The 57,671-nt window shown below is 71.4% G+C and carries 45 protein-coding genes, 1 other RNA gene, 1 pseudogene and 1 riboswitch (1 of these 48 running past the window's edge); of the genes and pseudogenes, 20 read left to right on the forward strand and 27 right to left on the reverse strand.

Features of this window, described 5'->3' with window-relative positions:
* From QC282_RS05220 to QC282_RS05240, 5 genes are all read right to left on the reverse strand, one after another.
* The coding region (locus QC282_RS05220; protein ID WP_279547998.1) for an ABC transporter ATP-binding protein at positions 1 to 764 on the reverse strand (764 nt) is incomplete at its 3' end.
* On the reverse strand, positions 761 to 1,933 hold the full coding sequence (locus tag QC282_RS05225; protein WP_279547999.1) for a CbiQ family ECF transporter T component: 1,173 nt from the start codon (positions 1,931 to 1,933) through the stop codon (positions 761 to 763). The genes QC282_RS05225 and QC282_RS05220, both read right to left, overlap by 4 nt.
* Positions 1,926 to 2,555, reverse strand: coding sequence for an SCO2322 family protein (locus QC282_RS05230; RefSeq protein WP_279548000.1), 630 nt, complete (start codon positions 2,553 to 2,555; stop codon positions 1,926 to 1,928). The genes QC282_RS05225 and QC282_RS05230 overlap by 8 nt, the downstream gene beginning before the upstream one ends.
* Positions 2,552 to 3,796, reverse strand: a complete 1,245-nt coding sequence (locus QC282_RS05235; protein WP_279548001.1) for a terpene cyclase/mutase family protein — start codon at positions 3,794 to 3,796, stop codon at positions 2,552 to 2,554. Before QC282_RS05235 ends, QC282_RS05230 begins: the two co-directional genes overlap by 4 nt.
* A gap of 137 nt (positions 3,797 to 3,933) precedes the next feature.
* Positions 3,934 to 3,990, reverse strand: a riboswitch (cobalamin riboswitch).
* A 101-nt stretch (positions 3,991 to 4,091) separates the two neighbouring features.
* On the reverse strand, positions 4,092 to 4,724 hold the full coding sequence (locus QC282_RS05240) for a TetR family transcriptional regulator (RefSeq protein WP_279548002.1): 633 nt from the start codon (positions 4,722 to 4,724) through the stop codon (positions 4,092 to 4,094).
* A 237-nt stretch (positions 4,725 to 4,961) separates the two neighbouring features.
* On the opposite strand from QC282_RS05240, the gene QC282_RS05245 reads away from it, so the two are divergent.
* From QC282_RS05245 to QC282_RS05255, 3 genes are read left to right on the forward strand one after another with little or no spacing between them, the layout of a single operon-like run.
* Positions 4,962 to 6,353: a glycosyltransferase family 4 protein gene (locus QC282_RS05245; protein WP_279548003.1), complete on the forward strand. Its 1,392-nt coding sequence runs from the start codon at positions 4,962 to 4,964 to the stop codon at positions 6,351 to 6,353.
* On the forward strand, positions 6,347 to 7,090 hold the full coding sequence (locus QC282_RS05250; protein WP_279548004.1) for a class I SAM-dependent methyltransferase: 744 nt from the start codon (positions 6,347 to 6,349) through the stop codon (positions 7,088 to 7,090). Before QC282_RS05245 ends, QC282_RS05250 begins: the two co-directional genes overlap by 7 nt.
* Positions 7,087 to 8,157, forward strand: a complete 1,071-nt coding sequence (locus QC282_RS05255; RefSeq protein ID WP_279548005.1) for a terpene cyclase/mutase family protein — start codon at positions 7,087 to 7,089, stop codon at positions 8,155 to 8,157. Before QC282_RS05250 ends, QC282_RS05255 begins: the two co-directional genes overlap by 4 nt.
* 67 nt (positions 8,158 to 8,224) lie before the next feature.
* On the opposite strand, the gene QC282_RS05260 is transcribed toward QC282_RS05255, so the two are convergent.
* Positions 8,225 to 8,518, reverse strand: a complete 294-nt coding sequence (locus QC282_RS05260) for a hypothetical protein (protein ID WP_279548006.1) — start codon at positions 8,516 to 8,518, stop codon at positions 8,225 to 8,227.
* Between the two features lie 278 nt (positions 8,519 to 8,796).
* On the opposite strand from QC282_RS05260, the gene QC282_RS05265 reads away from it, so the two are divergent.
* Positions 8,797 to 9,120: a putative quinol monooxygenase gene (locus tag QC282_RS05265; RefSeq protein WP_279548007.1), complete on the forward strand. Its 324-nt coding sequence runs from the start codon at positions 8,797 to 8,799 to the stop codon at positions 9,118 to 9,120.
* 91 nt (positions 9,121 to 9,211) lie between these two features.
* On the opposite strand, the gene QC282_RS05270 is transcribed toward QC282_RS05265, so the two are convergent.
* From QC282_RS05270 to QC282_RS05285, 4 genes are all read right to left on the reverse strand, one after another.
* On the reverse strand, positions 9,212 to 9,955 hold the full coding sequence (locus QC282_RS05270; RefSeq protein WP_279548008.1) for a DUF5336 domain-containing protein: 744 nt from the start codon (positions 9,953 to 9,955) through the stop codon (positions 9,212 to 9,214).
* Positions 9,956 to 10,146: 191 nt separating this feature from the next.
* On the reverse strand, positions 10,147 to 11,109 hold the full coding sequence (locus tag QC282_RS05275) for an N-acetylmuramoyl-L-alanine amidase (protein WP_279548009.1): 963 nt from the start codon (positions 11,107 to 11,109) through the stop codon (positions 10,147 to 10,149).
* Between the two features lie 10 nt (positions 11,110 to 11,119).
* On the reverse strand, positions 11,120 to 11,782 hold the full coding sequence (locus QC282_RS05280) for a class I SAM-dependent methyltransferase (protein ID WP_279548010.1): 663 nt from the start codon (positions 11,780 to 11,782) through the stop codon (positions 11,120 to 11,122).
* Between the two features lie 293 nt (positions 11,783 to 12,075).
* Complete coding sequence (locus QC282_RS05285) at positions 12,076 to 13,815, reverse strand: MFS transporter (protein ID WP_279548011.1); 1,740 nt, start codon at positions 13,813 to 13,815, stop codon at positions 12,076 to 12,078.
* A gap of 569 nt (positions 13,816 to 14,384) precedes the next feature.
* Here QC282_RS05285 and QC282_RS05290 point away from each other — a divergent pair.
* Both QC282_RS05290 and QC282_RS05295 read left to right on the forward strand, forming a co-directional pair.
* Positions 14,385 to 15,137: a class I SAM-dependent methyltransferase gene (locus tag QC282_RS05290; protein WP_279548012.1), complete on the forward strand. Its 753-nt coding sequence runs from the start codon at positions 14,385 to 14,387 to the stop codon at positions 15,135 to 15,137.
* A 252-nt stretch (positions 15,138 to 15,389) separates the two neighbouring features.
* Positions 15,390 to 16,247, forward strand: coding sequence for a MaoC/PaaZ C-terminal domain-containing protein (locus tag QC282_RS05295; RefSeq protein ID WP_279548013.1), 858 nt, complete (start codon positions 15,390 to 15,392; stop codon positions 16,245 to 16,247).
* Positions 16,248 to 16,438: 191 nt separating this feature from the next.
* Here the strand turns inward: QC282_RS05295 and QC282_RS05300 are convergent, their stop codons facing one another.
* Positions 16,439 to 16,597, reverse strand: coding sequence for a hypothetical protein (locus tag QC282_RS05300; protein WP_279548014.1), 159 nt, complete (start codon positions 16,595 to 16,597; stop codon positions 16,439 to 16,441).
* A 98-nt stretch (positions 16,598 to 16,695) separates the two neighbouring features.
* Positions 16,696 to 17,898, reverse strand: a complete 1,203-nt coding sequence (locus QC282_RS05305) for a hypothetical protein (protein WP_279548015.1) — start codon at positions 17,896 to 17,898, stop codon at positions 16,696 to 16,698.
* Positions 17,899 to 18,420: 522 nt separating this feature from the next.
* Between QC282_RS05305 and QC282_RS05310 the strand changes: the two genes are divergently transcribed.
* The 3 genes from QC282_RS05310 to QC282_RS05320 are packed head-to-tail and all read left to right on the forward strand — an operon-like array spanning position 18,421 to position 21,332.
* On the forward strand, positions 18,421 to 19,287 hold the full coding sequence (locus QC282_RS05310) for a Nif3-like dinuclear metal center hexameric protein (RefSeq protein ID WP_279548016.1): 867 nt from the start codon (positions 18,421 to 18,423) through the stop codon (positions 19,285 to 19,287).
* A complete protein-coding gene (locus QC282_RS05315; RefSeq protein ID WP_336621061.1) occupies positions 19,284 to 20,027 on the forward strand; it encodes a C4-type zinc ribbon domain-containing protein in 744 nt (247 codons plus the stop codon). The genes QC282_RS05310 and QC282_RS05315 overlap by 4 nt, the downstream gene beginning before the upstream one ends.
* Before the next feature lie 12 nt (positions 20,028 to 20,039).
* Positions 20,040 to 21,332: a bifunctional RNase H/acid phosphatase gene (locus QC282_RS05320; protein ID WP_279548018.1), complete on the forward strand. Its 1,293-nt coding sequence runs from the start codon at positions 20,040 to 20,042 to the stop codon at positions 21,330 to 21,332.
* Between the two features lie 73 nt (positions 21,333 to 21,405).
* Here the strand turns inward: QC282_RS05320 and eda are convergent, their stop codons facing one another.
* Complete coding sequence (gene eda, locus QC282_RS05325; protein WP_279548019.1) at positions 21,406 to 22,071, reverse strand: bifunctional 4-hydroxy-2-oxoglutarate aldolase/2-dehydro-3-deoxy-phosphogluconate aldolase; 666 nt, start codon at positions 22,069 to 22,071, stop codon at positions 21,406 to 21,408.
* A 74-nt stretch (positions 22,072 to 22,145) separates the two neighbouring features.
* Complete coding sequence (gene yaaA / locus QC282_RS05330) at positions 22,146 to 22,928, reverse strand: peroxide stress protein YaaA (RefSeq protein WP_279548020.1); 783 nt, start codon at positions 22,926 to 22,928, stop codon at positions 22,146 to 22,148.
* Between the two features lie 160 nt (positions 22,929 to 23,088).
* On the opposite strand from yaaA, the gene QC282_RS05335 reads away from it, so the two are divergent.
* On the forward strand, positions 23,089 to 24,528 hold the full coding sequence (locus QC282_RS05335) for an RNB domain-containing ribonuclease (RefSeq protein WP_279548021.1): 1,440 nt from the start codon (positions 23,089 to 23,091) through the stop codon (positions 24,526 to 24,528).
* A gap of 122 nt (positions 24,529 to 24,650) precedes the next feature.
* Positions 24,651 to 25,058: RNase P RNA component class A (gene rnpB, locus QC282_RS05340), an RNA gene on the forward strand.
* 631 nt (positions 25,059 to 25,689) lie between these two features.
* Here rnpB and QC282_RS05345 read toward each other — a convergent pair.
* The gene (locus tag QC282_RS05345; RefSeq protein WP_279548022.1) at positions 25,690 to 26,094 is read right to left on the reverse strand and encodes a DUF6177 family protein; all 405 of its coding nucleotides are present in this window, start codon (positions 26,092 to 26,094) and stop codon (positions 25,690 to 25,692) included.
* Positions 26,095 to 26,463: 369 nt separating this feature from the next.
* On the opposite strand from QC282_RS05345, the gene pglW reads away from it, so the two are divergent.
* Both pglW and pglX read left to right on the forward strand, forming a co-directional pair.
* The gene (gene pglW / locus QC282_RS05350) at positions 26,464 to 31,167 is read left to right on the forward strand and encodes a BREX system serine/threonine kinase PglW (RefSeq protein WP_279548023.1); all 4,704 of its coding nucleotides are present in this window, start codon (positions 26,464 to 26,466) and stop codon (positions 31,165 to 31,167) included.
* Positions 31,164 to 34,778 (forward strand): BREX-2 system adenine-specific DNA-methyltransferase PglX, encoded by a 3,615-nt coding sequence (gene pglX, locus QC282_RS05355; RefSeq protein WP_279548024.1) that lies wholly within the window; start codon positions 31,164 to 31,166, stop codon positions 34,776 to 34,778. Before pglW ends, pglX begins: the two co-directional genes overlap by 4 nt.
* Here the strand turns inward: pglX and QC282_RS05360 are convergent.
* Complete coding sequence (locus QC282_RS05360; RefSeq protein WP_336621060.1) at positions 34,768 to 35,253, reverse strand: ATP-binding protein; 486 nt, start codon at positions 35,251 to 35,253, stop codon at positions 34,768 to 34,770. The two genes, pglX and QC282_RS05360, sit on opposite strands and share 11 nt — an antisense overlap.
* A 241-nt stretch (positions 35,254 to 35,494) precedes the next feature.
* On the opposite strand from QC282_RS05360, the gene QC282_RS05365 reads away from it, so the two are divergent.
* The 3 genes from QC282_RS05365 (at position 35,495) to QC282_RS05375 (ending at position 37,652) form a co-directional block, all read left to right on the forward strand.
* Positions 35,495 to 36,325, forward strand: coding sequence for a helix-turn-helix transcriptional regulator (locus tag QC282_RS05365; RefSeq protein ID WP_279548026.1), 831 nt, complete (start codon positions 35,495 to 35,497; stop codon positions 36,323 to 36,325).
* The gene (locus QC282_RS05370) at positions 36,322 to 36,516 is read left to right on the forward strand and encodes a DUF397 domain-containing protein (protein ID WP_279548027.1); all 195 of its coding nucleotides are present in this window, start codon (positions 36,322 to 36,324) and stop codon (positions 36,514 to 36,516) included. Before QC282_RS05365 ends, QC282_RS05370 begins: the two co-directional genes overlap by 4 nt.
* A 272-nt stretch (positions 36,517 to 36,788) precedes the next feature.
* Positions 36,789 to 37,652, forward strand: coding sequence for a hypothetical protein (locus QC282_RS05375; RefSeq protein ID WP_279548028.1), 864 nt, complete (start codon positions 36,789 to 36,791; stop codon positions 37,650 to 37,652).
* Between the two features lie 198 nt (positions 37,653 to 37,850).
* On the opposite strand, the gene QC282_RS05380 is transcribed toward QC282_RS05375, so the two are convergent.
* Both QC282_RS05380 and QC282_RS05385 read right to left on the reverse strand, forming a co-directional pair.
* Entirely contained in the window at positions 37,851 to 38,108 is a 258-nt protein-coding gene (locus QC282_RS05380) for a Txe/YoeB family addiction module toxin (RefSeq protein WP_190081204.1), read from the reverse strand.
* The gene (locus QC282_RS05385; RefSeq protein WP_153290897.1) at positions 38,105 to 38,377 is read right to left on the reverse strand and encodes a type II toxin-antitoxin system Phd/YefM family antitoxin; all 273 of its coding nucleotides are present in this window, start codon (positions 38,375 to 38,377) and stop codon (positions 38,105 to 38,107) included. Before QC282_RS05385 ends, QC282_RS05380 begins: the two co-directional genes overlap by 4 nt.
* A gap of 340 nt (positions 38,378 to 38,717) precedes the next feature.
* On the opposite strand from QC282_RS05385, the gene QC282_RS05390 reads away from it, so the two are divergent.
* On the forward strand, positions 38,718 to 42,605 hold the full coding sequence (locus QC282_RS05390) for a phage resistance protein (RefSeq protein WP_279548029.1): 3,888 nt from the start codon (positions 38,718 to 38,720) through the stop codon (positions 42,603 to 42,605).
* Entirely contained in the window at positions 42,602 to 45,523 is a 2,922-nt protein-coding gene (pglZ, locus tag QC282_RS05395) for a BREX-2 system phosphatase PglZ (RefSeq protein ID WP_279548030.1), read from the forward strand. Before QC282_RS05390 ends, pglZ begins: the two co-directional genes overlap by 4 nt.
* 84 nt (positions 45,524 to 45,607) lie before the next feature.
* Here pglZ and QC282_RS32320 read toward each other — a convergent pair.
* A pseudogene (locus QC282_RS32320) lies at positions 45,608 to 45,876 on the reverse strand (DUF262 domain-containing protein); the annotation flags it as partial.
* 179 nt (positions 45,877 to 46,055) lie between these two features.
* Here QC282_RS32320 and brxD point away from each other — a divergent pair.
* On the forward strand, positions 46,056 to 47,408 hold the full coding sequence (brxD, locus tag QC282_RS05405; RefSeq protein ID WP_279548032.1) for a BREX system ATP-binding protein BrxD: 1,353 nt from the start codon (positions 46,056 to 46,058) through the stop codon (positions 47,406 to 47,408).
* A complete protein-coding gene (locus tag QC282_RS05410) occupies positions 47,408 to 49,612 on the forward strand; it encodes a DEAD/DEAH box helicase (protein WP_279548033.1) in 2,205 nt (734 codons plus the stop codon). Before brxD ends, QC282_RS05410 begins: the two co-directional genes overlap by 1 nt.
* Before the next feature lie 291 nt (positions 49,613 to 49,903).
* Here QC282_RS05410 and cpt (QC282_RS05415) read toward each other — a convergent pair whose 3' ends face one another.
* The 8 genes from cpt (QC282_RS05415) to QC282_RS05450 all read right to left on the reverse strand — a co-directional run.
* Complete coding sequence (gene cpt, locus QC282_RS05415) at positions 49,904 to 50,449, reverse strand: chloramphenicol phosphotransferase CPT (RefSeq protein ID WP_279548034.1); 546 nt, start codon at positions 50,447 to 50,449, stop codon at positions 49,904 to 49,906.
* Positions 50,450 to 50,565: 116 nt separating this feature from the next.
* Complete coding sequence (locus tag QC282_RS05420; RefSeq protein ID WP_279548035.1) at positions 50,566 to 51,540, reverse strand: winged helix-turn-helix transcriptional regulator; 975 nt, start codon at positions 51,538 to 51,540, stop codon at positions 50,566 to 50,568.
* A gap of 44 nt (positions 51,541 to 51,584) precedes the next feature.
* Positions 51,585 to 52,751 (reverse strand): MFS transporter, encoded by a 1,167-nt coding sequence (locus tag QC282_RS05425; RefSeq protein ID WP_279548036.1) that lies wholly within the window; start codon positions 52,749 to 52,751, stop codon positions 51,585 to 51,587.
* A gap of 183 nt (positions 52,752 to 52,934) precedes the next feature.
* The gene (locus QC282_RS05430; protein WP_279548037.1) at positions 52,935 to 53,591 is read right to left on the reverse strand and encodes an HAD family hydrolase; all 657 of its coding nucleotides are present in this window, start codon (positions 53,589 to 53,591) and stop codon (positions 52,935 to 52,937) included.
* 152 nt (positions 53,592 to 53,743) lie between these two features.
* On the reverse strand, positions 53,744 to 54,277 hold the full coding sequence (gene cpt, locus QC282_RS05435) for a chloramphenicol phosphotransferase CPT (RefSeq protein ID WP_279548038.1): 534 nt from the start codon (positions 54,275 to 54,277) through the stop codon (positions 53,744 to 53,746).
* Positions 54,274 to 55,122, reverse strand: coding sequence for a TauD/TfdA family dioxygenase (locus QC282_RS05440; RefSeq protein WP_279548039.1), 849 nt, complete (start codon positions 55,120 to 55,122; stop codon positions 54,274 to 54,276). The genes cpt (QC282_RS05435) and QC282_RS05440 overlap by 4 nt, the downstream gene beginning before the upstream one ends.
* 2 nt (positions 55,123 to 55,124) lie before the next feature.
* On the reverse strand, positions 55,125 to 56,402 hold the full coding sequence (locus tag QC282_RS05445) for a hypothetical protein (protein WP_279548040.1): 1,278 nt from the start codon (positions 56,400 to 56,402) through the stop codon (positions 55,125 to 55,127).
* Positions 56,399 to 57,671 carry the 3' portion of an MBL fold metallo-hydrolase gene (locus tag QC282_RS05450; RefSeq protein WP_279548041.1) on the reverse strand. The gene runs 323 nt beyond the window's last position, so 1,273 of the gene's 1,596 nt are visible here — the last part of the coding sequence; its start codon lies beyond the right edge, outside the window; the stop codon is at positions 56,399 to 56,401. The genes QC282_RS05445 and QC282_RS05450 overlap by 4 nt, the downstream gene beginning before the upstream one ends.

Here is a 57,671-nt window from a genome sequence, read left to right on the forward strand (position 1 = left end):
GTCAGGGGCAGTGGTGACCAGCCCGCCGCCCGGCCCAGCCCCACCACCGGCGGATACACCGGGGACACGGCCATCACGTCCGCCGGGTCGCCCACCACCGGTGCCGCGCCCGGCTCGGGCAGCAGGACGACCTGGTCGGCGTACTGCACCACGCGTTCCAGGCGGTGTTCGGCCAGCAGCACGGTCGTCCCGAGGTCGTGCACCAGACGCAGCAGGACGGCCAGGACCTCCTCGGCGGCGGCCGGGTCCAGCGCGGACGTCGGCTCGTCGAGGACCAGCACGGACGGGTGCGGCGTGAGGACGGAACCGATCGCGACCCGCTGCCGCTGGCCCCCGGAGAGCGTCGCGATGGAACGGTCCCGCAGGTCGGCGAGCCCCAGCAGGTCCAGCGTCTCCTCCACGCGGCGCCGCATCACGTCCGGCGCCAGCCCCAACGACTCCATGCCGTAGGCCAGTTCCTCCTCGACGGTGTCGGTCACGAAGTGGGCGAGCGGGTCCTGCCCCACCGTGCCGACGAGGTCGGCGAGTTCGCGCGGCTTGTGCGTGCGGGTGTCCCGGCCGGCGACGGTGACCCGGCCGCGCAGCGTGCCGCCGGTGAAGTGCGGGACGAGGCCGTTGACCGCGCCGAGCACGGTCGACTTGCCGACGCCCGACGGCCCGGCCAGCAGCACGAGTTCGCCCTCCGGGACGGTGAAGTCGATGTCCCGCACGGTCGGTCCGGCCGCGCCGTCGTACGTCACGGAGACATCCTCGAAGCGGATCACGGCTGCTCCCTCGGCGGTGGGACGGGGACGGAGGCGGGGACGGGGGCGGGGACGGGGGCCGGTGCGACGAAGGCGGGCAGCAGGCCGAGCAGTACGGCCGCGGCCGGCCACACCGGGAGCGTGGGGGCGACGAGCGGGACGACCCCGGGGTGCAGGGCCCCCGGGTCGCGTACGGCGGCGAGCGCGAGCGCGGCGGCCACGGCGGCCCCGGACCCGGCGACCAGCCAGGCGCGGGCGCCCCAGCGGTCCGGCCGGTACCGGGTGCGCGGCGAACGGCGCCCGCCCAGCCACAGCCCCGCCAGCGCGGTCGCCACCCCGGCGAGCAGCACCGGCAGCCCGTACGTGCCGCCCTCCGCGGTCAGTGTCCCGTAGGTGCCCGCGCACACGCCGAGCAGGCCGCCCAGAGTGAGCGCGGCGGTCGTACGGCGCACGGCGGCGGGGACGCGGGCGGTGCGGCCGTAGCCGCGGGAGTCCATCGCGGCGGCGAGTGCGACCGAGCGTTCCAGCGCGCCCTCCAGGACCGGCAGGGCGACCTGGAGCAGGCCCCGCAGGCCCTTGTCGGGTCGGCCGCGCAGGCGGCGGGCGGCGCGCAGCCGCCGGACGTCGGCGATGAGGTTCGGGGCGAAGGTGAGGGCGACGACCACGGCGACGCCCGTCTCGTACAGGGCGCCGGGGAGGGACTTGAGGAGGCGGGAGGGGTTCGCGAGGGCGTTCGCGGCGCCGACGCAGACGAGGAGCGTGGCCAGCTTCAGGCCGTCGTACAGGGCGAAGACGAGCGGTTCCAGGGTGACGTCGCCGCCGAGGCGGATGCCCTGCGCCCAGGCGGGCAGGGGGACTTCGGGAAGCGTGAGGAGGGTGCGGGTGCCGGGGACGGGGGAGCCGAGGACCACCGTGAAGACGAGGCGGACGACCAGGACGGCGAGGGCGAGCCTGACGAAGGTGCCGTAGGAGCGGGACCAGGGGGTGTCGGGGCGGCGGGCCGCGACGACGTACGCCGAGACGGCGGTGAGGAGGGTGAGGAGCAGGGGGTTGGTGGTGCGGGTGGCCGCGATGCCGAGGCCCACGGCCCACAGCCACCAGGCCCCGGGGTGCAGCGGGGCGTGGGAGTGGTGCCGGAGCACCGGTCCCCGTGCCGGCGCCGGCGCGGCGGCGCCGCGCGGGTCAGACATGCCGGCGGCGTCGGGCCTGCCAGACGGCCGCCGCCGCGAGCAGCGCCACGGCCGCGCCGCCCGCGGCCAGACCCAGCGACGGGCCGCTGTCCGTGGCGGGCTGCCGCTTCCCGGCCGTCGTGTCCGACACCTGCTCCCCGCAGCCCGTCCTCGGGTAGCCGCCGATCGCGCACAGCAGGGCGTTCGCGTCGTAGCGCAGGGGCTTGGCCACCGCTGCCAGCGCGTCGGCCGTCGTCGCGTCGGGGGAGACGCTCGCGCAGGCCGTGCGCGGGGGCGGCGGGGTGTCCGCGGACGGGGCGTCCGTCCTGGTGCCGAAGTCGATGACCAGGGCGACTCGCTTCCTGCCCTCCCGCTCCGGGGTGGCCGCGCAGATCGCCGCGAAGCGGGCCTCGCCGCGCGGCCGGGCCGCGTCGCCGGAGTTCTCGCTCACCGCGAAGCGGAAGCCCTGGACGTCGCCGTCGGAGGGGCGGGCGGTCGCCGGGCCCTGGGTGGCGTAGGCCCAGCGGTCGCCGTCGCGGTCCCAGAAGGACCAGTAGCGGTAGCCGGCGGCCTGCGCCGGACCCGCGCCCGCGCACAGCACGAGCACGGCCAGGAGCAGCACCCAGGGACGGCGGCCGGTCACGGCTGCTGCTTCCGGTTGCGCCCGCTCAGCAGGAAGCCGAAGCCGATGCCGACGATCAGGCACACGCCCACGTACCACCAGACGCCGAACGGCGAGGAGTCGTCCTTCTGCTCGTCCTTCTGGTCCTTCTCGTCCTTCTGGTCCTTGCCGCCGTCCTCGGCCGCCGTCCCGCTCCGCGGGGCCGGGCCCGTCGCGTTCAGCTGCTCGACGAGGTTCCGGCCGCCGAAGTCGCGCGGGTCGGCGCCCGTGGCGTGCGACGCGAGGATCAGCTGGGCGTAGGCGGCGGGGCCGCTCTGCTTCGCCCAGGCGGCGGAGTTCTTCCGCAGCCAGTCGAGGGACGTGCCCGCCCGGTCGGTGGCGCCGTACGCGGCGAGGGCGACGACGGCGTCGGCGGTGTTGCCGAAGTCCGGACCGCCGGCCCCGGCGAGGGTCAGATGGCCCTTGCCGGCAAGGGACTTGGTGAGGTAGGCGACGCCGTTGGCGGCGGCCCGCTCCGGGGTGGCCCTGCCCGTATCGGCGCAGGAGGTCTTCGCGGCCGTGCCGGTCTTCTCGCCAACCTCGACCACCAGGCCCTTGCCGAGGGCGCCGAGGACACCCGCGGCGGTGGCGTCGGCGTTGGCGGCGAGCTCGCCCTTCTTGTCGGGCTGGAAGGCGAACGCGCCGCCGTCCTCACCCTCGCAGGGCAGGGCGAGCCCGAGGAGGGCGTCGTAGGGGGACTTGCCGCCCTTCACGACGTCCGCGGGCTTCTCGCCGGCCGCGGCGAGGGCGCCGACGACGACGGACGTGGAGTTGGTGTCGCTGGCCCCGCCGGGGGCATAACCCCAGCCGCCGTCCTCGTTCTGCACGGACTTCAGCCAGTCGACGGCCTTGCCCGCGGCGGCGTCATGACCGCCGAGCGCGGTGAGGGCCTGGACGGCGGCGGCCGTGTTGTTGGTGTCGACCATCGTCTTGGCGTCGCAGGGCTTGGCCGCGTCGGCGCGGAACGGGGCGAAGGCGCCGTTCGCGCACTGCTGCCGCAGCAGCCAGTCGACGGCCTTCGGCGCGGGCCGCACGCCCACCGTGTGCTGGGCGAGCAGCGCCAGGGACTGCCGCCAGACACCGTCGTACGTCGGGTCGGCCGGGCCGTACTGGCCGGAGGGGAGGACCGCGGACGGCGACGGGGACGGGTCGGCGGCGGCCGGTGCGGCGGCACCGATCACGGCGGTGGCGGCCAGGACCGCGGCGCTGCGGCGGACGTTCATGATCGGCGGGTGCCTCTCCCTGTGGGGGAGCCGGACAGCACGGGGCACCCCCGGCGGCTCGGCTCCGTGTACCTCGACGGTGCCGTGCTCCGGCACGGCGCCGGGCACGCGAGCCGTTCACTGACCGTACGGGGCGATCCGGCTCACCACCTGGGTGGTTCACGGTTGCGGGTCAGCGCCGGAATTGCACCGGCTTTCCCCCGTACGGGTGTGATGACGACTCGCCACTCTACCCGCCCGTAGGGAGGCGGCAGCGGTGAGGCGGGCGGCTCCCCGTCCCCGCTGCCGGTTCCGGCTACCGGTCCTGCCCGGCCGCCGGGAGGTCGATGAGGCGGCACGCCGTCTCGATGTCGGCCTGCACCTCGGCCATCGACGCCCGGCCCGACAGCCAGGTGATGAGCGTCGAGTGCCAGGTGTGCTCGATGACGCGGATCGCGGAGAGCTGGTCGGGGGTCGGTCTCGGGCGGCCCGTGGCCTCCAGGATGATCGCCGTGGTCCGGCGGGAGACCTGTTCCACCTCCGGGCTCACGCTGCGGTCGGCGAACGTCAGGGCGCGCACCATCGCCTCGGCCAGGTGCGGTCGGCGCTGGAGCGAGTGGAAGGCGCGCATCAGGGTCTCCGCGACCCGCTCGGCCGCCGTCTCGCCCGCCGGCGGGTGCTTGCGGAGCGTGCCGTGCAGCCGGGCCAACTGGTCCTGCATCGTGGCGACCAGCAGGTGGATCTTGGACGGGAAGTAGCGGTACAGGGTGCCGAGGGCGACCTGCGAGGACTCCGCGACCTCCCGCATCTGCACCGCGTCGAACCCGCCCCGCGCGGCCAGTTGCGCGGTCGCGCGCAGGATGCGGCGGCGGCGCGCCTCCTGCCGTTCGGTGAGCGGGGCGGCGGCCGGTCGTGCCGCGCCCGCCTCCGCTGTGGATCCCGCAGCCATGGTGCCGTCCCGTCCGTTCCCGTGCGTTCCCGTGCGTTCCGTGACAGTCGGTGAGGGCGAGTGATCGCGCGGCATGCCGGGGTTGCGCGCCGTGGCGCGAATCACCCGGTCCACTGGCCACAGCGCCCCTACCTGCCGGTAGATTCGGAGCCTCTTGAACGATCAAGTCTGAAACTTGTTCTAGATTAGCGTCCCGTCGTAATCTCGCGGGACAGTGCAGGCAGAAGGGGGCCCAGAGTGACCGCTGAGGCCAGGGAGGCGGCGCCCCCGGAGGGCCCCGCTGCCGACGGCAGGCGACCGCTCCGCATCGCGCTCCTCACGTACAAGGGCAACCCGTTCTGCGGCGGCCAGGGCGTCTACGTCCGGCACCTCTCACGCGAACTCGCCCGCCTCGGGCACCGCGTGGAGGTCATCGGCGCGCAGCCGTACCCCGTCCTCGACGACCTCGGCGCGGGCGGCGACGGACCGGTCCTCACCGAGTTGCCCAGCCTCGACCTCTACCGCCAGCCCGACCCCTTCCGCACCCCGAAGCGGGACGAGTACCGCGACTGGATCGACGCCCTCGAAGTGGCCACCATGTGGACCGGCGGCTTCCCCGAGCCGCTCACCTTCTCGCTGCGCGCCCGCCGCCATCTGCGCGCCCGGCGCGGCGACTTCGACGTCGTCCACGACAACCAGACGCTCGGCTACGGCCTCCTCGGCGACATCGGCGCGCCCCTGGTGACCACCATCCACCACCCCATCACCGTCGACCGGCAGCTCGAACTCGACGCCGCCGAGACCCGGCGCCGCCGCTACGCCGTGCGCCGCTGGTACGCCTTCACCCGCATGCAGAAGCGCGTCGCGCGCCGGCTGCCGTCGGTGCTGACCGTCTCCGGCACCTCCCGCCAGGAGATCGTCGACCACCTCGGCGTGCGCGACGACCGCATCCACGTCGTCCACATCGGCGCCGACACCGACCTCTTCTCGCCCGACCCCTCGGTGCCGAAGGTGCCGGGCCGGATCGTCACCACGTCCAGCGCCGACGTGCCGCTCAAGGGCCTCGTCTTCCTGGTCGAGGCGCTGGCGAAGGTACGCACCGAGAACCCCGGCGCCCACCTCGTCGTCGTCGGAAGGCGGCCCTCGGGCGGGCCCGTCGCGCAGGCGGTCGAGCGGTACGGGCTCGACGGCGCCGTCCGGTTCGTCAAGGGCATCTCGGACGCCGAACTGGTCGACCTGGTCCGCTCGGCGCAAATCGCCTGCGTGCCGTCGCTGTACGAGGGGTTCTCGCTGCCCGCCGCCGAGGCCATGGCCACCGGCACGCCGCTGCTCGCCACGACCGGCGGCGCGATCCCCGAGGTCGCCGGCCGCGACGGGGAGACCTGCCTGGCGGTGCCGCCCGGCGACGCGGGCGCGCTGGCCGCCGGGCTGAGCCGGCTGCTGGGGGACGCCGAGTTGCGCGCGCGGCTCGGCGCGGCCGGTCGTGAGCGGGTGCTGCGGCACTTCACGTGGGCGCGGGCCGCCGAGGGCACGGTGGCCCGCTACCGGGAGGCCATCGCCGCCGCGTCCCGCACCGCCCCCGGCGCTCCCGCCGCAGCTCTCACCCCCGATGTTGATGGCGTCTACCCCGAAAGCAGGGCCACGTGCTGACCGTCGACTTCTCCCGGTTCCCCCTCGCACCGGGCGACCGTGTCCTGGACCTCGGCTGCGGTGCCGGACGGCACGCGTTCGAGTGCTACCGGCGCGGTGCGCGGGTCGTGGCGCTGGATCAGAACGGCGAGGAGATCCGCGAGGTCGCGAAGTGGTTCGCGGCGATGAAGGAGGCCGGTGAGGCGCCCGAGGGCGCGACCGCCACCGCCATGGAGGGCGACGCCCTCGCGCTGCCCTTCCCGGACGAGTCCTTCGACGTCGTCATCATCTCCGAGGTGATGGAGCACATCCCCGACGACAAGGGCGTCCTCGCCGAGATGGTCCGCGTGCTCAGGCCGGGCGGCCGGATCGCCGTCACCGTCCCGCGCTACGGCCCCGAGAAGGTCTGCTGGGCGCTGTCCGACGCCTACCACGAGGTCGAGGGAGGCCACATCCGCATCTACCGGGCCGACGAACTCCTCGCGAAGCTGCGCGGGGCCGGCCTCAGGCCGTACGGCACGCACCACGCGCACGCGCTGCACTCCCCGTACTGGTGGCTCAAGTGCGCCTTCGGCGTCGACAACGACCAGGCGCTGCCCGTGCGGGCGTACCACAAGCTGCTGGTCTGGGACATCGTGAAGAAGCCGCTCGCGACGCGGGTCGCCGAGCAGGCGCTGAACCCGCTGATCGGCAAGAGCTTCGTGGCGTACGCGACCAAGCCGCACCTGCCCCGCGTGGCCGAGGCGGACGCCAAGTGACCACTCCCCGGACGGAACACCTGGTCCTGCCCGGGGTGCTGACCGCCGAGCAGGCCGCCGAGACCGTGCGCGGCATCCTCGACGTGCAGCGCGAGGACGGCGCCGTCGCGTGGTTCCGGGGGCACCATCTGGACCCGTGGGACCACGTCGAGGCGGCGATGGCGCTGGACGCGGCCGGTGAACACGAGGCCGCGGAACGGGCGTACACCTGGCTGGCCCGGCACCAGAACGAGGACGGCTCCTGGTACGCCGCCTACGCCGACGGCGACGCGCGGGACGTCACCGACCGGGGCCGGGAGACCAACTTCGTCGCGTATCCGGCCGTCGGCGTGTGGCACCACTACCTGTCCACCGGCGACGACACGTTCCTGGACCGCATGTGGCCGGTCGTCCACGCGGCCGTCGAGTTCGTGCTGCGGCTCCAGCAGCCCGGCGGCCAGATCGGCTGGCGGCGCGACGACGACGGCACCGGCACCGCGGACGCGCTGCTGACCGGCTCCTCCTCGATCCACCACGCCCTGCGCTGCGCGCTCGCCATCGCGGAGCAGCGCGAAGAACCGCAGCCCGACTGGGAGTTGGCGGTCGGCGCGCTGCGGCACGCGATCCGCAGGCACCCGGAGCGGTTCCTCGACAAGGACCGCTACTCGATGGACTGGTACTACCCGGTGCTGGGCGGCGCCTTGACGGACGCCGAGGCCAAGTCCCGTATCGAGGAGGGCTGGGACAGGTTCGTGGTGCCCGGTCTCGGAGTGCGGTGCGTGGTGCCCAACCCGTGGGTGACCGGCGGCGAGTCGGCCGAACTGGCCCTGGCGCTGTGGGCGACGGGCGAGTCCGACCGCGCGCTGGAGATCCTGCAGTCGATCCAGCACCTGCGCGACCCGGATACCGGGCTGTACTGGACGGGTTACGTCTTCGACGACGGGGTCATATGGCCGCGGGAACTCACCACCTGGACGGCCGGTTCCCTGCTGCTCGCGGTCGCCGCGCTCGGCGGTCACGACGCCACCTGCGCGGTCTTCGGCGGGGAGCGCCTGCCGTCGGGGCTCGACCCGGACTGCTGCGACTGACGACGGGTCGTACGGTGCCGCCGGCCGACGGCAGATCCGTACGGCGTGGGCGCCGCGTCGCCCGGTCTCAGTGGCGGTGGACGCGGTTGGCGATCGCGTGGCCCACGAACAGGTAGACCACCGCGGCCAGTCCGTACCCGGCGACGACCCGGGCCCACTCCTCGTCGAACGTGAACAGGTCGTGGGACCAGCCCGCGAGCCAGCGGGCGACGTCGTGGACGAACTGCACGAAGGCGTTCGCGCGGTTCGCGTCCAGCAGGTACATCAGGATCCACAGGCCCAGGATGAGGGCCATGACGTCGGCGACGACCGCGATGACCGTGCCGGCCTGACTGGCGCTGGTGCGATATCGAGGGGACATGCCCGTCGAGTAGCCCTGGCACACCGGACGAAACCCGAACGGGCCCCGGCGGGCGGCGGTTTGCGGCCGGCCGGACGACACTGCGGGAGGAAATGTCCCGCATGCTCACGGAAGGCCCGGTGCCCGTATGCCGCAGATCGACGCATCGGTAATGTAGGTGTTGAGTACACCGATATGTGCGGGGCGGGTCGCCGCCGCGTGCGGCGCGGCACCGGCGACCGCTGAAGCCGAAGACGTCACGCCGGCCCCGAGACACCGACGACACGGAGAGAGACCCCATGATCTTCATCACGGCGAAGTTCCGGGTGCTGCCCGAGCACGCGGACCAGTGGCCGGACATTTCCGGCGACTTCACGCGGGCCACCCGCGAGGAGCCGGGCTGCCTGTGGTTCGACTGGTCCCGCAGCGTCGACGACCCCACCGAATACGTGCTCGTTGAGGCGTTCCGCGACGACGAGGCGGGCGCCGCGCACGTCCGGTCCGCGCACTTCAGGGCCGCGCAGGAAAAGCTGCCGCGGTACCTCGCCGCGACGCCGCGCATCGTGAACACGACGCTGGAGCAGAACGACTGGTCCGAACTCGGCGAAATGGCCGTCGAGTAGTCCGGTCAGCCGGTCCGGTGAGCGCGCAACGGCCGACGGCCCCCGCCCGCGAAGGGCAGGGGCCGTCGGCCGTTACGACGTGCGTCGCGCGTCAGCCGCGCTGGATGCCCGACGTGTCCTGCAGGACACCGCGGCGGCCGTCCTGCGTCTGCGCGACCAGGGCCTGACCGCGCTGCTCGACGGCCAGGTACCAGGTGCCCGGCGCGAGTTCGGCGATCGGCGTGGGCGAGCCGTCCTCCGGGAACAGCGGCCGGGGCACCGGCACGGCGAACCAGAACGGCGAGAAGTCCCCGGCCGGCTGACCCGGCTGCGGCTGACCGCCGTAGGGCTGGCCCGGCTGCGGCTGACCCTGCTGGGGCTGACCGCCGAACGCGGGCTGCTGCGCACCCGGGTAGCCGTAGCCGCCCTGCGGCTGAACGCCGTAGGGCTGCGGGGCGGCCGGACGCGGGGCCGGGACGAGGCCACCCTGGAGGGCGGGGAGCAGCGGCGTGGCGACGGCGGCACCGGCCAGCACCAGGGCCGCGATGAAGCCGAGGATGAGGCCGGCCGCGGCGCTGGCACCCTCCCCGACGTCCACCAGCATCCAGAACAGGCTCCACGCGACGAGAACCGTGAACGCGGCGCCGACCGTCCCGAGGTCGAGTCCGGCGACCTTGCGGGGCTGCGGGAGGCAGCGGTTGACGACGATCAGGGCGGCACCGATGACGCCGCCCACGTACAGGCCGAGGCCGGTGCCGAGGTTGTCCCACGCGGTGGCGTCCAGGCTGTACCCCTTGACGGTGTACAGGTCGAGGAACGACGCGATGAACAGCAATACCGCTGCTCCGATCACCACGCCGTCGCCTCGAGTGAGGGAGCGGATATTCACTTCAGGTCCTTCGTAGGTCGTCTCGTCGTCGGTAGAGGCGTCGCTGTCACCGTGTCGCCCTGAGGCCCGGGTGCGAAGCGCGGGGGTGGCCCCTCATCGTAAGGACGACACTATCGTCCGCCCGGTTGAGGTGTCCGCAGGGATCCGCCTGCCGACCGCTACCCGCGCAGGAAACTCACGATTCCCTCAGAGATGCCCTGCGCCGCTTTCTGCCGCCAGGCGCCGCTGGTCAGCAGCGCCGCGTCCTTGCTATCGCGCATGTTGCCGCACTCGATGAACACCTTGGGAACTGTTGACAGATTGAGACCACCGAGATCCGTGCGCGTGACGAGACCGGTCCCGTCGCCCACGTAGTTGGCCGGGGCGCTGCCGGTGGCACGGACGAACTTGCCCGCGACGCGCTCGCCGAGGTCCCGGGACGGGCCGACGATGGGCCGGGTGTCGGCGGCGCCCGCGTGGACGCTGCCGGGCAGGATGACGTGGAAACCGCGGTTGCCGGCCGCCGAGCCGTCGGCGTGCACCGAGACGACGGCGTCGGCACGCGCGGCGTTCCCGATCCGGGCCCGCTCGTCCACGCACGGCCCGAACGGACGGTCGGCGTCCTGCGTCAACTTCACGGTGGCACCCTGCTGTTCCAGCAGCTCACGCATCCGGTGGGCGACGTCCAGTGTGAACTTCGCCTCGGTGTAGCCGTCGTTGGTCGCCGTGCCCGTCGTGTCGCATTCCTTCCAGCCCGTCCCGATGTTCACCTGGCGGTTGATCTCGGAAGGGTGCTGGAAGTTGGCCGGGTTGTGCCCGGGGTCGATGACGACGACCTTGCCCTTGAGCGGCCCGGAGCCGGCGGGCGCGGACGCGGAGGGCGAGGGCTCGGTGATGGAGGGGGAGGGCGACGCACCGGCCTCCTTGCCGTCGTCACCGCTGCCCGGGGCGGACCCGCCCGCCGTCACCGCCGGAGACGACGCCACAGCCGCCCCGCCGGAACCACCCCCCGTGTCCCCGACCGCCTCGTACACGAGCCAGCCGAGCAGCGCCCCCGGCAGCAACGCGGCCACCGCCACGATCATCGGCCGCCGGGACCGCGAGGAGCGGGAAGGTTCGAATTCCGGGCCTGCGTACGACACGTCAGCGACTCTAACCGCGCTCTCGGATCCCCGCTCCCGTTCGCCGCAGCACCCGTAGCGAACCGGTGACGGACGTCTCCGTGAAGGCGCCCGAGGCCAGGGCCCGGAGGTAGACGCGGTACGGGGCCTGGCCGGTGAACTCGTCCACCGGGTCCGGGAACACGTCGTGGATCACCAGCAGGCCGCCCTCCGCCACATGGGGGGCCCAGCCCTCGTAGTCGGCGGTGGCGTGCTCGTCGGTGTGGCCGCCGTCGACGAAGACCAGGCCGAGCGGCGCGTTCCACAGCCGCGCGACCTGCGGGGAGCGCCCGACCAGGGCCACCACGTGGTCCTCCAGGCCCGCCCGGTGCAGCGTGCGGCGGAAGGTGGGCAGCGTGTCCATGACGCCGAGCTCGGGATCGACGGTCCCGGGGTCGTGGTAGTCCCAGCCCGGCTGCTGCTCCTCGCTGCCGCGGTGGTGGTCCACCGTCAGCGCGGTGACGCCGGTCTGCCGGGCGGCGTCCGCCAGCAGGATCGTCGAGCGCCCGCAGTACGTGCCGACCTCCAGCAGCGGAAGCCCGAGCCGTCCGGCCCGCACGGCCGCCGCGTACAGGGCCAGGCCCTCGTCCACGGGCATGAACCCCTTCGCCGCCTCGAACGCGGCCATGATCTCCGGCTCGGGTGCCGCCGACATGGGGTCCTGCCTTTCACTCCGGTCAGTCCGGTCAGTCCGGTTCGCGCCTGGCCGGGCGGTGCACCCGGGCGGCTCCATGCTGCCGCACCCCCGCCGGGCGTCCGACAGGGGGTGCGCGGAGTGCGTATTGCGCATTGCCGACGCGGTGACCGGCCGTCGGGCCGTGGGCGTCGTCGTGCCGTGAGGTCGTGGTGCCGTGGTGCCGTGAGGTTCTGGTGCCGTGGTGCCGTGGTGCCGTGGTGCCGTGGTGCCGTGGTGCCGTGAGGTCGTCAGGCCGTCAGGCCGTCAGGCCGTCAGGCCGTGACTGTCTCGCCCGGCAGGGCCAGGTCCAGGTCGACCGGCCGTTCGTCGCCCGCGTGGGTCGCGGCGGAGGCGAGCGGCGCGTGGCCCCGGGCGCGGGCGGCCAGCACGTACGCGCCCCGCGCCGGTACGGAGAGCGCGTAGCTGCCGTCCTCGGCGGACAGCGTCGCGCCCGCCTGGCGGCCGTGCCGGTCGATCAGCGTGACCTTGGCGCGCGCGACCGGCGCCCCGCCCGCGTCCACGACCCGGCCGCGGAAACCCCGCAGGGCCTCCTCGGCGCGCGCCAGGTTCGCGTCCTCCTCGCTGCTGGCGCGCAGCTGCGGCAGGCCGGACGGGCGCCGCCCCGGCAGGAACAGGGCGAGGACCAGGCCGACGGCCACCGCCGCGGTCGCGATCAGGAAGGACAGCCGGAAGCCCTCCATGGTGGGGATCTCCACACCACCGACGGAGTCCGCGGTGTTCGCCAGCACCATGCCGATCACGGCGCTCGACGTGGATGTGCCGATGGAGCGCATGAGCGTGTTGAGGCCGTTCGCGGCGCCCGTCTCGGAGGCCGGTACGGCACCGACGATCAGCGCGGGCAGCGACGAGTACGCGAGACCGATGCCGGCGCCCAGCACCACCGAGGTGACGACGGTCTGCCAGGCGGCGTCCATCAGGCCGAGGCCGCCGCCGTATCCGATCCCGATGACGATCATGCCGATGATCAGCGTCGTCTTCGGGCCGTACCGGGCGGACAGGCGGGCGTAGACCGGGGCGGTGAACATCATCGTCAGGCCCAGCGGCGCCACGCACAGACCGGCGACCACCATCGACTGGCCCAGCCCGTGGCCGGTGGCGGTGGGCAGCTGGAGCAACTGCGGCAGGACGAGGGAGACGACGTAGAAGGAGACACCGACCATGATCGACACGAGGTTGGTGAGCAGGACCTCGCGGCGGGCCGTGGTGCGCAGGTCGACCAGCGGGGCGGCCATGCGCAGCTCCATCACGCCCCACAGCAGCAGCACGGCGAGGGCCGCGCCGAACAGGCCGAGCGTGGTGCCGGACGACCAGCCCCAGGCGCTGCCCTTGGTGATCGGCAGGAGCAGCAGGACGAGCCCGGCGGTCAGGCCGACGGCGCCGAGGACGTCGAAGGTGCCCTTGGCGCGCGCCGGCGACTCGGGCACCACCAGGAGCGTGAGCGCGATGGCGACGACGCCCAGCCCGGCGGCGCCGTGGAAGAGGACGTGCCAGTCGGTGTGCTGCGCGACCATGGCGGCCAGGGGCAGCGCGAGACCGCCGCCGACGCCGATCGAGGAGCTCATCAGCGCCATCGCCGAGCCGAGCTTCTCGCGGGGCAGCATGTCGCGCATCAGACCGATGCCGAGCGGGATCGCGCCCATCGCGAAGCCCTGCAGCGTACGGCCCACGATCATGGGGAGCAGGGCGCTGGTGAAGGCGCTGACCAGCGCGCCGACCACCATGACGGAGAGGCTGGCGATCAGCATCCGCCGCTTGCCGAACAGGTCGCCGAGGCGGCCCATGATCGGCGTGGCCACGGCGCCCGAGAGCAGTGTCGAGGTCAGGACCCAGGTGGCGTCGTCCGCCGAGGCGTCCAGCAGCAGGGGCAGGTCCTTGATGACGGGGACGAGCAGCGTCTGCATCACCGCGACAACGATGCCCGCGAAGGCGAGCACCGGGACCACGGCCCCGCTCGCTCTGCCTGCGGACTGGTCGGTCGTCGTGAGCGTCATGGAATGAGGCCTCCAGGCCGAAGGTCGGTGAGTGGACGTGATGTGACGTGAGCGGACGTGAGTGGACGTGGGGCGGGCACGAGGAATCCGGCCGGGGTGGGCAGGAGGACCCCGGTCGGGACGGGTACGGAGATCCCGGCCGGTACGTGCAGCATGAACCCCGTCCGCTCGGGCAACTATTCCGTTGCTTTGGCGGCCTAACGAAATCTTGACCTTCTCTTGGCGTTGCCGACGCTTCCGGAACACACACCTCCGGTGCCGGTGCCGGTGCCGGTGACGCTGGCGACGGTGGCGGTGTGGTGGCGTGCGGCTGTCCGCCGTCGCGGCGCCCGGTCGCCTGGCGGGTCCGGAAAACGGAGCCTCGCGCGGACGCCGGCAGGGGGCCTCGACGGACCCTGGCGGCGCCGTGCGGACCGTCTCCCACCGACCCGGGAGTGATCCCCCACCGGCCCTCCCCGCACCCCGGAGAACGCCCCCACAACAGCTCGGGACAAGGTGTCCACATGTGCTCTGACCTGGGCTTTCATTGCCCTTGGCCATAGGATCGCGGGGACGCGGAAGGGGGGCGGATGGACCGGCACATACGCACTGTCGACGACGTACTCGCGCTCCTGGACGACCTGTTCGCACCGGACGCCGACCGCTGGACCGGGCGCGGCGGCGCCGACTGGTGGGACGGCTTCTACGCCGACCGTTCCCGCCAGGTGCCGTTCTTCGTGGCGAAGCCCGACGAGAGCCTCGTGGCCTGGCTCGACCGCGGCCTCGTCACCCCGGGCCGCGCCCTGGACCTGGGCTGCGGACCCGGCCGCAACGCCCTGCACCTGGCGGCGCACGGCTTCGCCGTGGACGCCGTGGACCTGTCGCCGACGGCCGTCGACTGGGCGCGCGAGCGTGCCCGGGAAACCGGCGCCGCGCGCGTGCGCTTCCACTGCGGCGACGCGTTCGCGCTCGCCGGTACGGAACTGCCCGGCCCCTACGACCTCGTGTACGACTCCGGTTGCTTCCACCACCTGCCGCCGCACCGGCGCGTCAGTTACCTCGCCCTGCTCGACCGGGTGCTGGCCCCCGGCGGCACCTTCGCGCTGACCTGCTTCGCGGCGGGCGGCATGGGCTCCGAACTGCCGGACGCGGACTTCTACCGCCAGGGCCGGCTGCACGGCGGCCTCGCCTACACCCCGGAATCGCTGCGTCACATCTTCTCGGGCCACCCGGAGCCGGATCTCACGGAACTCGAACTGCGCCGCATGCGTGCCGAACCCGAGGACTCACCGCACTTCGGGGCGGACTTCCTGTGGACGGCACTGTTCCGGCGGGTGCGGTAGCCGGCCGGGGCGGGTCCCGGCGCCGCCGCCAAGCTGGGAGTGGGAGTGGGAGTGGGAGCCGGCTCTGGCGCCGGGCCCGTTCGGGGGTCGGAGCGGCCCCGGCGGTCGGAGTCGGTCCCGGCGGTCGGAGTCGGTCCCCGCCGGGCCGGAGCGGGCCGACCGTCGGGCAGAGTGGCCCACCGAGGTTCCGGGCAGCGCGTGCCCCGCCCGCCCTCCCGCCCGTCACGACGGCCGACCCCCGACAGGAGTGCCATGACCATCGACGTCGACAAGGCCCTCGGCGCCGCACCCCGCGTCGAGGAGATCTCCTGGAGCGACCGGGACGTGCGGCTCTACCACCTCGGCATCGGCGCGGGCGTCCCCGCGACCGACCCCGCCGAACTGCGCTACACCCTGGAGTCCCGCCTGTGCGTCCTGCCGAGCTTCGCGACCGTCGCCGGCGGCGGGCCGCCCGGGGTGATCGGCGCACTGTCCATGCCGGGTGTCGACGTGGACCTGGCGGCCGTACTGCACGCCGGTCAGAGCCTGCGCCTGCACCGGCCGGTCCCCGCCGCCGGCACCGCCACCGCCACGTCGCGCGTCGTCGCCGCGCACGACAAGGGCAAGGCGGCCGTGCTCGTCATGCGGACCGAAGTGGCCGACGGGGGCGGCCCGTTGTGGACGTGCGACGCGGAGGTCTACGTACGCGGCGAAGGCGGCTGGGGCGGTGCACGCGGGCCGTCCGCCGCACCCGAACAGCCCCCCGGTGAGCCTGACTCGACGGTGGAGCGGGCCGTCCGCCCGGACCAGGCGCTGCTCTACCGGCTGACCGGTGACGACAACCCCCTGCACGCCGACCCGGAGTTCGCGCGGGCCGCGGGCTTCGAGCGGCCCGTCCTGCACGGGCTGTGCACCTACGGCATGACCCTCAAGGCGGTCGTGGACACGCTCCTCGCGGGCGAGGCGGGCCGGGTGCGGGCGTACCGGGCGCGGTTCGTGGGCGTGGTGTACCCGGGGGAGACGCTGCGGGTCCGGATGTGGCGCGGGGCCGGAGAGGCGCGGGCGGAGGTGAGCGCGGTCGAGCGGGGCGACGTGCCCGTACTGGGGAGCGGGCGGGTCCGGTACGCCTGAGCGCGCGATGCGGGGACCCGCCCGCCGCGTGACGGGCGCAATGCGAAGGCCCCGCCCGCCGCGTGACGGACGCGATGCGAAGGCCCCGCCCGTCGGGTGACGGGCGGGGCCGTGTGACACCGAGGGCCGGTCGGTGCGGCGTGCCGCGGGAGAGACCCGCGGCCCACCGCGCAGGACCGGCCGGTACTGGGTCAGGCCGCGGTCGACTCGGACTCGTCGGCGGGCTTGCGGTGACGACCGCGCGGCGCCGCGTCACTGTCCTGCGTGGAGACCTCGCCTCGATGCCGGCCGTGGCCGGCGGCGATCTCCTGGACGTCGGCCGGGAGCGGCTGGTTCATTACGTCGCTCATCGGAAGGAACTCACCCCGTCAAACATGATCTTTCCTACAGCCGGGCGAGTGTAACCGGCACACCATGGGGCGAATCCAGGCGGCCGCGCCAACCGGCACTAGTTCGTTACAAGCCGTCCAAGTGGCGCTTCCCGCAAGGGCACCGGGCGTGGCGCGGCAGGCGCCGGGGGACCCTGGTCCGACGGCCCGCCCGGCGTCGCGGAGGGCTCCTCCGCGGCCTGCGACGGGGCCGTGCCGTCCCGGACCGGGCCCCCCGCGCCGCTCGTGTCCCCCCAGGGTGCCGCGAGCCGCGCGACACCGCACGGCACCTCCCGCGTGATGTAAGGGAGTTGGAGCACACCCTCCTTCGTCCAGCACCCGGTACCCGCCAACCAGCCCTTCGGCGCCGGGAGATGGTGGATCTGCCGGCCGGCGGGCCGCCACATGCCGACCCAGCTGCCGAGCGGCCCGTCCACGCGCAGCGCCACCGCGCACGCCTCGGGCGTCAGCACCTGCCCCGGCTGCACGGTGAACGGCGTGACCGTGCAGTCCTGCACACGCAGGCTCTCCGGGAAGCGTGCGGGCAGCGTGCTGCCGAGGACGCCCCAGCCCAGCCGGGGCTCGCCGGGCGAGGGGGCGTCCGAGCCGATCATCAGCAGCCCGCTGTCGGGGTCCGCGAGCAGCAGCCGGTCGTCGCTGTCCTCGGTGATCTGCAACAGCGGTGAGACCTCGCCGCGCTCCAGGTCGACCACGACCGTCTTGGTCCGGCCGCCGGTCTCCCGGTCCAGGGCCAGCATCCGCCCGCTGCCGTCCAGCCACACGCCGCCCGAGCAGCGGCCGGGCACCTCGGCGAGCTGTTCCGGCCCCAAGGCCCCGCCGGCCACCAGCCACACCGTGCTGGAGCGCGGGCCCACCGCGAGGGCGTACGCCCGGTCGCCGCCGGGCGCGGGCGGCAGCAGCCGCAGCCGGGTGCCCTCGACCGGGCACCGCACGGTGCCGAGCGGCAGCTCGCCGGTGCCGGGGCCGGTCGGATACAGCAGTGAGAAGGCGTGCCGCCCGTCCACCGGCCGGTGGACGAGCACCCGCCCGTCGCCCATCGGCTGCACCTCGGTGCCGGGCTCCTCGGGCTGGTTGCCGGGCAGCGGCACCGCGTACGGCTCCGGTCCGTCCAGCGTCCAGCGCTCCGGGAACCACGCGTCGCCGTCCCGCGCGAGCCGCGCGGCGTAGGCACCGTCCGCGGTGAGGGCGCAGCCTGTCGGCGGGGTCCCTTCCTTCCCGGGTTCCGCGTGTTCCGCCGTTGGCTCGATCGCACAGGCCGTCATCGTTCGGTCACCTCCAGCGACGAAGCGAGTTTTCGTACGCACGGCCGTGGGACGGTCGAGCACGGGCTTCGCCCTTACGAGTGGCGCAGAAGCGATTCTGCTGAGAAGCCCGGTCCGGTGTGCCGACCGGGCCGCCGACGCGAGGGCGGGCGGCTCCCCGCACCCGCGAAGACGGCTGTACTCAGCGGTGTTCCGGGTCGCGGTCGGACCGCCGGGCGGTGCGCGTTGCGCACGGAGTACGGACGGCCGGGCCGGGACACAGGCGCGGTCGGCGAGCATCTGTTCGTGAGGGCTGGGGTCAGGGGCAGGGGCCGGGACCATGGTCGGCGGGGTCGGCGGGGTCGGCGGGGTCGGCGGGGTCGGCGGGGTCAGGGGGCCAAGGCGCGAGCGCAGGTGTGGTCGCCGTTCCGGCCGGGAGAGGTGCCGTCGGACGCCGGGGGGCCGTGCGGCGGCCGGGGGGGGCGCGGAAGCTCCCGTGGACGGCGGTGCCACCCCGACGAGCAGGCAGGTAGCCTTTCCCACGTGCCCCGTCTGTCTGAAGTCATCGCCGCGCTGGAGAACCTGTGGCCCGCCGAGCGGGCCGAGTCCTGGGACGCGGTCGGGACCGTCGTGGGCGATCCCGACCAGGACGTCTCCCGGGTGCTGTTCGCCGTCGACCCCGTGCGGGAGATCGTCGACGAGGCCGTGAAGCTGGGCGCCGACCTGCTCGTCACCCACCACCCGCTCTATCTGCGCGGGACGACGACGGTCGCGGCCTCCACCTTCAAGGGCCGTGTCGTGCACACCCTCATCAAGAACGACATCGCGCTGCACGTCGCCCACACCAACGCCGACACCGCCGACCCGGGCGTCTCCGACGCGCTCGCGGGCGCGCTCGACCTCCGCGTCGTACGCCCCCTCGTGCCGGACGCCACCGACCCCGAGGGCCGCCGCGGCCTCGGGCGGGTCTGCGAGCTGGACCACCCGGTCACCGTCCGCGAGTTCGCCGCCCGCGCCGCCGAGCGGCTGCCCGCCACCGCGCAGGGCATCCGCGTCGCCGGCGACCCCGAGGCGACGGTCCGCACGGTCGCCGTCAGCGGCGGCTCCGGCGACAGCCTCTTCGACCACGTGCGCGCGGCCGGCGTCGACGCCTTCCTCACCGCGGACCTGCGCCACCACCCGGCGTCGGAGTTCGTGGCGGATCGCGCCCACAGTCCTCTCGCGCTGCTCGACGCGGCGCACTGGGCCACCGAATGGCCCTGGTGCGAGCTGGCCGCGAGCCAGCTCGACGAGATCTCCGACCGGCACGGATGGGATCTCCGCGTCCACGTCTCGAAGACGGTCACCGACCCCTGGACCGCCCACGCGGCCTCCGCCACCACACCTGACCCACTGGGAGCCCCCAACTGAACGCCGCGCCCGCCGACCAGATCCGACTCCTCGACGTCCAGGACCTCGACGTCCGCCTGCAGCAGCTCGCCCACCGGCGCAGGTCCCTGCCCGAGCACGCCGAACTGGAGTCGCTGACCAAGGACCTGACGCAGCTGCGCGACCTGCTGGTGGCCGCGCAGACCGAGGAGAGCGACTGCGCCCGCGAACAGACCAAGGCCGAGCAGGACGTGGACCAGGTGCGCCAGCGCGCCGCCCGCGACCAGAAGCGCCTGGACTCCGGCGCGGTCAGCTCCCCGAAGGACCTGGAGAACCTCCAGCGCGAGATCGCGTCCCTCGCCAAGCGGCAGGGCGACCTGGAGGACGTCGTCCTGGAGGTCATGGAGCGCCGCGAGTCCGCGCAGGAGCGGGTCGCCGAGCTCACCGAGCGGGTCTCCGCCGTCCAGTCGAAGATCAACGACGCGACCGCGCGCCGTGACGCCGCGTTCGAGGAGATCGACGGCGAGGAAGCGACCGTGACCAAGGAGCGCGAGGTCGTCGCGGCCTCCGTCCCGGCCGACCTCCTCAAGCTCTACGACAAGCTCCGCGCGCAGCAGGGCGGCGTCGGCGCGGCGAAGCTCTACGCCCGCACCTGCCAGGGCTGCCGTCAGGAGCTGGCCATCACCGAGCTCAGCGAGATCCGCTCGGCGGCGCCCGACACGGTGGTGCGCTGCGAGAACTGCCGCCGCATCCTGGTGCGGACGGCCGAGTCCGGCCTGTAAGGGACGCGGTCCGTGCGGGAGTTCATCGTCGAGGCCGACGGCGGGTCACGGGGCAACCCGGGGCCCGCGGGCTACGGCTGCGTGGTCGTCGACGCCGCGACGGGGGAGACCCTGGTCGAGGCGGCCGAGTACCTGGGCGTCGCCACGAACAACGTGGCGGAGTACCGAGGGCTGCTGGCCGGTCTGCGCGCCGCCCGTGACCTGGACCCGTCCGCCACGGTCCGGGTCCGGATGGACTCCAAGCTGGTCGTCGAGCAGATGTCGGGACGCTGGAAGATCAAGCACCCCGACATGAAGCCGCTCGCGGCGGAGGCGGTACGGGTGTTTCCGCCCGGTCAGGTCACGTACGAGTGGATCCCGCGCGAGCGGAACAAGCACGCGGACCGGCTGGCGAACGAGGCGATGGACGGGGGCGCGTCGGCGGGCGCTTACGTGGTGCACCGCTCGGCGGCGGACCTTGCCCGGGGTGGAGCCGCGGCATCGGGCGGGGCCGCGGAACTGGGCGGGGTCGCCGACCCGGGCGGAGCCGGGGCCGCGTCCCCCGGGCCCGGGCGCATCGCCGCCCACGCCGACACCCGGGCCGCCGATGCCGACGCCGGTGCTGCCGACGCCGGTGCTGCCGACGCCGACACCCGGGTGGCCAAGGCCGTCGCCGCCCCCGGCTGGGGACCCCCCGACATGGGCGCCCCGGCCACCTTCGTCCTGCTGCGGCACGGCGAGACGCTCCTCACCCCCCAGAAGCGGTTCTCCGGCAGCGGCGGGAGCGACCCGTCCCTGTCCGACGTCGGCCGGGAGCAGGCCGAGAAGGTCGCCGCGGCGCTGGCCCGGCGCGGCACGATCGAGGCGGTCGTGTCCTCGCCCCTGGCCCGTACCCGCGAGACCGCGAGGATCGTCGCCGACCGCCTGGGCCTGGAGGTCGCCGTCGAGGAGGGCCTGCGCGAGACCGACTTCGGCGCCTGGGAGGGGCTGACCTTCGCCGAGGTCCGCGAGCGCCACCCGGACGACCTGGACGCCTGGCTGGCCTCCCCGGACGCCGAACCCACCGGCGGGGGCGAGAGCTTCGCGGCCACCGGCACCCGTATCGCCGCCGTCCGGGACAAGCTCGTCGCCGCGTACGCGGGCCGCACGGTGCTGCTCGTCTCGCACGTCACGCCGATCAAGACGCTCGTACGTCTCGCCCTGGGCGCCCCGCCCGAGTCGCTGTTCCGCATGGAACTGTCGGCGGCGTCGCTGTCGGCGGTGGCGTACTACGCGGACGGCAACGCGAGCGTCCGCCTCTTCAACGACACCTCACACCTGCGCTGAGCCCACGCCCTCAGGGACGCCCGGCAGCCGCGTGGGCCGGCGGCATCTCCGGCCCGCGCTGGGCCGGTTGCTGTCACCGACGCCCCGCACCCGCCCCGAGCCCGGCCGCCTCGCGGGCCAGTGACTCCACGCGCGCCCAGTCCCGGGCGGCCACCGCGTCCGCCGGGAGCATCCAACTGCCGCCCACACACCCGACGTTGGGCAGCGCCAGGTACGCGGGCGCGGAGGCGGGTCCGATACCGCCGGTCGGACAGAAGCGGGCCTGCGGCAGCGGACCGGCGAGCGACTTCAGGTACGCGGTGCCGCCCGCGGCCTCGGCCGGGAAGAACTTCATCTCCCGCACCCCGCGCTCCAGCAGCGCCACCACCTCGGACGTGGTCGACACCCCCGGCAGGAACGGCACACCGGACGCCCGCATCGCCTCCAGCAGTACGTCCGTCCAGCCGGGGCTCACCAGGAAGCGCGCCCCCGCCGCCACCGCGTCGGCGACCTGACCAGGCGTGACCACGGTGCCCGCCCCGACCACCGCCTCGGGCACCGCGCCGGCGATCGCGCGGATGGCGTCGAGCGCGGCGGGCGTCCGCAGCGTCACCTCGATCGCGGGCAGCCCGCCCGCCACGAGCGCACGCGCGAGCGGCACGGCGTCAGCGGCGTCCTCGATGACGACGACGGGCACGACGGGAGCGAGGTCCAGCACGGAACCGGGCAGGGCGGAGGAAGCGGTGGAGGAGGAAGCCATGGCCTCATCCTGCCCAGCACGCGCATCATGTGCAAAGCCCGTTGCACATCATGCAACGGGCGGTGCCTGCGCTGTCAGTGGACCTCCGTCACCAGCACGTCCAGCGCCCACGCCTGCCCCGCCTTGACCGGCGCCCGCGCCTCCACCTCGTACCCGAGGTCCCGCAGCGCCTCCACCAGCTCCGCCGGGCCCTTCGGCACGGCACCGGACGTCAGCAGGCTCCGTACGATCCGGCCCTTGGTCGCCTTGTTGAAGTGGCTGACCACCTTCCGGGTCGGCGCGTGCAGCACCCGCACCGTCGCCGTCCGCTCCGCGACCTCGCCCTTCGGCTTCCAGGCGGCGGCGTACGCGGCCGACCTGAGGTCCAGCACCAGCCCGCCCCCGGCCACCGCGGGCAGCGCCTCGGCCATCGGCGCACGCCAGTGCCCGCCCAGCGCGCCCAGACCGGGCAGCTTCACGCCCATCGAGCAGCGGTAGGACGGAATCCGGTCCGTCACCCGGACCGCGCCCCACAGCCCCGAGAACACCAGCAGCGAACGGCCCGCCCGGCGCCTGGCCGCCGTGTCGAGCGAGGCCAGGTCCAGGGCGTCGTAGAGCACACCCGTGTAGATCTCCCCGGCCGGGCGTGCCCCGGCGGTGCGCAGCCCGGCGTTCTTGGCGACCTCGCCCCGCAGCCCCTCGCTCAGCCCCAGCACCTCGCGGGCCTTGTCCTCGTCGGCCGCGCACAGCTCGACCAGCTCCTCCAGCACGGCCTCGCGGGCCGCCGTGAGCTCCGGCAGCGACAGGGACTCCGGCTTCAGCGGGGCACCGCGGCCGGAGGACGCCTTTCCTTCCGAGGGAGGCAGCAGGACAAGCACCGAGGATCTCCTTCTGTCGAACTCCGGACAGCGTACGGCGTGCGTACGGCGGGCCACGGCGCCGTCCCGCCGTGCCTCCGGGCCCGTCTCCCGCCGTCCTTCGGCGTTCTTCACCGTCCCCCGCCGTGCCACCCGGCCGTCCCCGCCCTACGCTCGCCGTATGCCCCGCCGCCACATCCGCGTCTCCGGTACCCCCGCGGCCCCGCTGCGCGCCGCCCTCACCGCCCTGCGCGCCGAACTCGACATCCCGGAGGACTTCCCGCCCGAGGTGCTGGCCGAGGCGGAGCGATCGGCGCGGAACCCGGTGCTGCCCGCCGACGACGCCACCGCCGACATCCCCCTCTTCACCATCGACCCGCCCACCTCCACCGACCTCGACCAGGCGATGCACCTCTCCCGGCAGGGCACCGGCTACCGCGTCCGGTACGCCATCGCCGACGTCGCCGCCTTCGTCCGGCCCGGCGGAGCCGTCGACGCGGAGGCGCACCGGCGGGTGACCACGCTGTACTTCCCGGACACCCGCGTCCCGCTGCACCCGCCCGTGCTCAGCGAGGGCGCCGCCAGCCTGCTGCCGGGCCAGGACCGGCCGGCCGCCCTGTGGACGATCGACCTCGACGCCGAGGGCCGCACCGTCGCCGTGGACGTACGCCGGGCACTGGTGCGCAGCCGGGTCCGCTACGACTACGCGACCGCGCAGCGGCGGATCGACGACGGCACCGCCGAGGAACCCCTCGCCCTGCTCGCCGAGATCGGCCGGCTGCGCGAGCGCCAGGAGGTGGAGCGCGGCGGCATCTCCCTCAACGTCCCCGAGCAGGAGATCGTCCCCCGCGACCACGCCTACGAACTCGCCTACCGTGCCCCGCTGCCCGCCGACGGCTGGAACGCCCAGATCTCCCTGCTCACCGGCATGGCCGCCGCCGACCTGATGCTCGCCAATGGCACCGGCGTCCTGCGCACCCTGCCCGCCGCGCCCGACGGAGCGGTCGCCCGGCTCCGCCGCACGGCCGAGGCGCTGCACGTCGACTGGCCGCACCACGTCTCGTACGCGGCACTGATCCGCTCCCTCGACCCGCGCGACCCGCGGCACGCGGCGTTCCTCCAGGAGTGCACGACGCTGCTGCGCGGCGCCGGCTACACCGTCTTCCGCGACGGCACCCTGCCGGACATCACCACCCACTCCGCCGTGGCCGCCCCCTACACCCACTGCACGGCGCCGCTGCGCCGCCTCGCCGACCGGTACGCCACCGAGCTGTGCCTGGCGGCGGTCGCCGGCGAGGCCCTGCCCGACTGGGTGCCGGCCGCCCTCGACGCGCTGCCCGGCGAGATGACCGAGGGCACGCGGCGCGCGGGCGCGGTGGAGCGGGCCTGCGTCGACATCGTGGAGGCGGCGCTGCTGAAGGACCGGGTGGGGGAGGTGTTCGAGGGCGTGGTCGTGGACATCGAGGACCGCCGCCCGGACACGGGCACCGTTCAGGTGGAGTCCCCGGCGGTGATCGGCCGCATCGAGGGCGCGGGCGAAGGCATGCTGGGCCGGCGTCTTCGGGTGCGCCTCACGCAGGCCGACCCGGCAGCACGGCGCGTGCGTTTCGCGCCCGCGTGACGGCGCCTGCGAGGCTGTGAGCGTCGTCGGCGTTTCGGCGGCCGAGGTCCACCTCGGGCGGCGGCGTGCGGACGGCGGGCCGTCGGCCGTTCCGGGCCCGGTAGCATGGTTCACACGGCAGACGAGCCGGGCGGACGGCCGCGTGGAGTGACCCTTCGGGGGAGCTTCCCGAGGAACGTCCGGGCTCCACAGGGCAGGGTGGTGGCCAACAGCCACCCGGGGTGACCCGCGGGACAGTGCCACAGAAAACAGACCGCCGGGGACCTCGGTCCTCGGTAAGGGTGAAACGGTGGTGTAAGAGACCACCAGTGCCCAGGGTGACCTGGGCAGCTAGGTAAACCCCACCCGGAGCAAGGTCAAGAGGAGCGCCGTGAAACGCGCTCTGCGCGGACGTTCGAGGGCTGCCCGCCCGAGTCCGCGGGTAGACCGCACGAGGCCGGTGGCAACACCGGCCCTAGATGGATGGCCGTCGCCCCGGCGTCCGCGAGGACACCGGGGAACAGAACCCGGCGTACAGCCCGACTCGTCTGCTTTTATGGCCTTGACCTGGGGATTCACCCGGGGCGGGGCCATTTTCCGTTAAGAGAAGGTTCCCGCTCTACCTGCGGGTTCCCGGGAGTTCCCGCGTGATTGTGCAACGGTTGTGAAATGGGGGAGCGGTCGGCGGGGCGTGATTCGGCTCGTACGACGGGGTACCGAGCGAGTGTTGCGCAGATTCGAGCCCTGGGCAGGGGCCGCAGACAAGGGCTGGTCGTGGTGAACCCCCTGTGACCTGCGGGGATCCGCTCATCGTGGCCATGTCGACGCTCTACCGAAAACGCGTGTCGGATGACGCGGCGATTGACGGCGCCCTGTCATTTCTCGCGGTGCGCAGGTTCGAACCCTCGACGGGGCCTGGAGCATGGGAACAACGGAAGCGGCCGGTCGGGGCCGGGCAGGCTGGTGATCCAAGACGGTTGTCCGGTCGCACCGGTAGACCGATCGCTTGGTCGCAGCTTCGAGTCCTGAGCGAGCGTACTGAGCGAGGTCCACGCCCTCAAAGGCGACTCCTATCCGCATGCGAAGATGCGAACTCGTACGCGTCTCTGCCGACCAACGTCTACGACTGGGCAAACCTACAGGGAAGACCCAAAGCGTCAGGTTTCGACCGCCCAAATGAGGTCAGGATTCACGTTCTGTCGGTGCCTGCTTCAGGTGATGGGTGAGGCGCTGGAACACAGACCAGGCGTGTGGGTCGGTTCCGTCTCCCAAGGGGGAGTGGAGTGCCGAGCCGAGCTGCACCGGAGTGGGGCCTTGAGGCGGGCGCTCGGCACGGTCCGGGCCGATCCGCCGGCGCTCGTCGTGTCCGAGTGTGAACGCGACGGGGATCGGTGGGTGTTCCAGGTGCGGTGGGACAGTCAGATCGCGGCGGGCGGCGCGGACCGCAGTGAGCAGGGTGACGAGGCCGTGCCGGGTGTCGAATTCGGCTGCGAGGTCCCTGATCCTTTCCAGGGGTGGTGCCTCGTCCGTGCCGTAGCCGAGCGCGAGGGCGATGTGCTCCTCGACACCCGCCGGTGTGCGGAGCACGCTGTGCGGAGCACGCGCATGGTGGCGAGGGCCGGACGGTCGGGGTGTCCAACGGCGATCAGCGAGGGGGCGGCCGTCGGGCCGGCGTACAGCCCACTCGTCTGCCTCCCCCCACATTTCCACAGACCATTGCCCATAGGCCATGCTTTCCGGATCACGCCCGGAACGGCGAGCCAGCGCAGGGTCGGCACAGGGGCACCGCTGAGAGCTGGCGACGGGCGTCTTGGCGTTGGCAGGAGAGGGGAGCCCACCATAGCCCCCTTCCTTCATCACCCCTTCTCGTGCCACAGGCAGGCACTAGGATCTGCACCCTGGGTCTGACCATGGGGAACGGCGACCTTCGCGGGACACAGGGAGCGGGGAACAGGCATGCGGGAAGGCCGGTGGGTCACGGTCACCGAGTCCGAGTTCGATCACGAACGCCGCGGCCTGGAGGCGATCCGGGAGAAGCTGCCGGACTCCGACCCCTGGCGCGCCTGGTCGAACTTCACCTTCACCGCGAACACGGGCCACGTCCGTGAGGTCGACCTGCTGGTAGTCGCTCCCGGCGGCCTCTGCATGATCGAGCTGAAGGACTGGCACGGTGCGGTCACCTCAGAGAACGGCACCTGGGTGCAGACCACGCCCGGTGGCCACCGCCGTACGCACGGCAACCCGCTGCACCTGGTCAACCGCAAGGCCAAGGAACTGGCCGGCCTGCTCGCGCAGACCGGCGCCAAGCGGGTCTGGGTCGCCGAGGCCGTCTGCTTCACCGACGACACCCTCCGCGTACGGCTGCCCGCCCACGACCAGAACGGCGTCTACTCCGTCACCGAGCTGGTCGAGATGCTCAAGCAGCCCCCGCGCGACGAACGGCGCCGCATCACCGCGATCGGTTCGCGCGAAGTCGCGGCGGCGCTGAAGGGCATCGGCATCCGCAAGAGCGACGCGCAGTACAAGGTCGGCCCGTACGAGCTGGAGCGGAAGTCCTTCGACTCCGGGCGCACCTGGGCGGACTACCTGGCCCGCCACAGCGACCTGCCCGAGGCCGCCCGCGTCCGCATCTACCTCAGTGAGCGCGGCTCGGACGCTTCGCTGCGGCAGTCCGTCGAGAACGCAGCCCGGCGCGAGGCCGCGGTGCTGGGCCGGTTCAAGCACCCGGGTGTCGTCCAGCTCAAGCAGTACTTTCCCTCGGGCCACGCAGCCGGCCCCGCGCTGATCTTCGACTACCACCCGGACACGTTGAAGCTGGACGAGTACCTGGTCCAGTACGGCGAGAAGCTGGACATCCTCGGCCGGATGGCGCTGGTGCGCCAGCTCGCCGAGACGATGCGCTCCGCGCACGCCAGCCGCATCCACCACCGCGCGCTCGCCGCCCGCTCCGTGCATGTCGTCCCCCGGCCGCGCGGCCGCAGGGGCCGGGCCGTCGGGGAGGAGGCCGCCTGGCTCACCCCGCAGCTCCAGATCTCCGACTGGCAGATCGCCACCCAGCGCGGCGGCGACTCCTCCCAGGGCCAGGGCATGACCCGCTTCGCGCCGACCGCCCTGTCCACCATGCACCTGGCCGACGACGCCGACGCCTATCTCGCCCCCGAACTCACGGCCCTCAACCCCGACCCGGTCTACCTCGACGTGTACGGGCTCGGCGTCCTCACCTACCTGCTGGTCACCGGCAAGGCCCCGGCCGCCAGCCAGGCCGAGCTGCTGGCCCGCCTGGAGGCGGGGGAGGGTCTACGCCCCAGCTCCCTGGTGGACGGGCTGTCGGAGGACGTGGACGATCTGGTGCAGGCCGCCACCGCGTACCGGCCGGGCCAGCGCCTGTCCAGCGTGGACGAGTTCCTGGAGCTGCTGGAGGTCGTCGAGGACTCCCTGACCGCCCCGGCCCCGGCAGCCACCGGCCCGGAGGGGCCCGGCGAGGAGGACGGAACCTCCGCCGACAAGGACCCGCTGGAGGCCGTCGCCGGTGACGTGCTGGCCGGCCGCTGGGAGATCCGCCGCCGCCTCGGCACCGGCTCCACCAGCCGCGCCTTCCTCGTCCGCGACTTGGAGCACGAGGCCCGCAAGACCCGCCCGCTGGCCGTGCTGAAGGTCGCCCTCTCCGACAGCCGAGGCGAGATCCTGGCCCGCGAGGCCGAGGCCATGGGCCGCCTGCGCCCCCACTCCGGCATCATCCGCCTCGTCGAGCCCGAGCCGCTGCACATCGGCGGACGTACGGTCCTGGCGCTGGAGTACGTCGGTGACGAGCGTGACGACAACGGGCAGAACGGCCAGGGAGCCGAGGGCGGGGGCCGCCCGCGCCGCCGCGAGGAGACCGTCGCCCGCCAGCTCCGTGAGAACGGCCGTCTCCAGGTCGACCAGCTGGAGGCGTACGGCGACTACCTCTTCGGTGCCGTCGACTTCTTGGAGGGCGAGGGCGTCTGGCACCGCGACATCAAGCCGGACAACATCGCCATCCGCATCCGCCCCAACCGCACCCGCGAACTGGTCCTCATCGACTTCTCGCTCGCCGGCTACCCGGCGAAGAACACCGACGCGGGCACCGAGGGCTACCTCGACCCCTTCGTCGACGTCATCACGCGCGGCTCGTACGACTCGCACGCCGAGCGGTACGCCGTCGCCGTCACCCTGCACCAGATGGCCTCCGGCGAGCTGCCCAAGTGGGGCGACGGCAGCGTCCCGCCCCGCATGACCGACCCGAAGGAGTGGCCGTACCCGACCATCGCGGCCGAGGCCTTCGACCCGGCCGTACGGGACGGACTCGTCGCCTTCTTCCGGAAGGCCCTGCACCGCGACGCGAGCAGGCGGTTCCCCGAGCTCAAGCCGATGCGGGACGCGTGGCGCAAGGTCTTCCTCGACGCCTCCCAGACCGTCCCGTCCAGCCACCGCAGCCGACACCCGGCCCCTACGACCACGGAGGAGGGGGCGCCCGGAGAGGGCGCCGCCGCGGCGGCGATCGCGGACGCCGAGCCGGAGACCGCCGAGCAGCAGCGGGACCGGCTCGCCGCCGAGGTCACCCGGGACACTCCGCTGACCGTCTCCGGCCTCACACCGGCCGCCCAGTCGTTCCTGTACGGCCTGTGCATCACGACAGTCGGCGAACTCCTCGACTACAGCCGCCGCAAGCTCGTTAACGCTCCCGGGCTGGGTGCCAAGACCCGTAACGAGGTCCAGCAGCGGCAGCGCGAGTGGGGCGAGAGGCTGCGTGAGATCCCCGTCTCGCCTCTGACGCCGAAGGGCCGGGCGGAGGCGAAGGAGGAGCTGGAGCAGCTCACGGCCGCCGAGTCGGCCCTGGTGGGCCGGCTGGTGACGGGCGAGTCGGCGGGCGCCCTGCCGCCGCGTACGCTGCGCTCGGTCAGCCTCGACACCCTCGCCACGGTGTTCGTGCCCGCCGTCAACAACAACGGCTCCAACCGCAACAAGGCCGAGATGGTGCGGCTGCTGCTGCGCCTGCCCGACGAGCACGGCGTGCTGCCGGACATCGGCGTCTGGCCGAAGCAGAAGGACGTCGCGGACGCGCTCGGCCTGAGCCACGGCCGTATCCCGCAGATGCTCAAGGAGGAGCGCAAGCGCTGGAAGGCGGAGCCCGCCGTCCGCGCACTGCGCGAGGAGATCATCGACCTGCTGGTGAGCATGGGGCGTGTCGCTTCGGCGGTGGAGATCGCCGACGCGCTCGCTGTGCGCAGAGGAACGCATCTCGCCGGGCGTGAGCAGCGGCGCGCGATGGCGCTGGCGGCTGTCCGGGCTGTGGTCGAGGTCGAGCAACTGGTGCCGCAGGAGGCCGAGTTCCAGCACCAGGCGAACCGCAAGGCGACGGACGAGTCCCTGGGCGCCGGCCTGCTCGCCCTCGACGTGCGCGAGAACGACGCCCCGGACACCCCCACCGCGCCCGGCCTGCTGGACTACGCGACCCGCCTGGGCCGTACGGCCGACCGGCTCGCCAAGCTGGACACCCTGCCGACGGCCGCGACCGTGCTGGCCGAGCTGGGCGCGCTGACGGTGCCGCCGGGTGCGGTGGACTGGGACGAGCGGCGGATGGTGGAGCTGGCCGCTGCGGCATCGGTGAACGCCGCCGCCACCCCTCGTTTGGAGATCTACCCGCGCGACCTGCCGCTCGTCCGGGCCCTGCGCCTCACCCAGGCCGGGCTCGTCCGCTGGATTCCGGGCGTGCCCGAGGGCCGGCAGCCCGGCCTGACCGGCGAGGACGTGCACGAGCGGGTGCGTGCTCGCTTCCCCGAGCTGGTCGTCCCGGACGCGCGGGGCGGCGCCACCCACGAACTGCCGACGGGCGGCCCGCTGACCAAGGCCTTGCGCGACGCGGGCTTCGAGCTGTCGCTGAGCACGCGCGAGGACACGGGCACGCTGCGCTACCTGCCGACGCGGGTCGACGACGCGTCCAGCTACCTCACGACGGGCGCGTGGCGGCAGTCGACGCGTAGGGGTGCGGTGACGCGGTACGCCGACGACCCGCAGCTCGCGGGCGCGGTGCGCGCGGAGGAACGGCTGCTCGCGTCGGCCGGCCGGGACGGGTACCGGGTGCTGACCGTGCGGCAGCAGTTGGTGCGGGACGCGGTGCGGGAGCTGGGTGCCGAGCGCCTGGGCGCGGATGCGGTGTCCGTGACCGAGCTGTTCCTGGAGGCCCTGCACGCGCAGGTGACGCCGGGCACCAAGCCCACCTGGGAGACCCTGCTCAAGGCGGACGCCGCCGAGCCGGGGTCGAAGGGGGCGGTGCGGTTCGCGGAGTACGCGCGGACGGCGTGGGGCTCGGTGGAGCCCCGGATCGTGGAGCTGTTGCGCAACGGTGGCGGCGGTGCGGGTCCTGTCCTGCTGACGGAGGCCGGGGTCTTCGCCCGGTACGACGCGATGGGCGTCCTGGACCGGCTGGCGTCGGCGGCCCGGCGGGGCGGGCGGGGGCTGTGGCTTCTGGTTCCGCAGGCCGATCCGTCGCGCGAGCCCCGGCTCGGGCAGGTGGCCGTGCCGTATCAGGCCGGCCTGGGGGAGTGGATTCAACTTCCGGACACGTGGGTGGGCAACGCCCATCGCGGGTCCGGTGAGGTTGTGGCTAGTGCCAGTGGTGTCGAGGGAGACGTCAAGTGATCGACCGCAAGGCTCTGTTGAACGACCTGAAACAGCAGGTCAAGGCGGTCGAGGCCGACCTCGGGCGACAGGTGAAGGCGTTGGGGGATGTCGGCGCGACGCTGAAGTCCGAGTACGACCAGGCGCGCAAGCTCGGTCGTACCGCGGCGACGTGGAACTCGTGGCTCGATGAGCGAGTCACGCAGGTCGCGGTGGCATGGGTGCTGGGAACTGTCTTCGTGCGGTTCTGCGAGGACAACCGGCTGATCCCGGAGCCGTACCTGACGGGGCCGGACGGTGACCGGCGTGAGCTGGCGGAGGCGCGGTACGACGCGTATGTGGAGTCGGACGAGAACCCGACGTACCGGGGCTGGCTGGAGAAGGCGTTCGAGGAACTGGGGCAGGGCCAGGCGGGACGGCTTCTCTTCGACAAGCGGCACAACCCGCTGTACCAGATTCCGCTTTCGCATGATGGCGCGCGGGAGTTGGTCGAGTTCTGGCGGCAGAGGGATGAGGCGGGCGTTCTCGTCCACGACTTCACCGACCCGCTGAACGAGGACGGTACGGAAGGGTGGGACACGCGGTTCCTGGGTGACTTGTACCAGGACCTGAGCGAGGCCGCTCGGAAGACGTACGCGCTGCTCCAGACGCCGGAGTTCGTGGAGGAGTTCATCCTCGACCGGACGATGAATCCTGCGGTGCGGGAGTTCGGTTACGAGGAACTGAAGATGATCGACCCTACGTGTGGGTCGGGGCACTTTGTGTTGGGGGCGTTTCGGCGGTTGGTGCGGCTGTGGGCTGAAGGGCAGCCGGGGAAGGACGTGCACGAGCGGGTGCGGGCTGCGCTGGACTCGGTGCACGGGGTGGACATCAATCCGTTCGCGGTGGCTGTTGCTCGGTTCCGGCTGTTGGTTGCGGCTATGGCGGCGAGTGGTGTGCGAACGCTGGCTGAGGCTGCAAAGTACGAGTGGCCGGTCCACCTGGCAGTGGGGGACTCGCTCATCAAGGCTCGGCAGTTGGAGCTGACGCTGGGTGAGGGCGAGGACGGGATCGACGACCCGCTGGCCTCGTTCGCGTACGCCACGGAGGACGTGCACGAGTACCCGGCGATTCTCCAGCAGGGGCGCTATCACGTGGTGGTGGGGAACCCGCCGTATATCACGGTGAAAGATAAAAAGCTGAATTTCTTGTACCGGGAGCTGTACGACGCTTGCGGCGGCACTTACGCGCTCTCGGTGCCGTTTGCTCAGCGCTTCTTTGAACTCGCCAAGCGTGGCGATGCTGAGGGTCGCGGGTACGGCATGGTTGGACAAATCACTGCGAACTCTTTTATGAAACGCGAGTTCGGCGCGAAGCTGATTGAAAACTACTTCCTTAATCGGGTTGAGTTGACGGAGGTTATTGACACTTCAGGCACCTACATTCCCGGGCATGGAACACCGACAGTCATCCTTGTGGGTAAACGACGGGAAGGGAGTAGGCGGTCGACGGCGATTAGGACGGTGCGTAGCGTCCAGGGTGAACCGGGCGTTCCCGAACGCGCTGAAGACGGAATGGTCTGGCGTGCGATTGTAGATCAAATCGACAAACCACGTTCACTGAGTCAGTGGGTGACCGTGGACGATTTGAGTCGTGATCGATACTTCCGCAAGCAGCCGTGGATTCTAGCTGATGGTGGGCTGGAGATGGCTGAGTCCGTGGCTAAATTCTCGGTAAGCCACTTGGGGGATCGTGCTCAAAGAGTCGGCTTCGTGGGAATGACTCATGCGGATGATGTGATGGTTCGTCCTCGTAGGGCTTGGCCTGCCGATATGGAGGCCTTCCTGCAGCCAATTGCAGGAGGGGACGATGTGCGAGATTGGGAGTCATCGGCCGAGACATCAACTTTCTTTCCCTATACGTCTGAACGAACACTGAGGCCGCTTACGGAAGCTGTTGGTACGTCCCCTGGGCTGTGGCCGTATCGCGCCGAGCTTGCTTTGCGCGCCACTTTTTCCGGTGGAACCTACAACTCTGCTGGGCGTCCATGGTGGGAGTGGCACCAACTTCCCAGAGACAAAGAGGCTCATCGTTGGTCTATTGCCTTCGCCGAGGTTGCGACTCACAACCATTTTGTTTTGGATCGAGGTCATTCGATCTACAAGCAGTCTGCCCCTGTTATCAAACTAAGCAAGGACTCTAGCGAAAAGGAGTACCTTGACCTCACGGCCTTGCTTAACAGCTCCGTCGCCGCTCTCTGGCTTAAGTTGAACTGCCACAGCAAGGGGGGCAGCGGGCTCGGTAGAGGATTTCAGGACGAAGCCTGGGAAGAGCGAGGGCAGTACAACGGCTCCAAGGTTGAACAGTTTCCGATTCCTGCCGCCTACCCAAGCGTCCTCGCCGTGGCAATGGACGCTCTGTCCCAGCAACTGACTTGCGGCAGCCCCGCAGCCGTGGCCTCCGAGTCAGTCCCTACTATCGGAGTCCTCCGTGAAGCTCGCAAGGCATGGGAATTCACCCGCGCCCGCATGATCGCCCTCCAGGAGGAGTTGGACTGGCAGGTCTACTCCCTCTACAACCTCCACTCCGAAGACCTCCGCGTCTCCGCGGACCCCGACGACCCCAACATCCCCGAACTCTCCCTTGGTGAGCGCGCCTTCGAGATCGTCCTCGCCCGCCGCGTAGCCGCAGGCGAGGCCAGCGACGAGTGGTTCAAGCGGCACAACTCCACGCCCATTACGGAGATCCCGGCCCACTGGCCCGCCCCCTACCGCGAGATCGTCCAGAAGCGCATCAACGTCATCGAGTCGAACCGCGCCATCGGCATGGTCGAGCGCCCCGAATACAAGCGCCGCTGGGCCACCGAGGGTTGGGACGCGCTCCAGGAGAAGGCCCTGCGCTCCTGGCTGCTGGACCGTATGGAGAACCGCGATCACTGGTTCGACGAGAACGGTCAGCCCATCATCCTCACCCTGGCCCGTCTCACCGACGCCCTCTCCCGTGACGAGGACTTCGTCTCCGTCGCCAAGCTCTACGCCCCCCGCAAGGAACTCGCCAAGGTCGTCGCCGAGCTGATCACCGACGAGCACGTGCCGTTCCTCTCCGCCCTGCGCTACAAGCCGTCCGGCATGAAGAAGCGGGCCGACTGGGAAGAGGTCTGGGATCTCCAGCGCAAGGAGGATGCCGCCCCCGACGAGCCGGCCAAGCGGAAGATCCGGGACTCCATCCCCGTACCGCCGAAGTACACCTCGGCCGACTTCCTCCGCCCCTCCTACTGGAGGGCGCGCGGCAAGCTGGACGTGCCCAAGGAGCGGTTCATCTCCTACGGGCAGACCAACGCCGCCACCCCTGAGCTGTACGGGTGGGCCGGCTGGGACCACCGGGAGCAGGCGCAGGCCCTCGCCACGTACTTCACCAACACCGCGTTGTCCACCGAGGAGATCACCCCGTTCCTCGCCGGCCTGCTGGAACTCCAGCCGTGGCTGTACCAGTGGCACAACGAGTTCGACATGCTCTACAGCGGCTCCCCGGCCGACTTCTTCGCCGGCTACCGCCAGCAGATGCAGGGCGAGCACGGACTCACGGACGACGACCTCCGGAACTGGCGTCCCCCGGCCGCAACCCGAGGCCGTCGGGCCGCAATTAAGGCGTAGCTGGAAACGACTCGGTGTCGCGCCCATACGCCGATGCCGAGTCTGCCGGTCGAGGGGCCACCCCGTGCGGGCGTGGGTGGCCTCCGGCCGGTACACGCAGCTCGGCCCATACGGTCTTGCCTGGGGCGGCCGGGCGAGGCGCGACGCCCCAGTCGTCCGCGAGGGCGGCTACGAGGAGCAGGCCCCGGCCGGACTCGGATGCGGAGTCGGGGGTCGGGGGAGTGGATGGGGGCTGCTTTTCGCCGCGGGTGTCGGTCACCTCGATGCGGAAGGTGTCTTCGACCAGGGTGAGCTGGAGCTTGAATTCCCGGCCGGGGACGTGCCCGTGGCGTACGGCGTTGGTGGTGAGTTCGGCCGCGATGAGGGTGAGCGTCTCGTTGACCGGGTTCGTGTAGGGGTGGCCCCAGTCGTTCAGTCGGTGTGAGACGAGTCGGCGGGCGAGGCGGGCACCGCGTGGGGTTGAGGTGAAGCGCATGGTGAACTCGTTTTCGGGGGCGAGGTGCTGTGGCATATGCCCGTTCGGGGGAGTTGCTGACTTCATGGAGTCAACGGTCGCGGACCCTGCGTAGCGTTGACCAGGAGCGACGTGCTGACGGGTGCGGGCTGTACACGTCGGCCGTGCGCTTGTACGTGGTGTTGGCGTGACCGGATCCAGGGCCGCGCGTTGGGCGGGCGGAGTCCGGTGGCTGTGGTGGTCGTACGGGAGGAGTCGCGGCGTGGACGACGAGGTTCAGCAGCCGGAGTACGAGGTCGGGACGGGCATGCTGTACGTGTTCGGGCGGCAGTTGAAGCTGTTCCGGGAGCGGGCGGGCATGGATCGGGCGAAGCTCGGTTCGCTGACCGGGTACTCGGCCTCGACGATCGCGTCGTTCGAGCAGGGGAGACGTATTCCGCCGCCGAAGTTCATCGACCGGGCCGATGAACTGCTGGACGCAGCTGGGGTGTTGAGCGCGAGCAAGGAGGAGGTGGCTCGGGCTCAGTATCCGGCATTCTTCCGGGATGCGGCCAGGTTGGAGGCTGAGGCGGTTGAGCTTCACGTGTACGCCAACCAGGCGGTGCCTGGGCTCTTGCAGACCGAAGAGTACGCGCGGGCGGTGTTCACCAACTGGCGGCCCTTGCTGCACGAGGACGTGGTCGAGCAGAGGGTGACAGCGCGGCTGGCCCGGCAGGAGATCTTCGGCCGTACGCGGTTGCCTACCATCAGTTTCGTCATCGAGGAGTCGGTCCTGCGTAGACCGCTGGGCGGGTGGGGCGTCATGCGGGGGCAGTTGGAGCAGATCCTGCTCCATGGCCAGCGGCGTAACGTGGAAGTCCAGGTGCTGCCGACCGAGCGGGACGAACACGCCGGACTGGCTGGTCCGTTCACCTTGATCGAGACGAACGAAGGGCGGAGGATCGCGTACGTGGAGGCTCAGCAGGACAGTCGCCTCTACACGGCGCGGAAGCCAGTCCGGGAGATCGAGGAGCAGTACGGACTCCTTCGGGCCCAAGCGCTCACTCCGCGCGAGTCGCTGGCCTTCGTCGAGAAGTTGCTTGGAGAGAGATGAACGTCGAACAGCCTGTGCCTGAGTCCGCTTGGTTCAAAAGCAGTTACAGCAGTGGGGCAGGCGGCGAATGCGTCGAGGTCGCCGCCACCCCCGACAGAGTTCACGTCCGCGACTCGAAGGACATAGCCCGTGCCCCACTGACCGCAGGACCCACGGCTTGGACCGCGTTCGTCCAGTTCGCGGCCCTCTGACAGGGGCGGCACCGATCGCAGGGCCTTCCGGCAGGCGTGTGCTGGCCGGAAGGCCCTGCGCATGTCCGCCTCCGCAGCACCTTCAGCAGCACCTGGCGCTTGCTCGCCGGGTGCCGAGCCGACGGCCGGCTGCCACGGCGATCAACGTCCCGGGGGGACGACCGACAGCGTGAGGGACCCAGCTCGCACACCACCGTCACTCACATCACGAGGTCCCAACGGAGCTGACAAAGTACGGCCCTTGGAGCGCGGAGCTGCTGTACGTTCCTGCCATGAAGCAGGGTAAAGAGGTCGAGAACCCCGAGTCGCGTTTCTTCACGCTGCTGCTGGCGGCAGCGAAGCTTCCGGGTGTGCGTATCCACAGGGACACGTACCTCCGAAGTGCGCTGGCTCGCAGTTGCTCCGAGGACGACATCCGAAGGGCGATAGAAGAGACCCCCGCTGCGGCGGGCATCCCTGCCGAGGTTCTCGACAAGGCGGCCAACGACTCCATCCGCTACGAGACGGCCAAGGTCAGTGCGCTGTCCGCGGCTGCCGGGCTGCCCGGTGTCCTCGCCCTTCCCGCCACGGTTCCCGCCGACATGGCCCAGTACGTCGGCCACATGCTGCGTATCGCGCAGAAGCTCGCCTATCTCTACAGCTGGCCCGATCTGTTCTCCGACGAGGGCGATGACGTCGATGACGCGACCAAGGGGGTCCTCACGCTGTTCTTCGGCGTGATGTTCGGCACCCAGTCGGCGAACGCCGCGGTGGGGAAGGTCGCGGGGATGATGTCGGAGCAGGTCGCCAAGAAGCTGCCCAGGATGGCACTCACCCATGGGGCCATCTATCCCGTCGTGAAAAAGGTCGCGGGCTACCTCGGTGTCAGGATGACGACGCAGTCCTTCGCGACGACCGTCTCGAAGGCCATCCCTCTCGTCGGCGCCGCTGTCTCCGGCACGCTCACCTTCGCGACCTACCGCCCCATGGCCAAGCGGCTCAAGAAGCACCTCTCCGACTCGGAACTGGCGAAGCCGACGCACCGAGTCGTGGTGGTGGAAGCCGAGGCAGTTCACGAGTCCTTCGTCGCGGAACATGCCGAGAGCCCTACCTCGGACGGAACCGCCGTCACGGAAGAGGGCCCTCGGTCCTCGTAGCTCACCCGCTGTGAAGGGCGGAGGGGCGGTCCCGCCTGCACGTTCAGGCCGGACGAGTGGATCGGCTTCGTCCGTACTGTGCGAGCCGGTCAGTCCTGGGGTGTCAGAGGAGTACCGGTCGGGTCGATGGCGTGAGGGCGCGCCGTAATTGCCCGGCGGATGGCGGGCGGGAATTCGGCGCAGGGGCGAGCGGTGGCCTCAGTAGTGGTAGCGAGCCTTGAGGATCTTGACTTCCTTCTCGTCCACCCGGTAGACGAGCCGGTGCTCGTCGTCGATCCGGCGTGACCAGTAGCCGGACAGGTCACCCTTCAAGGGCTCCGGCTTGCCGATGCCGGTGAAGGGGGTGCGCTGGATCTCCGCGATGAGTCGTGTGATCCTGCGGGCCATGGCGCGGTCCGAGCCGAGCCGGAACAGGAAGTCCTCCCACCCGGCCGGGTCGAAGTGGACGCTCCTCACCCGTCACCCGCCAGCTCTTCCAGCTCTGCCATGGTCTTGGTGACCACGGCCTCGCCGGCCCTGTCCCGTGCGACGGCTTCCATGAGGCTGCGCGCGTTGGCCGGGGAGCGCAGCAGGTAGACGGTCTCCTGCCAGGAGTCGTAGTCCTCGGCGGACATCAGTACCGCGTCGCCGCTCTTGGAGCTGATGCGCACGGGGGTGTGGTCGTCGTTGACGCGCTTGATGAGCGGGAAGAGGTCCTTGCGGGCCTCGCTGGCGCTTATGGTCATCTGCGGCACCCCTCTCTGGTACCGGAAAATGGTACGGCAATGGTACGGCTTTCCTGTACAGGTCGCAGACTGGGATGTCTCTGCCGGTCCTGATCGGATTCCGGCGGGCCGTGGCGGGAAGGCCGCCGGTTGATCGGTCGGTATGAAGGCGGGTATACAGCGCAAGGGGGAGTAAGCGCCTGCCCGGCGGCCGGATGCTCCCGGCACGGGTGGGCAGCGGCCCGCCTGCGCTGTGGTCGGTCGGCTTCGCTGTCGTCGGTCGGCCGGACCGGCAGCGGACATCCCGCACGATCGAGGACAAGCGGTGGCCGAGGCCACCAGATGGAGAGCGTGACCTGTAATGGCCCAGCAGCCGCCCCTCCTGCGCGATGTCATCGACATCAAGGAGTCCATCTCCACCTCGGACTTCGTGCTGTCCCTCGCCGAGGCGACGACCCCCGAGGGCGCCGGGCACGCGCTCAAGGACTACGTCGTCACCGAGCGGTTGCTGGACAACTTCGACGAGGCGCTGGCCCTCATCAAGTCGGCACTGGACGGGCATCGTTCCAAGGCGGCGTATCTCCACGGCTCGTTCGGTTCCGGCAAGTCGCACTTCATGGCCGTGCTGTACGCGCTCCTCAGCGGGAACCCGGCCGCCCGCGCGCGTACCGAGTTCGACCCGGTGCTGACCAAGCACGAGTGGCTGACCACGGACGGCAGGAAGTTCCTGCTCGTGCCGTACCACATGCTCGGCGCCAAGGCCCTCGAACAGCGCGTGCTCGGCGGGTACGTGCACCACGTCAAGAAGCTGCACCCGGAGGCGCCCACCCCGCAGGTGTACCGGACCGACTCCCTCTTCGCCGACATCCGCGCCATGCGCGCCAACATGGGTGACGAGGCCGTCATCCGGGGCCTCGGCACCGGCGTGGACGACGATGACGAGGACGAGTGGGGCGAGGGCTTCACCTGGACCCCGCAGCTCCTCGACACCGCGCTCGCCGCCGAGGAGAACCACGAGGCGGGCACCCCGCTCAACCTCCGCAACCCCTCCACCCCGGCCGAGCTGCGCGCCAAGCTGGTCAACGACGCCGGCACCAACCTCCTCCCCGGCTTCGCCAAGAACGCCGCCGAGGACGAGCACGGGTTCATCTCCCTGGACGCCGGCCTGTCCGTCATCGCCGAGCACGCCAAGTCGCTCGGCTACGACGGGCTCATCCTGTTCATGGACGAGCTGATCCTGTGGCTGGCCACCCTCATCCACGACCAGAAGTTCGTCGCGCGCGAAGCCAGCAAGATCACGAACTTCGTGGAGGGTGGCGACGCCCGCCGCGCCATCCCCGTCGTGTCGTTCATCGCCCGCCAACGCGACCTGCGCGAGCTGGTCGGCGAGGAAGTGTCCGGCGCGGCCGAGTCGTCCATCCAGGACACCCTGAACCTGGCCTCCGGCCGGTTCGACAAGATCACCCTGGAGGACCGCAACCTCCCCCAGATCGCCCACGCCCGCCTCCTCAAGCCCAAGGACGCCGAGGCGGAACGGCTCGTCGACGCGGCCTTCGAGCAGACCAAGCGAGTCGGCTCCCAGGTCTGGGACACGCTCCTCGGCTCCGAGAAGGGCACCACCGGCGCGGACGCCGAGTCGTTCCGGCTGACGTACCCGTTCTCGCCGGCGTTCATGGACACCCTCGTCCACATCTCGTCCGCTTTGCAGCGCTCCCGTACCGGTCTGAAGCTGATGGGCCAGCTCCTCGCCGACCACCGCAACGAGATCCGCCTCGGGCAGCTCATCCCCGTCGGCGACCTCTACCCGGTGATCGCGGAGGGCGGCGACAAGCCGTTCACCGACAGTCTGAAGGTCGTCTTCGAGGCCGCCGACAAGCTGTACAGGACCAAGCTGCGGCCCTACCTGCTCAGCTCCTACGACATCACCGAGGACGACGTCGAGCAGTACCTCAACCGGCCGGAGGCCATCACCGACTCCCAGCGCGCCAACCGCTGCCGGATGTTCGTCGGCGACAACCGGCTCGTCTGCACGCTTCTGCTGTCCGCGCTCGCACCCAGCGTGCCCTCCCTGTCCGAGCTGACCATCCGGCGGCTCGGCGCGCTCAACCACGGGTCGGTCCTCGCCCCCATCCCGGGCGCCGAGGTCGGCATCATCAAGAACAAGGTCGCCGAGTGGGCCGCCCGGTTCCCCGAGATCAAGGAGACCGGCACCGACGCCAACCCCGGCGTACGGCTGGAGCTGTCCGGCGTCGACGTGGACTCCGTCATCGCCAACGCCCAGGTCAACGACAACCCCGGCAACCGCGTCACGCTCGCCCGCCGCCTGCTGTCCGAGGAACTGGGCGTCGAGCACGGCCAGTTGAGCGACCAGCTCAGTTTCACCTGGCGTGGCACCGCCCGCACCGCCGAGATCGTGTTCGGCAACGTCGCCGACGAGGACGAACTGCCCGATCACGACCTCATGCCGCAGGAGGAGGGCCGCTGGCGGATCGCCATAGACCTTCCCTTCGACGAGGGTGAATGGGGGCCCGTCGAGGACGTCAACCGCATCCGCCGGTTGCGCGAGCGGCAGCAGGGCGAGCGTTCCCGTACCGTCGCCTGGCTGCCCGCGCACCTGTCCGCGCAGCGCTTCAACGACTTCCGGCGCCTCGTCGTCATCGACAAGGCCCTCGCCGACGAGCACCGTTTCGACACCCAGTACGCCGGCCACCTCAACGCCGACAACCGCAGCCGCGCCAAGGGCCTCCTGGAAACCCAGCGCGAGGCTCTGCTCAAGCAGGTCAAGGGCGCATTCAAGCAGGCGTACGGGCTTGCCCAGAAGCAGGCCGCCGACGTCGTGCCCGACTTCGACGACCACCTCGTCGCGCTGCCCGACGTCGACGGCCTCACCCTGTCCTTCGGGCAGAGCCTGCACGACGGCATCCGGCATGTGGCGGGCAAGCTGCTCGCGCATCAGTACCCGGCGCATCCCGACCTCGACCCCGACGGCACCGGCTCCGCGGTCAAGCCCGCCGACACGAAGAAGGTGTTCACCCATGTCCGGGCCGCCGCCGAGGCGCGCGACGGGCGGGTGGAAGTCCCGGCCGCCGACCGCAAGCTCATGCAGCGGATCGCCGGGCCGCTGCGTCTCGGGCAGCAGAAGGAGGCGTACTTCGAGCTGACCCGCTACTGGGCCGACCACTTCCGCCGGCTCGCCAGCGCACAGGGCGTCACCGGGGATCTGTCCCTGATCACCCTGACCGACTGGACCGACAAGCCCGAGCCGCGCGGCCTGCCCGACTTCCTCGCCCGGCTCGTCGTCGCCGCATTCGCCGAGATGGACGACCGGGTGTGGGTGCGCGGCGGCACCGTCCTCGACCCCGCGCCGGAACTGTCCGCGATCAGGGACCACGACGCCCTGCGCAGCCAGCCGCTGCCCGCCGAGTCCGACTGGGACAGCGCACGGCAGCGCTTCGAAACGATCTTCGGGCAGAAGGCGCCCGCCCTGCGGCGCGGACGCATGGTCAACCAGTTCGCCCGCCAGATTATCGAGGCAGCCCGTGCCCAGCGGGACCACGCGGCCGACCTGGTCCACCAGCTGGAGGCCCACGCCTCCTTCCTGGGCCTCGACCAGACCGCCGACACCGGGCGGCTCGCCCTCGCCCGCCGCTCCCTGCAACTGCTGGACGCGCTCACGGCGGAGGCCGGCAAGGGCGCGGCCGGGGCGAAGAAGACCGTGGAGGCCCTCGCCTCCTTCGACCTGGGCGAAACCAGCGCCGACCGGTACGGCACCTCCATCAAGCAGGCCCGCGGCGTCGCGGAGGCCGTCGCCTCCGCGCCCTGGAGCACCCTCGAACTCGCCGCCGGACTCGGCCCCGAGGGCGCGGCCCTGCTCGACTCGCTGCGCAACGTGGCCCGCGACGACCAGCGCACCGCGGATCTGCGTGACGCCCTGACCCGCACCCAGCGCGAGGTCGTCGCCCTGGTGAAGCGCACCCAGGCCGCGGCCCGGCCGTCCGCACCCGTCGTGCCGACTCGGCCCACGGCGGGCGACCTGTCCCTCGACACGCCGACCAGCGACCCGCGTATCCCCTTCACCCCGCAGGAGACACCCGCTCCGGCCTCCTCGGGCAGTGGCACCGCGCGGACGTCCGGTGGCCGCCGTACGACGGTGGCGCGGGCCGCCGCCGATCTGCGGGCGGAGCTGTCCGAACTGGCTGCCCGCCACCCCGACGCGACCATCGAGATCACCTGGAAGGTCGTCGAATGACGGACACCGTCGCTGCCGCCGCCCCGGGCGCCGTCCGGCTGAACACGGCGACCGTCACCCAGTACCTGTCCTCGCAGTCCTCCCTCGCCGCCTCCCTGACAGGAGACGGCGGGGGCAGGCGCCGGGTCGTGCTGCTGCGGTCCGCGCCCCAGTGGGACGGTCCCGCGGAACCCGCCTGGGCGGAGGGGCGGACGGCCGGTGTCGCAGTGGGGTCCTCACCGCTCGCCGTCCACGAACTCGTCCTCGATCACCTGGCGGGCCGCCGGTCCGGCCCCGCCGTGCTGGTCGTCCTCACCGACCGCGAGCAGAACGAACTCGACCCGGCGATCCTCGCCCGCGTCCACAAACTGCGCATCGACACGGTCGACAGCTGGGACGTCGTACGGGAGGCGTTCGGCGCCCGGCAGATCGACCCGCGCCTCAAGGACGTCAACTGGGCCGCCGAAGCCCTCCTCGACGCCACACCCCCCGGCGGATGGCCGCCCGTGCCCGGCGGCTGGCTGTCCCGCCAGCACGCCCTCACCGCGCTCGCCCAGCGCCGCCTGCGCCTCGGCCGCTACGACACCGAGGGCGGTACGCGACGCCCCGGCGACGACCGGCTCGACGCACAGACCCTGCTGCACTGGTCGACCCGCCCCGGTGCTCCGGAACGTCTCCTCGGGCTGCGCGGCCCGGAGCGCGCCGGGCTGAGCGCCTTCCTCGGCGAGGAGGACCAGGCCGGCCTCGCAGGCCGGGCCCTGCTCGCCCTCGTCGACGCCGAACGCGGCGCGGACGCCGCCGCCTTCGGACTCGTCTGTGCGGCACTGTGGCAGCACGCCGAGCCCGCTCCCGAGACGTACCGGGCCCGGGGCCGCGCCGAACGCTACTTCGGCGAGCAACCTCCGGCGATCGGTGAACAGCTCGACGTCCTGGTGTCCGTCTTCGGCCGGTCCGCCGAGGAGTACGTGACGACGCTGCTGACGGCCGGGCACCGCAGCGGCGGCGACGCGGACCAGGCCCGCGAGGCACGCCGAACCTCCGGTACCGTGCTCGACCGGGCAGCCGCGCTGGCACGCCAGTTCGGCGCGGAGCAGGCCGTCGCGGCGAGCCCCGTATTGCGTGGCGGACTCGAGGCCCGGTTCACGGCTGTCGGACGGGCGCTCGCAGCGGGCGACAGGGCCATGGTGGCGGACGCCGTCCGGCGCCTGGAGGACCACCGGCTCGCCGCCGAGCCGGAGGAGTCCGCCCGCATCGAACGCGCCCGCATGGGACAGCGCCTCGCCCGCTGGCTGGCCACCGACCCGCCCACCGAGGCCCTCACCGTCGCCGACGCCACACAGCGGCACGTCGCCGAAACCGGCTGGGCCGACCTCGCCCTGGAGCACATCGAGGCCGGCGGCGACCGGGACCCCGTCCTCAAGGCCGCGTACGACACCCTCGGCACACGCGTCCGCGACCGGCGCCGGCAGATCGACGCCTTCTTCGCGCGCTCTTTGGCCGCCTGGACGCAGGCCGGCACCCATCCCGGCAGCATGCTCACCGTCGAGACCTTCCTCGACCGCGTGGTCGGGCCGGTCGTGCGACGCGGTGAGGAACGGCGGGTGCTGCTGCTTGTCCTCGACGGCATGAGCGCTGCCATAGCGAACGAACTCGGCGAGGAACTGCGTGCCGCCTGGGCGGAGTTCGACCCGCTGCCCGAGAACGCTCCGCAACGTCGGGCGATGGCCGCCGCACTGCCCACCCTGACGGCCGTGTCCCGGACCTCGCTGTTCGCGGGCACGCTGAGGAAAGGCACCCAGGCCGACGAGAAGCGGCTCTTCCCCACGCTGAAGCTGTGGGGTGGCGCCCCGGCCGCCGTCTTCCACAAGGACGACCTGCGCACCGAGACCGCGGGCGACACCTTCGGCCCGGCCCTCACGGAAGCGCTCACCGACGGCCGGACGCATGTCGCCGTCGTCCTCAACGCCATCGACGACCGCCTCGCCAAGGAACAGAAGCTCGGCGACGGGGCCTGGCGCGTCGACGACGTCCCCGGCCTGCGCGACCTGCTGCGCGTGGCGGCGGCCCAGGGTATGGCCGTCATCCTCACCAGCGACCACGGCCACGTCGTCGACCGGCACGGAACGAAGGTCGACGCCGCCGCCGAGCCCGCGTCCGCCCGGCACCGCCTGCCCGGCGACGGCCCGCTCGCCGACCGGGAGATCGTCCTCTCCGGGCCGCGCGTGGTGTGGCCCGAGCCCGGCGCGTCCATCGTGGCGCTGTGGGACGCCGACTCCCGCTACACCGCCCTCAAGGCCGGCTACCACGGCGGGGCCTCCCTCGCCGAGTTCACCATCCCGGTGCTCGCCTTCCTGCCGTTCGGGGCGGAACCGCCGAAGGGATGGCGGGAGTTGGGGGACCAGCGGCCGGTCTGGTGGGCCCCGGAGGAGGTCGGAAGGGCACCGCTGCCGAGTGAGCCCACCACTCAGCTGCTGGTCGGCGCGATCCCCTCCGCGCCGAAGAGGCCGACGGGGAAGCCCCAGAAGAAGCAGGCGGAACTCGCGCGCACGCACGACGCGCTCTTCGACGTGGGGCTGACCACCGAGGGAGACGACGCCCTGCTCACCCCGACCCTCGTCTCCCGGACCGAGGCGCTCGTGACGGCGCTGCTCGACTCGGAGACGTACCAGGGACAGCTCGGCGGTCTGGCCCGCAAGCCTCAGCAGGAGCAGGTCCACAAGGCCCTCGCCGCCTTGCTCGACGCGGGCGGCACCCTGCCGGTGACCGCGCTCGCCCAGCGCGCGGGCATGCCCACGAGTCGAGGCGACGGGTTCGCCGCGGTCCTGCGGCAGCTCCTCAACTACGACGGCGTACAGGTGCTGGAGACCCTGCCGGACGGGCGCACGCTACGGCTGCACGAGGCACTGCTGCGCGAGCAGTTCGGCCTCGCAGCGGGCTGACGGACAGGGGGCGGTCTGCCTCCGGCAGACCGCCCCCTGAAGGCGCTACACGTCGCGCTTCACGTGGTTGAGCACGTTCCCCCCGCGCTGCTGCCCGTCCAGTAGCAGGAGGTCGGCCATCGGGTCCCCGTCCGGTCGCGCGCCGGTGAGGGTCCGGGAGCGGAACCGGGTGGCGCCGCCGGTCTGCAGCGTCATCACGACGCCGAGCGGGTAGTCCAGTGTCACCGTCGCGTTGATCGCCCGATCCGGTCGTCGTCCCACTTCCAGTTCCGCTGGAAGTCGGGCAGTTGTAAGGAACCCGAGGCGACATCCGCCAGGACGTCCTTCAACTTCACGTTGTCGGGGGCCGCCATGTGATTCCAAGCCAACCCTGTTTCCTATACGCAGAGTGATTCCAACAGCGCTTCGCTGTAACCGTCAACCCATTCGCGGAAGTAGGGCGGCGCGGCCGGGACAGCACGTGGTCGCTGGAGCACCCCGGAACGCACCGGTCCTGTACAGCGGTGCTCCGGGAAATGGAAGACTGGTTCCTGTGAGCACCACCGGATCCCAGCGCCCCGCTCAGGTCAGCGCCGCCCGCCGCCGTACCGTCATCGATGCGCTGCGGCGCGGAGCCGTGCCCGAGAGCGGGCTCGATCTGCTGGCCACCGGACTCGGCCGGTTCGAAGCGGCCCTCGACGCGGAGCTGGACGCCGTCGCGTCCGGCGAGTCCGTGTTCAAGGCCGTGCGGGGTGAGTACGGGTCCGGCAAGACGTTCTTCACCCGCTGGTTGGGGGAGCGGGCCAAGCGCCGGAACTTCGCCGTGGCCGAGATCCAGATCTCGGAGAACGAGACACCGCTGCACAAGCTCGAGACGGTCTACCGGCGGCTCACCGAACGCCTCACCACCTCCAGCTTCCCGCCCAGCGCCCTGCGGCCCGTGGTCGAGGCCTGGTTCTACGCCCTGGAGGAGGACGCCCTCGCGGCCGGCGCGACCGAGGACGAGCTGCCGGGTGAGGTGGAGAAGCTGCTCGTCGCGCGGCTCGCCGAGGTCTCCCGGCAAGCCCCGGCCTTCGCCACCGCGCTGCGCGGCTACCGGGCCGCCCTAGCGGCCGGCGACGAGGCAACCGCTGCGGCCGTCCTGGCGTGGCTCGGCGGCCAGCCGCACGTCGCGGCCTCCGCCCGCAGGTCCGCCGGGGTGCGCGGCGACCTCGACCACTTCGGCGCCCTTGGCTTCCTGCAAGGGCTCCTCACCGTGCTGCGCGACTCCGGGCACACTGGGCTCTTCGTCGTCCTCGACGAGGTGGAGACGCTTCAGCGGGTCCGTTCGGACGCCCGGGACAAGGCGCTCAACGCGCTGCGGCAGCTCATCGACGAGGTGCACTCGGGCCGCTTCCCCGGCCTGTACCTCGTCATCACGGGCACGCCCGCCTTCTACGACGGTCAGCAGGGTGTGCAGCGGTTGGCCCCGCTCGCCCAGCGGCTCGCCACCGACTTCACCACCGACCCCCGCTTCGACAACCCCCGCGCAGTGCAGATCAGGCTTCCTGGTTTTGACCAGGAGTCTTTGGTCGGCCTCGGTGTCACCATCCGGGATCTGTACGCGGATGCCGCCGCGTCGCCCGAGCGCGTGCGGACGATCGTCGACGACGCCTACGTCGCGGACCTCGCGCGGGCCGTCGGCGGGGCGCTGGGCGGGAAGGTCGGGGTGGCTCCCCGCCTGTTCCTGAAGAAGCTCGTGGGGGATGTGCTCGACCGCGTCGACCAGTTCGACGACTTCGACCCCCGGCAGCACTACCGGCTGACCGTCGCGAGCAGCGAACTCACCGACGTGGAGCGGAACCTGGCCGCCACGGTCCTCTCCGGCAGCTCTGCCTCGGCCGGCGACATCGACCTGGAGCTGTGATGGCGGCAGACCCAGGGAGCCCGGCCGGTACGGGCCCGGGTGAGGACGGGACCGACGTACTCGACCGGCTCGACCCCGTCGTCCTGCACCACATCGTCAACACCCTCGGTTGGCCCGACCTGCGCCCCCTCCAGCGGGCGGCGATCACGCCGCTCATGGACGGCCAGGACGCCGTACTGCTGGCGCCGACTGCGGGCGGTAAGACCGAGGCGGCCTGCTTCCCGCTGCTATCGGCGATGGCCGAGCAGGGGTGGACCGGTACCTCGGTGCTGTACCTGTGCCCGCTCAAGGCACTTCTCAACAACCTGGTCGGCCGCGTCGACGCGTACGCCCAGTGGCTGGGGCGGCGCGCGGCGCTCTGGCACGGCGACACCAAGGAGTCGCAACGGCAGCGCATCCGTACCGAGGCGCCGGACATTCTGCTCACGACCCCCGAGTCCCTCGAAGCGATCCTCATCGGCGTCAAGACCGACCACGATCGCCTGCTCGGCGGTGTGCGGGCCGTCGTCGTCGACGAGGTGCACGCCTTCGCGGGCGACGACCGGGGATGGCACCTGCTCGCCGTGCTCGAACGGCTGGCGAGGGTCACCGGGCGGCCCATCCAGCGCATCGGGCTCTCGGCGACCGTCGGTAATCCGGCTCAGCTGCTGCACTGGCTGCAAGGCGCGGGTGCCGAAAGCCGTGCCGGCCAGGTCGTCGCCCCGGGAGTGCAGTTGCCGCCCGCTTCAGACGGAGGCGGACACACCGACAGGGCCCCTGTCGCCCAACTCCGCAGGCCGGCGGGCGAGGTGGAACTCGACTACGTCGGCTCCCTCGACAACGCCGCCAAACTCATCGCAGCCCTGCACCGGGGAGAGAAACGGCTCGTCTTCTGCGACTCCCGCCGCCAGGTCGAGGAGCTGGGCGCCGCACTGCGGGCACGCGAGGTGACCGTATTCCTGTCCCACGCCTCCCTCTCCGTCGACGAACGCTCCCGCTCCGAGCAGGCCTTCGCCGAGGCACGCGACTGCGTCATCGTCTCCACCTCCACCCTTGAACTCGGCATCGACGTCGGTGACCTTGACCGCGTCGTCCAGATCGACTCACCGGCCTCCGTCGCCTCGTTCCTGCAACGCATCGGCCGCACCGGCCGGCGCCCCGGCACCGTACGCAACTGCCTGTTCCTCACCACCCGCAAGGAGACGCTGCTGCAGGCGGCGGGCCTGCTGCTGCTGTGGTCGCGGGGCTGGGTGGAGCCGGTCGTGCCCCCTCCCGAGCCGCGCCACCTCGTGGCCCAGCAACTGCTCGCCGTCACCCTGCAACAGCACAAACTCGGGGACCAGTTGTGGGACCGGCAGTGGAACGGACTCGCCCCCTTCGACCGGTCCGCCGCGCCGATTGTGCGCTTCCTCACCGAGGAGGGCTTCCTCGACAGCGACGGCGGCATGCTGTTCGTCGGGCCCGAGGCGGAACGCCGTTTCGGCAAGCGGCACTTCATCGACCTCACCGCGTCCTTCACCGCGCCGCCGCAGTTCACCGTCCTGTCCGGACGCACAGAGATCGGCCGCACCGACCCGAGCGTGCTCACCGAGGAACATTCCGGGCCGCGACGGCTGCTGCTCGGCGGACGCAGCTGGCAGGTCACGTACATCGACTGGCTGCGCAAACGCGTCTTCGTCGAGCCCGCTGACGGCGGCGGCATCGCCAAGTGGATGAACGGCGGCGTCGCCGGACTGTCGTACGCCCTGACACGTGCCATGCGCGAGGTGCTGCTGGGTACCGACCCGCCTGTCTCCCTCACCCGGCGTGCGGAGGCGTGCCTGGCCGAGCAGCGCGAGACCGAGGCACCCGGCACCGTGCACCCCGGCGGCACGCTGATCACGCGCGTCGGCTCCGACGTCCGCTGGTGGACCTGGGCCGGTTACCGCGCTAACGCCACCCTGGCGGCCACCCTCCAGTCGGTGACCGACCCCCTGCAACGGCCCACCGACAGCTGGTTGCGCCTGCGCGAGAACCTCACTCCGGCGGACTGGCGCGCGGCCCGTGAGAACGTCGGTGACAATCTCGTCCTGCCTGACGTGGACCGTCGGGCCGTACGCGGCCTCAAGTTCTCCGCCGCCCTGCCGGAACGCCTCGCCGTGGCGACGGTGGCGGCCCGCTTGGCCGACTTCGAGAGCGCCCGCTCGGTGCTCCGTGAGTCGGTGCGCTTTCAGCACGACGGCTGAATCGGAAAAGCCGCCAAGGCCGCGGCAGCCGGACGCCGGGCGTTACGCCCGCCCCAACTGCTCCGTCACCTCGCGGAGACATCTTCGAGCGCATCGAGCGGACCGTCTGACCCCAACAGTGACGACGCCCCCGTCCCGGACCGCTTCAGGGCTGGGTGTCTCCTTACGTAGCCATCAAGGTAGCCACACAAGCGCCCTCGCTCCGCGTTTGCACAGGTCATAGCGCTGCGGTGATCTTCCCCGGCGTACAGCCCGACTCGTCTGCCGCCCTCCGCCGGGCCGGGGGAGGGCTCAGGGCGTCCCGCCGGTCACCGCCGCGGCGATCGTGCGGGCGCATTCCAGGGCCTCGGTCTTGCTCGTGTCGACCTCGACGTCGTAGACGACCCCCTCGTGCACGATCTCGGCCTGCGAGGCGGCCATGCCGACCGTGCGGTCCCCTCGGGCGAGCTCCCGTCCCGCCGCGGTCTCGGCGTCGCACCGCACGCCGACCCACAGCACGTCCAGCCCGGCGAGTCGCTCGCGGGTCCGCTGCTGGGAGGCGGCGCCGCCGAGGAAGACGTCGTCGATGATCACGCGCGCCCCGGCCCGCGCCATGGCGGCGATGCCCGCCGTCCAGGCGGCCTCGATCTCCCGGAACCCGGCGCCGACCTCGACCTCGCCCTGCTGCCCGAACGCGATGCCGGAGCCGGACGCGGTCAGTGACGGCGGCAGCCTGGCGACCAGGTCGTCCACACCGAGGGCGATCCACGGGGTGGGGAGGATCGCCTGGAGACAGCGGCTGATGCCGGTCTTCCCGGAGCTGGATCCGCCGTTCAGCACGATGACTTGGGTACTCATGTGAGGGCTCACTTTCGGGAGTCGTGCGGTCGCCCGCCGAGTATGGACCACCGCGGCTTCACGTCCGCCGGATCCGGTCAGCGGGCGACGACGGCGGAACGCGGTCCGCCGGGGCCTCAGCCGGCCAGCGAGTTCTCGATCCGGCGGAGCTCCTGGGCGACCTCCAGGAGATCGTCCGCGCAGGCGGAGAGAATTTCGGCGACGGCGCTCCTGCCGTGCATCGGAATGGCGGGGGCGAGGCGCTTCCAGTCCTCGGTGCTGCACAACTGCGTGCGCAATTGGTGCAGGACGAATCGCCCGTTCTCGCTGAGCCGGAGCGAAGGGTCTTTGCGGAGCCTGTCGAAAAGGTTCATCCGCTGCTCGTGATCGGAGACGGAGGCGACGCTCCGCCGATCGACGACGGCCGGCAGACTCGCGCGGCTTTCCGTGCATCCCTTCCGCTGTTTCTCCGGGACGGGTTCCTGACCGCTGGCCAGGCGTCGTCGGACATCGCGGACGGTTCCCACGGATATGCCGGTCTGCCGGGCGATCTCCCGCAGTGACGCCGTCGGATTCTGTTTGATCACTTCCGCGGCGGCGGCGCGCCCCGCCGCCGTACTCGACGGACGGGCACGTCCGTCACAGCCGATACGGATTTCCGGCGCGGCGTCCTCCTTGCCGGACTTCTGCCGAATGGTCGCCACGCTCTTGGCGCTCAGACCGCTCATTTTGGCGATGCTGCGGTCGGACCAGTCCGGGTGACAGCGGAGGATGCGCAGTGCTGCCTGTTTTCTCTCCTCGCGCGACAGCGGGAGGCCGTGCTGCACATTGGACTCCACCGCGAGCAGAAAAGCGGCCTGCTCGTCGCCCTCGAACCACTGGGCGGCGAGGGTGTGGTGGCCACGCAGTCTCATCGCGTGCACCCTATGCATTCCGTCCACCACGCGCATCGTTTCCCGATGCACCACGATCGGCTGGAACTCCGCATCGCTCTCGGCCAGACGCTGCACATGCTCAAGGTCGATTCCGAAACGCGGCGAGTCGGCCTGCCGCAAGGAGCTCAGCGCGATCTGGAAGCTGGTTTCCGGCTTACAGCCTGCGGTTTCTGACATTGCATCTTCTCCTGGGGCAAGCAAAACAACTGTGGCGTCCGGAGCTAGGCATTCTCGTAACTGGGCCGCATCGCGCGCAGGCTCACCACGGACAGGAGGAGCGCCACGGAAGAGGCGCAGATGATGGCTGTCGGCACCGAGAGGCCGGCCGTGGCGAGGGCGATGTAGGCACCCGCCAAGGGAAGGCCGAGCAGCGAGAGAATCATCGTGATGGAGATGGTCAGCGCGTAGTTCTCGGCCGGCATGGCCGCGTTCCGGACCACTCGCGCGTGCACCGAGAACGCCACCAGCGGGCCCGCGACCAGGCAGAACGACAGTGCGAGTACCGGCACACTCGTGGAGAAGGCGAGCAGGAGCGGACTGGCCGGGATCACCACGGCGGCGATGATCCCCAGCGGCTCGACCAGCTTCTTCTCCGCGATCTTCGAGCTCGACAGGAAGTAGACGAACGACACGACAGCCGCGAGGCCGTACACGCCGCCGAGATAGACCTCGGACTCCCCCTCGATGTGCAGGACCAGATCGGGAAGCGCCGTGTACATGAGGCCGAAGGCGAAGTTCGTCGACATCATCAGGATTCCGAGCCAGCGCAGCGTGACGCTGCGCGCGACGAACCGGAAGGCGTCCTTGATGGCCGTGAACGTGTTCCCGAACGACACCTGGCTGCGGTGTTCGTCGCTCGGCATGCTCCTGGCGAGGAGAAGGAGCAGGAGGTAGCCCCCCGCCGAGACGAGGAAGAGCAGGTGCGGCGCCAGATGGACGACGATCCAGGCGCCGCAGATGGGCACGATCACCTGCATCGTCTGCTGATTGAACTGGAAGAAGGAGAAGGCCTTCGCCACCTCGTCCTGGCTGCCCAGCACGGTGATGTGCTTCTCGAAGGCGACGTAGGCGAAGAGATTGAAGAGGGAAAGGATGCCACCCACGATGATGTAGGCGGCGGCGCTCTCGGACCCCAGCAATATGCCGAAAAACAGGAGACAGACGGCCAGTCGGATCGCGTTCGACCCCACGAAGACATTCCGCACTCCGTATCGGTCCACGATGATTCCGGTGAGCGGAAGCATCATGATGGTCGGCAACCACTCGACCAGAAAGGAGACGCCCGAGGACTGCACACTCCCGGTCGCGCGGAACACCATGAGAGGAATGGCGAAAAGGAGGAAGCGCTCAATAAACGTCTGGAAAAGCAGATAAATTTTGAGCGACAAGAACCCTCCCCGTGACGCCGGGATGGTTATCCGTCGACGCCGGCTCTCCGTTGGCAACTCATGTTCGATCTGAACCCGCCCGATCCTGACCGACGTGGCGGAGAGCTGTCAACCAGTCATACTTTGCCGGAAGTGGAAGGCCAATGTGCCCGCCTTTTCCGCCACTGGCTGAAAATGGGCGGGTCAACTACCGGTTTCTTGCTGGGACAACAAGATCGGGAAGGCTTCGTTGACCGTCTTGACCACCTCGTCGGGCAGGATCCCGCCGGTCGGCAGTTCCCTGCCGTGCGAGACCCAGATCGTCCGCATGCCCAGCGCCGCGGCCCCCGCGATGTCGTCCTCCAAGGAGTCGCCGACCATCCATCCGCCCTCCAGTGCCGTGGCGGCACGGCGTCCGACGATCCGGAAGACCTCCGGGTCGGGCTTGCTCACCGCCTCGTCGTGGGCGAAGCACAGCACGTCGAAGAAGTCGCCCAGGTTGTCGCGCATCTTCGGGCGCTGCTGGTCCTCCCTGCCGTTGGTCAACAGCGCCATCAGCCAGCCCTGTTCGCGCAGCATCAGCAGGTTCTGCGGCACGCCGTCGATGGTCCGGACGAGATGGGGCCACCGCTGCCAGAACAGGCGCCGCAGTTCGGACGGCGACTCGGAGAACCCGAAGCGGTCGACGATGGCGCGGAAGGTCACCTCGGGGGAGACCGGCCGCTGCTGCTCGTTCCGCAGGAAGGCCAGCCCTTCCGGGCCCAGGGCGCGCTGCTCGGTCAGCTCGACGAACCAGCGGTCGATCGCGCCGGTGCTGTCCACCAGCGTGTCGTCCAGATCGAATATGACGAACTTCTTCACGCGTGACCCACTCATTCTCGGGGCGGCAACAGCAGAGGCGGCAACAACACCAGCGGCGACAACGGCCGCAGCGGCGGCGGACCGGCCCCGGGCCGGCCGCCCGGGCACGGGCGAGCGGTCGGCCGGGGGCCGGAGCACGGGACGGGGCCCGGTCAGACCACGTGCTTCGCGATGAGACGGGCGCACTGCAGGGACTCGGTGTGGCTGGTGTCCACCTCGACGTCGTACTCGACGCCCTTGTGCACCTTCTCGGCCTGGGAGGCCGCCATCCCGGGGACGCGGTCGCCGCGCGCGATCTCCCGCCCCGCCGCGATCTCGGGGTCGCACCGTACGCCGACCCAGAGCACGTCGAGTCCTTCGAGGCGCTCACGGAGGCGGTCCTGCGAGTCCCTGCCCCCGAGGAAGACGTCGTCGATGATGATCCGGGCCCCGGCCCGCGCCATGGCCGCGATACCGGCCGTCCAGGCGGCCTCGGCCTCGCGGAAGCTCGCGCCGACCTCGACGGAGCCGTCCTCGCCCAGTTCGACGCCGGCGTCGGACTGCATCATCTTCGCCGGCAGCGCCGAAATGAGGTCGTCCACACCGAGGCTGATCCACGGCAGGGGGAGAATGGCCTTCAGACAGCGGGTGATCCCGGTCTTGCCGGAGCTGGACCCGCCATTGAGAACGATGATCTGTGTGCTCACTTGATCGGCATGCCTTCCAGGGTGATGCGTTCCATCTTGCGGACGTGCGGCCAGTAGTCGGAGACGGCGTAGTGCTGGGTCGCGAGGTTGTCCCAGATCGCCACGTCCCCCTCGTCCCACTGGAACCGGCACTGGAATTCCGGCCGCCAGGCGAGCCGGTGGACCATGTCGAGGATCCGGCGGCTCTCCTCGTCGCCGACGCCCTCGATGCGGACGCCGGAGACCTTGTTGGAGAACAGCAACCTCTCCCCGGTCAGGGGGTGGGTGAGCACCAGCGGGTGCGACTGGGCGGGGAACTGCTCCTGCATCCGGCGGAGCGCGTCCTCGTTGTCCTTGAAGGCGGAGCGGTAGATCTGCACCCAGTCGTGGACGACCCGCAGTTCGTCGAGCTCGGACTTCACCGAGTCGCTCAGCGAGTCGTACGCCTTGGCCATGTTCGCCCAGACGGTGTCGCCGCCCTGGGGCGGGATGCGCACGGCCCGCAGGACCGAGGCGAAGGGCGGTATCTCCCGCCAGTTGAGGTCGCTGTGCCAGGAGTTGAGGTTCCCGGTGACCTTCTCGTCGTGGTAAATGCCGGTAATCTCCGGGTACTCGGGATACGGCTGGAAGGGCGAGATCCCGGTGATCACGTCGGCCGCCGTACGGAAGGGGTGGACCTCCTTCCTGCCGAGCTGCCCCACCATCTCCGTGAAGGTGGCCGGGCTGAAGTGCTGGCTCTTGAAGAACACCACCTTGTGCTGCAGCAGCAGCTCCATCACGAAGTCCCGGAATCCCGGTTCGGCCGGGTCCATCTTGTAGTCGTCGACGACCACTCCGATGTGAGTGCCGAGCCTGGTGCGTGCCATCGCTAGTCTCCCGCCTTCGTAGTGAGTGTGTAGGTGTCGACGATCCGCCCCATGCTCTGCTCCACCGCGGCCTCGGACGGGCCGCCGACCAGGAACCTGCCGCTGGTGCGCCAGACGTTGCCGCGTCCGTTCAGCACGTCGCCCACCGCGGGGATGTCGGCGCTCAGCACCTCGTCCGGCAGCTCGTCGGGCGCGGTGACGTCGAGGACCTGGACCGGTCCTCGCGCGCCCAGCGGCATGTACAGCCATCCGGAGGCGGCCGGTTCCGGCGTGTCCAGCATGGTCCTGGGGGTGACCACCTCCGAGGGCCTGCCCAGGCAGGCCAGCACGGCTTCCCTGGCGAGGTCGACGCCGAAGACCGTGCGCTGGTGCCACGAGATGCCGGCGCCGCCGAAGCGGTTGCCGATCTCCAGGAACACCAGCCTGTCGTCGGGGGTGTGGAACAGCTCCATGTGGAACGTGCTGTCCGCCAGTCCCAGGGCGTCGAGGACGGTCGCGGTGAACTCCCGCATCCGCGCCGTCAGCTCGGGATCGTCCGACGTCACCGCGGCGAGCGGCTGGTTGCCGTGCTGGAAGTTGAAGCAGGTGTCCAGATAGCGGGAGGCGCAGAACCAGCGCATCTCGCCGTCGCGCACGACGCCGTCGATGTGGTAGATCGGGCCGGCCACGAACTCCTCGACCTCGTACCCGGCTTCGATGCCGCCCTCCGCGGCGACCGCCAGCAGGTCGTCGGCGTCGTCGAGGATGCGCACCCCGATGCTCGCACCCTGACTGCGGGGCTTGAGCACGACCGGACCCGGGGGCAACCCGCGGACGAAGTCCTCCAGTTCGGCGGCAGGCGTCCGCGGGCCGACCGGCAGGAAGCGCGGCACGGGAACCCCGGCGGCCGACAGCACCTCCTTCATCGGCACCTTGTCCCGGCACAGCAGCGCGGTCCGTACGCTCGTGCCGGGTACGCCGAAGTGCTCGCGCAGCCGCGCGGCGGGCAGTGTCGTGTGCTCGTACAGCGCGACGATCGCGTCCGGGGGACCGAACTCGGCGGCCAGCTCGTCGACGAGTTCCCGCATGCGGTCGAAGGCGCGGTCGTAGGTCTCCAGATCCGCCGAGTCCGGCAGATCGAGCAGGGCGATCCGGGCGAACCGTGACGCCAGCTCCTCGGGCAGCCGCGACCTGCTCCCCCGCGCCATCACCGCTGTCACGTGATCGGCGTCGAAGTCGACCGTGTGCGCCTCCGAGGCGTGGAAACCGACGTGGACGACGTGCCGTTTGCCGGGGCTCACGGGCGCACCTCGATCGACTCGTTCAGGAAGAGACGCTTGGCGACGCCGCCCCGCTCCGTGACGTACGCGACGAGCTTGTCGCTGTCGATCATCGCCGGGTGGGTCTCGTCGTACTCGACGCACATCACGGCGCCCAGCCAGGGCTCCTGGCCCATCGCGTACACGTAGACGCGACCGGCCCGGAGCGTGTCGACGATCGCCGCCGCCTGCTCGAAGTTGCTGCCCTTGAGGCGCCGCCCCGCGTCGACCTTGCGCTCCAGCTTCTCGGGGAACAGCGGCCCGTACAGCCAGCTGACCGGGGCCCCCACGCTCTCCATCCCGATGAACACGGTGTCCACCTGACCCACGGTCGCCGTGACCTGCGCGTACAACTGCGGGGAGATGTTGGTGGAGTCGGCGGCGAACAGCACCCGGGTGCCGTCCAGGTCCAGCAGCCAGCCGCACTTGGTGCGGATGCGGATGTCGCCGTGCTCACCGAGGAACGGCAGCGCGGTGATGGTGCCGCCGGGGGTGCCGATCGACTCCAGGTCGTCGAGTTCCACCACGTCGTGGAAGCCGAGGGAACCCAGGATGCGCTTCAGGTCGGGGTCCACGAGGCTGGAGTTGGCGGACTTCGCGATGACGACCCGCCCCACCCGGTGCCGGATCTTCAGGAGGGTCTCCAGGAGCATGTGGTCCTGGTGGTTGTGGGTGATCATCACGTAGTCGATGCGCTCGGGCAGGTCGTCGAAGGTGAACCTGCCGTCGCTCTCGTGCGAGTAGCCGCTGTAGCTGATCACCGGGTCGACCAGGAACGTGGTGCCCCGGTGCCGGACGAACACGCAGGCGTGGCCGACGTACTCGATGGTGTCCGGGGCGTCGGGCGAGCCGGCCACCGGGGCGGGCGTCTCCTCGAAGAAGCCCCTGAAGGTCTCCGCGCGCTGCCCGTCGAGGCCGAGGTCCTCGACGATCCGGTCCAGTTCCCCGGCGCCGAGCCCGCCCGCGAAGACCCTGTCGAGCAGCGGCGAGTCCAACGGCACGGTCACCAGGACCTGGTCGGGCGTGTACGCGAGCACGGGCGTCGTCAGCGCGAACTGTCTGGCGTCCCGGTCGATCGTGGAGAACCGGACCTGCTGCAACCCGGGGTCGAAGTACGGGGACGCGTAGAGCAGCGGTTCGATGAACCGGTAGTCGGGCGTGCGGTTGTCCCGGTTGTAGAACAGCTCCACCCGGCCCGCCAGCGGCTCGGGCAGCCGGCGGTAGACCGACTCCATGGACGCCCCGGTCAGG

Source organism: Streptomyces sp. DH24, from assembly GCF_029813775.1.
Lineage (GTDB): Bacteria > Actinomycetota > Actinomycetes > Streptomycetales > Streptomycetaceae > Streptomyces.

Bases quoted from the DNA above. Each gene is read 5' to 3' on its own strand.
- QC282_RS05280 (WP_279548010.1), bottom strand. From the start codon at position 11,782: ATGTCGGCGGCACCCGAGCCGGAGATCATGGCCGCGTTCGAGGCGGCG.
- QC282_RS05370 (WP_279548027.1), top strand. From the start codon at position 36,322: ATGAACGTCGAACAGCCTGTGCCTGAGTCCGCTTGGTTCAAAAGCAGT.
- QC282_RS05265 (WP_279548007.1), top strand. From the start codon at position 8,797: ATGATCTTCATCACGGCGAAGTTCCGGGTGCTGCCCGAGCACGCGGAC.
- QC282_RS05240 (WP_279548002.1), bottom strand. From the start codon at position 4,724: ATGGCTGCGGGATCCACAGCGGAGGCGGGCGCGGCACGACCGGCCGCC.
- QC282_RS05375 (WP_279548028.1), top strand. From the start codon at position 36,789: ATGAAGCAGGGTAAAGAGGTCGAGAACCCCGAGTCGCGTTTCTTCACG.
- QC282_RS05235 (WP_279548001.1), bottom strand. From the start codon at position 3,796: ATGAACGTCCGCCGCAGCGCCGCGGTCCTGGCCGCCACCGCCGTGATC.
- QC282_RS05440 (WP_279548039.1), bottom strand. From the start codon at position 55,122: ATGGCACGCACCAGGCTCGGCACTCACATCGGAGTGGTCGTCGACGAC.
- QC282_RS05305 (WP_279548015.1), bottom strand. From the start codon at position 17,898: ATGACGGCCTGTGCGATCGAGCCAACGGCGGAACACGCGGAACCCGGG.
- pglW (WP_279548023.1), top strand. From the start codon at position 26,464: ATGCGGGAAGGCCGGTGGGTCACGGTCACCGAGTCCGAGTTCGATCAC.
- QC282_RS05390 (WP_279548029.1), top strand. From the start codon at position 38,718: ATGGCCCAGCAGCCGCCCCTCCTGCGCGATGTCATCGACATCAAGGAG.
- QC282_RS05410 (WP_279548033.1), top strand. From the start codon at position 47,408: ATGGCGGCAGACCCAGGGAGCCCGGCCGGTACGGGCCCGGGTGAGGAC.
- QC282_RS05360 (WP_336621060.1), bottom strand. From the start codon at position 35,253: ATGCGCTTCACCTCAACCCCACGCGGTGCCCGCCTCGCCCGCCGACTC.
- QC282_RS05335 (WP_279548021.1), top strand. From the start codon at position 23,089: ATGCCCCGCCGCCACATCCGCGTCTCCGGTACCCCCGCGGCCCCGCTG.
- QC282_RS05385 (WP_153290897.1), bottom strand. From the start codon at position 38,377: ATGACCATAAGCGCCAGCGAGGCCCGCAAGGACCTCTTCCCGCTCATC.
- QC282_RS05420 (WP_279548035.1), bottom strand. From the start codon at position 51,540: ATGTCAGAAACCGCAGGCTGTAAGCCGGAAACCAGCTTCCAGATCGCG.
- eda (WP_279548019.1), bottom strand. From the start codon at position 22,071: ATGGCTTCCTCCTCCACCGCTTCCTCCGCCCTGCCCGGTTCCGTGCTG.
- QC282_RS05300 (WP_279548014.1), bottom strand. From the start codon at position 16,597: ATGAGCGACGTAATGAACCAGCCGCTCCCGGCCGACGTCCAGGAGATC.
- QC282_RS05285 (WP_279548011.1), bottom strand. From the start codon at position 13,815: ATGACGCTCACGACGACCGACCAGTCCGCAGGCAGAGCGAGCGGGGCC.
- QC282_RS05290 (WP_279548012.1), top strand. From the start codon at position 14,385: ATGGACCGGCACATACGCACTGTCGACGACGTACTCGCGCTCCTGGAC.
- QC282_RS05260 (WP_279548006.1), bottom strand. From the start codon at position 8,518: ATGTCCCCTCGATATCGCACCAGCGCCAGTCAGGCCGGCACGGTCATC.
- QC282_RS05295 (WP_279548013.1), top strand. From the start codon at position 15,390: ATGACCATCGACGTCGACAAGGCCCTCGGCGCCGCACCCCGCGTCGAG.
- cpt (WP_279548034.1), bottom strand. From the start codon at position 50,449: ATGAGTACCCAAGTCATCGTGCTGAACGGCGGATCCAGCTCCGGGAAG.
- QC282_RS05225 (WP_279547999.1), bottom strand. From the start codon at position 1,933: ATGTCTGACCCGCGCGGCGCCGCCGCGCCGGCGCCGGCACGGGGACCG.
- pglZ (WP_279548030.1), top strand. From the start codon at position 42,602: ATGACGGACACCGTCGCTGCCGCCGCCCCGGGCGCCGTCCGGCTGAAC.